Source organism: Frigoribacterium sp. PvP121 (assembly GCF_017833115.1).
GTDB lineage: Bacteria > Actinomycetota > Actinomycetes > Actinomycetales > Microbacteriaceae > Frigoribacterium > Frigoribacterium endophyticum.
On record NZ_JAFIBR010000001.1, the window covers coordinates 1,763,450 to 1,820,385 of the forward strand.

Consider the following 56,936-nt stretch of genomic DNA (forward strand, 5'->3'; position numbering starts at 1 on the left):
GCCGGCGATGATCGACCGCGTGCTCGCCGGCGGCCCGGGAGCGCCCGCCCTCGTCATCGGCTCGCGATGGGTGCCCGGCGGGTCGGTCGTCGACTGGCCCGTGTCGCGCCAGGTGCTGAGCCGAGGGGGCAACCTGTACGCCCGCCTCGCCCTCGGCCTGCGCATCAAGGACGTCACCGCGGGCTTCCGCGTGTACCGCCGCGCCGCCCTGGCGGCCATGGACCTCACGAGCATCGACTCGAAGGGCTACTGCTTCCAGGTCGACATGACCCTGCGCACCCTCGACGGGGGAGGCTCCGTCGAGGAGCACCCCATCGAGTTCCGGGAGAGGGAGCTCGGCGAGTCCAAGATGAGCCGGGCCATCGTGGTCGAGGCGATGGGCCGCGTCACGGTCTGGGCCGTGCAGCGGCGCCTCGGCTCGCTGCTCGGCCGTCGCCCCGGCCCCGACTGGGTCGTCGAGGACTGACCCGGCCGACGGCCGGAGGAGGCGCGCGCCCGGCGGGCCGACACGGGCCCAGGGCAGCGGCGTCGGCTACCGGAGCGACTGCTGGGTCGCCCTCGGCAGCCGTGACCGCCACGAGCGCTTCCGCGCCGCGATGGTCGCGATGGCGACGAAGAGCATCAGCGTGCCCTCGAACAGCACGAAGCTCTCGGCCAGCGCCGTGACCCCGATCAGCACGAGCACCAGGGCCGGCCACACGTAGGCCACGATCGGGTGCCCGGAGGCGGTGGTCCAGCTCCGGACGAGCGCGAGGCAGCCCGCCGCCACCAGCAGGAGCACTCCGACCAGGCCCAGCTGGAGCCACATGTCGAAGAACGCGTTGAGCCCCGTCGCGTACGGGCGGCCGTCGGGGGCGAGCACCGTCGAGAACGGGAAGATGGTGGACGGCCACTGGCCGACGAAGCCCCAGCCCGTGATGTCGTGGACGCCGGCGAGGTCGCGGATGCGCGACCAGAGCGCGATCCGTGCCGTGAGGTCGGAGGTCCCGTCGACGCTCCCGAGGAGGGGGCCGCGCAGGCCCCACGCGACGCTGCCGCCGACCACCACGACGGCCGTGACGACGCCCTGGAGGAGGGGCCTCCGCTGCTCGGGAGCCCGACGGAGGGCCTGGAGCGCGAGCCCCGCGACGATCAGCGCGACGACGGCGAGGGCGGCGACGGGGGAGCGGGCGAAGAGCAGCACGGCGGCGGCGAGGACCCCCGAGGCGACCGCCTGGGAGCGGGGCACCGATCGCGTGAGGAACTCCACGGCGAAGGTCACCAGCGCCAGCGCGGCGAGGAACCCCAGGTAGTTGCGGGTCCCGGCGAGCCCCTGGATCGGCCCCCCGGACGCGAGGTCGCCCCGGATGCCGAGGAACCGGATGGGCTGGTCGATGAGGAGGCCCGACAGGATCTCGAGGGCCATGGAGGTCACGAGGACGATGCGCAGCGCGTCGCCCACGGCCCGGACGACCTGCACGAGGTCGCGGCCGAGGGCGAGGTAGAGCCCGAGCGCGCCGAAGCCCGCGGCGTAGGCGACGCCTCCGAGCGTCGCCCAGGTGTACTCGCTCCAGAGCACGCTCACGGCCATGAAGCCGAACAGGGCGATGAGGGAGACCGGCAGGATCCCGTGCCACTCGATGTGGCGTCGGCCGCCGAAGAGCGAGACCGCCGCGAGCACGAGGAGGGTGCCGAGCACGGCCAGGGCGCCGGGCCAGCCCATCACGGACCGGATGGCCTGCGTCGTGGTCGCGAAGAGCACGATCGCCACCGAGAGGGCCTGCGAGAACTGCCCCCCGGCCGAGAACCCCACCCAGGCGGAGAGGTAGCGGCGCAGGGGGTCCCGCGGGCGCTCGGCCGACCAGGAGGTCACCGGTCGCGGTCCGTCCAGCCGTAGGGGTCGCGGCGCGTGACGACCACGAGCACGACGAAGATCGCCCAGCCCCACTCGACGATGAGGCGCGACTCGGTGAGGCCGTGGACGAGCAGGGCCGTCAGCAGGAGGACGGGGAGGAGGTCGAGGGCGCTCCAGGGCGCGACGCGCCCGACGCCGAGGACGCGACGGTCGGTCGCCCACGACCACGCGCGCAGGGCGACGCCCACGACCACCAGCAGGAAGAGCGCGAGCCCGACGGCGCCGAGCTGGAACCAGACGTCGAGGTACGCGTCGTGGGCCTGCAGGTAGACGACGCCGTTGCGCTCGGCGAGGTCGCGGAACGGCTCGACGATGGGGATCCAGTAGCTGACCCAGCCCCAGCCGACGACGGGGTGCTGCACGGCCAGGTCGACGACGGCGGCCCAGATGTCGGTGCGGCCCGTGAGGTCGCCGCTGCGCCCCGCGAGGGCGAGCAGCGGGCCCCTGGCGAGCACGACGGCGAGGGCGGCGACCACCAGCACCAGGCCGGCGAGGCCGTAGACGCGGGGTCGGCGAGGAGGCGCGGTGCGGCGCAGGACGACCACCAGCGCGAGCACGAGGGCGACGGCCACCGCGCAGGCGGCGACGGTCGCCGACCGGGTGAGCAGCAGGGCGAGGGCGGCCGAGACGACCCCGACGCGCGCGGTGCTGCGGCTGATCGACCGCGACGAGGCCTCTGCGAGGGTGACGACGAGGGCGAGCAGCGCGAGGACGGCGAGGATGTTGCTGTTGCCCTGCAGCCCCTGGATCCGGCCGCCGGTGAGGAGCTCGGCCCGCGACCAGAAGAACGCGTCGGGCACGCCGCCCGAGCAGTCCAGGTAGACCGGGCAGACCGGCCGCCGCACGAGGGCCCCGACGACGACCTCGAAGAGCAGCGACAGCACGACGTGCAGGCGGAGGGCGCGCCCGAGCGCGGTGACGATCGACGGCCAGGGGAGGGCGACGGTGACGGCCAGGGCCCCGAGCGTGGTCGCCAGGGTGGCGACGATCCCGATGGCGGAGGCCGACGGGTACTGCGACCAGGCGATCGACGCCACGGCGAACGCGAGCCAGAGGGCGAGGACCCGGGGGAGGGCCCGCCACCGGGGCGGGTGCCGCACGACCACGACGGCGGCCGCGATCACCATGACGCCGCAGACGACGCCCCAGCCCCAGAAGCTCGTGCCGTTCCGCAGCACGTCCCCGCCGAGCAGGACGACGAAGACCAGGGTGGCGAAGAGCGTGCTCGTGCGGGCCGGGGGAGCCGACGGGTCACGGCGAGCGGGGAGCGTCGTCGTCATGGGCACCAGGCTAGACGACGCGCGGGGGTGCGCCGCCGCCCGTCGGCGGCGGCGACCGGTCACACGAAGGCGGCCTGGCCCGTGATGGCCCGCCCGACGATGAGGGTGTTCATCTCCCTCGTGCCCTCGTAGCTGTAGAGCGCCTCCGCGTCGGCGAAGTAGCGCGCCACGTCGTAGTCGAGCACGATGCCGTTGCCGCCGAGCACCTCACGGGCCCAGGCCACGGTCTCGCGCATGCGCGCGGTCGTGAAGGCCTTGGCGAGCGAGGCGTGCTCGTCGCGCTGCACGCCTTCGTCGAGCATCTGCGACACCCGGACAACCATGCCGATCGACGCGGTGATGTTCCCGATGCACTTGACGAGGAGGTCCTGGACGAGCTGGTGCCGGGCGATCGGCTTGCCGAACTGGACGCGTTCGCCCGCGTAGGCGAGGGCCGCCTCGTAGGCGCCGATCATGTTGCCGACGGCCGCCCAGGCGACCTCGGCGCGCGTGAGCCGGAGCACCGCGGCGGTGTCGCGGAACGAGTTCGCCTGCTGCAGCCGCAGGCTGTCCGGCACCCGCACGTCCTCCAGGGTGATGTCGGCGTTCTGGACGATCCGGAGGCTCTGCTTGCCCTCGATCTTCGTCGCCGTGTACCCGGGGGTCGAGGTGGGCACGATGAAGCCCTTCACCTGGCCGTCCTCCGCGCTCTTCGCCCAGATGATCGTCAGGTCGCTGAACGTGGCGTTGCCGATCCAGCGCTTCGAGCCGTTCAGCACCCAGTCGTCGCCGTCCCGTGTCGCGACCGTGCGGAGGCCCTGGGCCGAGTCGGAGCCCGACAGCGGCTCGGTGAGGCCGAAGGCCCCGACGAGCTCGCCGCTCGCCAGCCGGGGGAGCCACTCGGCGCGCTGCTCCGGAGAGCCTCCGACGCTGATCGACCCCATCGCGAGGCCGTTCTGCACGCCGCAGAACGTCGCCACCGACGCGTCGCAGCGGGCGAGCTCGAGCGCGACCCACCCCCGGAACACGGCGGAGTTCTCGAACGGGCGCGTCTCCTCCCAGGGCATCCCGTAGATGCCGAGGTCGGCGAGCCCCTTGACGATCTCGTGCGGGAACTCCGCGCGCTCCCAGTGGCCGTTGACGATCGGCCGCACCTCGGTGTCGAGGTAGGCCCGCAGGTCGGCGAGGACGGCCTTCTCCCGCTCGCTGAGGCCGGCCTCGTAGCCGTAGAAGTCGCTCGCCAGCGTGCTGAACGAGGTGAGGGTCGCTGATGACATCCGTTGCTCCGTTGCATCGTGTCGGTGCGGCCCGGCGCGCGGGCCGGTCCGTCTCGGGACGACGTGAGCCTAGGCACGGCGCCGAGGGGCGGCAAAGGGGTTGGTAGTTTTGACCAACGCACGCCCCCGGTCGTCCTCGCGTCTTTGTAGAGGGGGCCCAAGCCCACGTCGACAAGCAGGTCTCCGCATGTTCCTCGCCATCACCAACACCCCCCGCGACTACGCCTGGGGCTCCCGCTCCGCGATCGCCGAGCTCCTCGGCCGCGCACCGTCCGGCCGCCCGGAGGCCGAGCTCTGGCTCGGCGCGCACCCCGGCTCCCCGAGCGTCGTGGTGAACCCCGCGGTCGTCGACGGCGCCGACACCCTGGCCGACTGGTTCGCGGCCGAGCCGGCCCGGGCCCTGGGCCGCGACCGCAGCGAGCTGCCCTTCCTCCTCAAGGTGCTCGCCGCCGACGAGCCGCTCTCGATCCAGGCGCACCCCACGCCCGAGCAGGCCCGGGCGGGCTTCGCCGCCGAGGAGGCGGCCGGGGTGCCGATCGACTCGCCGACGCGCAACTACAAGGACCCGTTCCCGAAGCCGGAGATCATCGTCGCCCTGAGCGAGTCCTTCGACGCGCTCTGCGGCTTCCGCACCCCGGCCGAGACGATCGTCGACGTCGACGCCCTCGACGCGGGCACGGGTCGCCTCGCCGCCCTCCGCGGCAGCGTGGCGACGTCGCTGGAGTCGACCCTCGCCTGGCTCTTCGACGGGAGCGCGGAGTCCCGCGCGGTCGTGGCGGCCGTGGGCGAGCTGGCCGGCTCGGTCGCCGACCCGAGCCCGAGCGTCGCCACCGCCGTCGACCTCGCCGCGCGCTGGCCCGGCGACCCCGGCGTGGTCGTCTCGCTCCTCCTCAACCGCGTCACCCTGCGCCGCGGCGAGGCGCTCTTCCTCCCCGCCGGCAACGTCCACGCGTACCTCGGCGGCCTCGGGGTGGAGCTGATGGCGCCGTCCGACAACGTCCTCCGCGGCGGCCTCACGCCGAAGCACGTCGACGTTCCCGAGCTGCTCCGCGTGCTCGAGTTCGAGCCGCTGCCCGTGCCGCGGCTGCTGCCGGTCGAGACGGCGCCCGGCGTCGAGCGCTTCGAGCCCGGCGGCGTCGGCTTCGCCCTCCTCCGCGTGCACGCGGGAGGCGCGGGGGCCGTCGTCGAGATCGGCGGGCCGAGCGTCCTCCTCGTCACCGACGGCGAGGTCGTCGTCAAGGGGCAGGACGGCTCAATGCGCCTCCGCCGGGGCGAGTCGGCCTTCGTGACCCCCGACGAGGTCCGGCTCGCCGTGACCGGCGGCGGCCAGCTGTACGTCGCGACGCCCGCCTGAGCCGGGCGGCCCCCGCGGCCAGCCTCGCCGGGCGACGCGCCGTCGCTCGGTAGGGTGAGCGCCATGTCATGGTTGGTCACCGGCGGCGCCGGCTACATCGGGTCCCACGTCGTCCGCGAGTTCACGAAGGCCGGCATCGACGCCGTCGTCTACGACGACCTGTCGTCGGGCCTCGAGGCGTTCGTCCCCGAGGGGGTCCCCTTCGTCCGCGGCACGATCCTCGACCGCGAGCTCCTGGCCGACACGATCCGTGAGCGCGGCGTGACGGGCGTCGTGCACGTCGCCGGCTACAAGTACGCGGGCGTCTCCGTCCAGCGGCCCCTGCACACCTACGAGCAGAACGTCACCGGCACGCAGCGGCTCCTCGAGGCCATGGCCGACACGGGGGTCGACCGCGTCGTCTTCTCCTCCAGCGCGGCGGTGTACGGCACGCCCCCCACCGAGCTGGTGACGGAGGACACCCCGAAGTCGCCGGCGTCGCCCTACGGCGAGAGCAAGCTGATCGGCGAGTGGCTGCTGCGCGACCAGGGGGTCGCGGCCGGGCTCCGCCACACGAGCCTCCGCTACTTCAACGTCGTCGGGTCCGGCGAGGCCGGGCTGTACGACGCCAGCCCGCACAACCTCTTCCCCCTCGTCTTCGCCGCGCTCGCCGCCGGCCGCACGCCCCGCATCAACGGCGACGACTACGACACGCCCGACGGCACCTGCGTCCGCGACTACGTCCACGTCTCCGACCTGGCCGTCTCGCACGTGGCCGCGGCCCGGCGCCTCGACGCCGGGGAGGCCGTCGAGGCGGCCTACAACCTCGGCTCCGGAGGCGGGGTGTCCGTCCGCGAGATCATGGACGCCATGCGCGAGGGCACCGGGGTCGACTTCCGGCCGGAGGTGGCGCCGCGTCGTCCGGGCGACCCCGACCGCATCGTCGCCGACGGCACGCTCGCCGGCCGCGACCTCGACTGGGTCATGCGGCACAGCCTGCTCGACATGGTCACGAGCGCCTGGGCCGCCGCTCCTCGGAGCTGAGCCTCGCGCTCGTCGTGCCCCGTGACTCCTCGGTCCGGGCGCTCCGCGAGGGGTGACCCGGACGCTGCCGGAGGACGGGTGCGACACGCCCGGGCCGCGACGAGGTGCCCCCAGGACGGGTGACGTCACCCGGGCCGGGCGGATCGTACCCCGACACGCCGGAGCGAGCTTGACCCTCGATGGGGGGTCCAGGGTTTATTGGGGCTCGACTTGACGTCGTGTAGTTACACCGGTGTAATTGCCTGAGTCGCAGCCGTTCGGGGGGCGACGACGTCGAGGGGAGAGGTGCTGTGGCGATCAACGAGAACCGTGTCGACGGGATCGGTGCCGGGCAGTCCGTCGGCGCCGCCGTGGCCGTGGGGGCCGCCGTGCCCGACGACTGGCACGTCGATCCGGTGCTGCTCGGCGTCCCCGGGGTCCGCAAGGTCGCCGTCGACGACGACGAGGCCCAGCTGGCCTGGCAGGCCGACTCGCTCTGCGCGCAGACCGACCCCGAGGCGTTCTTCCCCGAGAAGGGCGGCTCCACCCGCGACGCGAAGAAGATCTGCGCCTCGTGCGACGTCCGGGCCCAGTGCCTCGAGTACGCGCTCCGCAACGACGAGCGCTTCGGCATCTGGGGCGGGCTCTCCGAGCGCGAACGACGCAAGCTCCGCAAGCGCGCCTAGCCCGCTCCTCCACCGTCCGTCCCGCGGCGCACGACCCCTCCCGGGGCCGTGCGCCGCGGTCGTTCATCGAGCCCTCACAGGTAGGCGCGGCGCGGCGCGGCGCGTCCGTCGCCCTCGGCGGCCGACCTAGGCTGCACAGGTCATGCAACCGAGAGTCACTGCGATCCTCGTCGCCCCTGGTGGAGCGACGCACCTCGACCGAACCCTCGACGGGCTGTCGCGCCAGACGCGACCGCCGGAGGCGCTCGTCGTCGTCGACGCTGGCGGGCGCGACAGCGCGGCGGGCAGGCTCTCCCTCAGCGGCGCGGCCCAGCTGACGAGCGTCCCCCCGACGACGACGTTCGTCGAGGCGCTCGCGCACGGCGCCCGGCTGTCCGGCAGCGGCGACGCCGCCGCCGAGGCCGACGAGTGGCTGTGGTTCCTCGGGCACGACAACGCGCCGCGCCCCCGAGCCCTCGAACGGCTGCTCTCCACGGTCGAGGTCTCGCCCTCGGTCGCGGTGGTCGGGCCCAAGCTGATGCGCCTCGACGACCCCGCGGTCATCGCCGGCTTCGGCGAGACCGTGACGCGCTACGGCGCGTCCATGGCCCTCGTCGAGAACGAGCTCGACCAGGGCCAGCACGACGACCGCCACGACGTGCTCGGCGTCGCCGCCGGCGGCATGCTCGTCCGCCGCAGCGTGTGGACCGCCCTCGGCGGCTTCGACCCCGGCCTGCCCCACGTCGACGCCGCCCTCGACTTCTCCGTCCGCGCCCGCCTCGCCGGTCACCGGGTCGCGCTCGTCTCCGACGCCCGCGTCGCGAGCGACGCCCCCCCGGAGGACTTCGGCCAGGCCGAGCCCCTCGGCAGCGGTCGGCGCACGCGCCTCCACCGGTCGGCGCAGCTGCACCGGCGACTCGTCTACGCGCCCGCGGCCGCCCTGCCGCTGCACTGGCTGAGCCTCGTGCCGCTCGCGGTGGTGCGGAGCATCTGGCACCTGCTCACCAAGAACCCGGGCGCCGTCGGCGGCGAGTTCGCCACCGCCCTGCGAGCCGCGTTCGGGGGCACGCGCATCGCCCAGGCGAGGCGGTCCCTGTCACGGACGAGGACGACGAGCTGGGCGGCGATCGAGCCGCTCCGCGCGACCTTCTACCAGATCCGCGAACGACGGGTGACCGAGCGTGACGCCCTCGTCGCCCGGGGCGAGGACGCCGGCGACCCGCGGGCGAGCTTCATCGGCTCGGGCGGGCTCTGGGTCGTGGTGCTCACCGCCGTGGTCGGGGCGGTCGCCCTCCTCGACCTGCTGAGCCAGCCCGCCGTCACCGGCGGGGGCCTCCTGCCGCTCAGCACCTCCCTCGGCGACCTCTGGTCGTCGGTCGGCTGGGGCCGGCGCGAGATCGGCACGGGCTTCGTCGGGCCGTCCGACCCGTTCACGGCCGTCGTCGCCGTGCTCGGCTCCCTCACGGCGTGGTCTCCGTCGACCTCGGTGCTGCTCGTCTACCTGACCGCGCTGCCCGTCTCCGCGCTCGGTGCCTGGTTCGCGACCCGCCGCGTCACGAGCCGCGCGTGGGTGCCCGCCGTCGCCGCCGGCGTCTACGCCCTCTCGTCGCCGGTGCTGTCCGCCCTGCAGACCGGCCACCTCGGCGCCGCGCTCGCCCACGTCGCCCTGCCCTTCCTGGTCTGGGCCCTGATCGGCTCGGCCCGGTCCTGGGCGGCCGGAGCCACCGCCTCCCTCCTGTTCGCGCTCGTCGCGGCCTGCTCGCCGTCGCTGCTGCCGGCGCTCGTCGTGATCTGGCTCGGCTCCCTGGCCACCCGCCCGCGCGGCATCCACCGCATGATCGCGGTGCCCCTCCCGGCGGTGGCGCTCTTCCTGCCGCTCGCGATCGTCCAGATCGGGCGCGGCACCTGGTGGGGCGTCTTCGCCGACCCGGGCGTGCCGGCCAGGACGGAGCCGGCGTCGCCGCTCCAGCTCCTCGTGACGTCGCCCGAGACGGGGCTGAACGGCTGGACGCGGCTCCTGGCGGGGACGGGCCTGCCGGCCGAGACCCTCGCCGTGGTCGTCGCCGCCGCCGTCCTGCCCCTCGCCCTCCTGGCCGTGGCCGCGCCGTTCGTCGGCGCGCTGGGCCGCGCGGTGCCCGCCCTGGCGCTCGCCCTCCTCGGCTACCTGACCGCCGTGGCCGCCACCCAGGTCTCCGTCTCCGCCGTCGGCAGCGACAGCGTCGCGGTCTGGGCGGGCAGCGGGCTCAGCCTCTACCTGCTGGGCCTCGTCGGCGCCGCCGCCGTGACGCTCGACCGCCTGCCCCGCGTCGCCCCGCCCGCGGGCGTGCTCGTGGCCGTCACGAGCGTCGCCGTCGCGGTGCCGGTGCTCATCGCCTCGTACCTCGGGACGTCGGACGTACGCCCGAGCTCGGGGCGCATTCTCTCGGCCTACGTCACGGCCGAGGCCGAGGCGTCGCCCGACGTCGGGACGCTCGTCCTGACCCCGCAGCCCGACGGCTCGCTCGCCGTCTCGCTCGAGCGCGGCCAGGGAGCGACGCTCGACGACCAGTCGACCCTCGACGCCACGTCGCAGCGGCTCAGCGCGACCGACCGCGACCTCACCGTCCTCGCGGGCAACCTCGTCAGCCGCAGCGGCTTCGACCCGGCCGACGACCTCGACCGCCTCGGCGTCGGCTTCGTGCTGCTGGCCGGCACGCCCGACGACGAGCCCGCGGCGGCGGCGCTCGAGCGCCGTGCGGGGGAGGCCCTCGACGGCACCGCGACCTTCCTGCCCGTCGGCGACACCTCGAACGGGCTCCTCTGGCGCTACGTCGCCGCGTCCGAGCGGCCCGACGACCGGACCGACCCGGGGCCGCTCCGCCCGATCGTCGGCGTCACCTGGGCGCTGGTGCTCGGCTCGGCCCTGCTGCTCGCCCTCCCGACGACGCCCCGTCGGCGCCGGTCACGGGCCGGCGTGCCCGAGGCCGAGCAGCCCGCCACCACCTTCGACGAGGAGCGAGATGACTGAGCGATCCGCAGCCAGGACCACCGGACGCGTGGCGGTCGGCGTCGTGGGGCTCGCCGTCGCCGCCCTCGTGGTCGGCGCGGCGGCCGTCGTGCCGCTGCCGGCGCTCCGCACCGAGCCGGCCGGCCAGCAGGTCACCCCCGTGCCGGTCGACCAGCAGCGCGTCTGCGCCGGGAGCGTCCTCCGCCTCTCGGACGCGGAGGGGCAGCAGGCCACCACGGCCAGCGCCGTCGGCCGGGCCGACGTCGACCGGGGGTCGACCGGCGACGACGAGGTCGAGGCACTCGCCGGCGCCGACGGCAGCTCGTCGTCGCCGCAGCTCGTGACGGCTCCCGTCGTCGGCGACGACGTGCCCCTCGTCGCGGCGGCGCAGAGCCAGGTCGTCGACTCCGACGACCTGGTCGGCTTCGCCTCCGCCCCGTGCACCGAGCCGACGAGCTCGACGTGGCTCGTGGGCGGCTCGACCGAGACCGGGCGCGTCTCGCTCATCACCCTCGTCAACCCCACCGACGTGAACTCGACGGTCGACCTCGGCATCTGGGCCGAGGACGGCACCGTGCAGGGGCCGGGCATCGACGGCATCGTGGTGGCCCCGCGCAGCCAGAAGGTGGTGCCCCTGTCCGGCTTCGCGACGGGCCTCGCCTCTCCCGTGGTCCACGTGCAGAGCCGCGGCGGCCGCATCGTCTCCACGCTGCAGCAGTCGGTGGTCCGCACGCTCGACCCGGGCGGCGTCGACATCGTCAGCGGCTCGGCCGAGCCCGCGACCACCGCGGTCGTGCCGGGCCTCGTCGTCCGTGACTCGGCGAACCTCGAGGCGGCCCTCGCCGACGAGGGGAGCGCCGACCTCCAGAGCGTCCTCCGGGTGCTCGTCCCCGGCGACACGGGCGCCACCGTGACGGTCGACGTCGCCACCGCCGACGGGACGGGGACGAGCTTCGAGACCGAGGTCGGCGCCGGCCGTGTCACCGACGTGCCGGTCGACGGCCTCGCCGACGGGGTCTACACCGTCCGCGTCGAGTCGCCCGTGCCGGTCGTGGTGGGCGCCCGGTCGTCGACGGTCTCGGGCCAGGGCGCGGTCGACCTGGCCTGGGCCTCCTCCGCCTCGCCGCTGGACGGCGACACGCTCGTCCAGGTGCCGGCCGGCGAGGGCGGCGTCCTCAGCATCGTCAACCCGTCCGCCGACACCGCGACGGCGTCCGTGGCCGTCGAGGCCGCCGGCGACGACGCGGCCGGGCAGGCCGACGAGGACCCCCGGGAGGTGCCGGGCGGCTCGACGATCGCCGTGGCGGTGGGCGCGGGCGACCGTGTCACGCTGAGCGGCGCCGACGGCCTCCGTGCCGGGGTGTCGTTCTCCGGCCCCGGGGCCCTGGCCTCGTGGGCGGTCTCGTCACCGTTGCCCGCCTCGTCGCCCGTCACCGTCTGGCCGTAGCGGCCGTAGCGGCCGTCACGGGCCCCGGTGGGCCTCGGCGTGGGCTGCGCGGGCCCCGGCGGGCTCAGCCGTCGCGCCAGCGCTCCGGCGCGATCTCCCACGGGTCCTCGCCGAGGAGGTCGGCGACCGCCCGGAAGACCCAGCCCTCGACGACCGACCGGTGCTGCTGCTCGGGGTCGGCCAGTCGCCGTGACTCGGGCACGGGCGTGAGGCGCTCGATCGGCAGGCGGTAGACCACGACGCGGCGGGCCCGCCGGTCGACGCGCCAGCGCTCGACGCGCGTCTCGTCCGGGTCGGCGGGGAGCGCCTCCACCTCGACCGTGACGTCGTCGAGGTCGTCGGGGCGCAGCTCGCGGAGGTACTCCACGGTGGCCGCGACGACGTCGTCGAAGGTGTCGACCCGGGTGCGCAGGAAGGGCAGGTGCGGGCCCGCGACGGAGGAGCGGAGCCCCCGGCCGTGGCGGTCGCGGTGTCGGGACCGGTCGGTGACGCGGTGGGGCCTGGCCATCCGCCCATGCTACGCGGCCCCTCAAGGGCGGGCGGGTACGCTGGCCCCGATGGACGAACGCCCCTGCAGCAAGGTCGCCTGCCACGCCGAGGCGGTGGCGACGCTGACCTACGTGTACGCCGACTCGACGGTCGTCGTCGGCCCGCTCAGCGGCCGCGTCGAGCCGCACGGCTACGACCTCTGCGCCCGTCACGCGACATCCCTGTCCGTGCCTCAGGGCTGGCAGGTCCTGCGCCGGGTAGTTTTGGGGCATGACCTCTGAGAACACCGTCGACCTGACCGCCTTCGTGAAGACCTACGACGTGAGGGGGCTCGTCGGGAGCCAGCTCACGGAGGAGGTCGTCGAGGCGTTCGGCGCGGCGTTCGCGGACGAGATCGAGGGCGCCGGGCACGACCTCGTCGTCGGTCACGACATGCGCGACTCGTCGCCCGCCTTCGCCGCCGCCTTCGCGCGCGGCGCCCAGGCCCGGGGCGCGAACGTCGTGGCGCTCGGCCTCTGCTCGACCGACGAGTCGTACTTCGCCTCCGGCTCGCTCGACGCCCCGGCCGCCATGTTCACCGCCAGCCACAACCCCGCCACCTACAACGGCATCAAGATGAGCCGCGCCGGTGCCCAGGGCATCAGCCTCGGCACGGGCCTCGCCGACGTCCGCGACCGCGCCGCCGCGTACCTGGCCGAGGGCGTCACGCCCGTCGAGGCCCCCGGCTCCCTCCGCGAGTACGACGCCCTGGCGGACTACGCCGGCTACCTCCGCGGCCTGGTCGACCTCGCGGGCGTCCGGCCGCTCAAGGTCGTCGTCGACGCCGGCAACGGCATGGGCGGCATGACCGTGCCCGCGGTGCTCGGCGAGGCCGCCGGGCTGCCCGGCCTCCCGCTCGAGATCGTCCCCCTCTACTTCGAGCTCGACGGCACCTTCCCGAACCACGAGGCGAACCCGCTCGAGCCGGCCAACCTGGTCGACCTGCAGGCCGCCGTCGTCGAGCACGGCGCCGACCTCGGCCTCGCCTTCGACGGCGACGCCGACCGCTGCTTCGTCGTCGACGAGAACGGCGACGCCGTCACCCCGTCGGCCGTCGCCGCCATCGTCGCCGTGCGCGAGATCGCCCGCGTCCGCGCCGCCGAGCCCGACGCCGACATCGCGGTGATCCACAACCTCATCACCTCGCGGGCCGTGCCCGAGGCGATCGTCGCCGCGGGCGCCACCCCGGTGCGCACGCGCGTGGGCCACTCGCTCATCAAGGACGAGATGAAGGCCACCGGTGCGATCTTCGGCGGCGAGCACTCGGCGCACTACTACTTCCGCGACTTCTGGGGCGCCGACAACGGCATGCTCGCCGCGATGCACGTGCTCGCCGAGCTGGGCCACCAGGGCGAGCCGCTGTCGACGCTGACGAACCGCTACACGCCTTACACGGCGAGCGGCGAGATCAACTCGACCGTCGACGACGTGCCCGCGGCCTACACGCGCATCGTCGAGGCGTGGGCGTCGCGGGGCGAGGTCGACGAGCTCGACGGCCTCACCGTCTCGGGCACGGCCGACGACGGCTTCTGGTGGTTCAACGTCCGCCCCTCCAACACGGAGCCGCTGCTGCGCCTGAACGCCGAGGCCGCGACGCCCGCCGGCATGGAGCGCCTCCGCGACGAGGTGCTCGCGCTCATCCGCGCGTAGCACCGTTCGGCGTCCTCGCGGGGCGGGCGTACCCCAGGGGGGTATGCTCGCCCCGTGGACGCAGGAGGCGCGGTGCGCGACGACGAGGGCCAGGCCGACCCGGGGGCGGTGCCCGGCCCGCCGGAGCCGACCCGCGACTCCCCGGCGACCGCGGGCCCCGGCTACGTGGGCGCCGGCTCGAAGGAGCAGATCGTCAAGCGCCTGCGCCGGGCCGAGGGCCAGGTGCGGGGCATCCAGCGCATGGTCGAGGACGACGTCTACTGCATCGACGTGCTCACGCAGGTCAGCGCGGCGACGAAGGCCCTCGAGACCGTCGCGCTGCAGCTGCTCGAGGACCACCTCGCGCACTGCGTCGCCGAGGCCGCCCGCGAGGGCGGAGCCGTCGCCGACCAGAAGATCGCCGAGGCGTCCGCCGCGATCGCGCGCCTCGTCCGTTCCTGACGGGCTGCCGGGCGTCGCGCCGGCGACGCGACACACGCTGTCGGGTGGGGGAGGATGGTCGCATGCCCACTACTACGACTTCGCTGCCCTACAAGGTCGCCGACCTGAGCCTCGCCGAGGCCGGACGCCACCAGCTCCGCCTCGCCGAGAACGAGATGCCGGGGCTCATGGCCCTCCGTGAGGAGTTCGGCCCGACCCAGCCGCTCGCCGGCGCCCGCATCGCGGGCTCGCTGCACATGACCGTGCAGACCGCCGTCCTGATCGAGACCCTGACGGCCCTCGGCGCCCAGGTCCGCTGGGCCAGCTGCAACATCTTCTCCACGCAGGACGAAGCGGCCGCCGCGATCGTCGTCGGCCCGACCGGCACCCCCGAGGAGCCCCGGGGCGTGCCCGTCTTCGCCTGGAAGGGCGAGACGCTGGAGGAGTACTGGTGGTGCACCTCGCAGATCTTCGACTGGTCCGCCGAGGCCGCCGAGGCCGGGGCCGCGTTCGCCGGCCCGAACATGATCCTCGACGACGGCGGCGACGCCACGATGCTCGTGCACAAGGGCCGCGAGTTCGAGCTCGCCGGCGCCGTGCCCTCCGACGCCCCCGGCGACAGCCAGGAGTGGAAGGTCATCCTCGAGGTGCTCCGGGGCTCGCTCGCCGAGTCGACCGACCGCTGGACGACCATCGGCGCCGAGATCCAGGGCGTGACGGAGGAGACCACGACCGGCGTGCACCGGCTCTACGAGCTGTCCCGCGCGGGCGAGCTGCTCTTCCCCGCGATCAACGTCAACGACTCGGTGACGAAGTCGAAGTTCGACAACAAGTACGGCATCCGCCACTCCCTGCCCGACGGCCTCAACCGCGCCACCGACGTGCTGATCGGCGGCAAGGTCGCCTTCGTCGCGGGCTACGGCGACGTCGGCAAGGGCGCGGCGGAGGCGCTGCGCGGCCAGGGCGCGCGCGTCATCGTCAGCGAGGTCGACCCGATCAACGCCCTGCAGGCCGCCATGGACGGCTACCAGGTCGCGAAGCTCGAGTCGGTCGTCGGCACCGTCGACATCCTGGTGACGGGCACCGGCAACCTCAACGTCGTCACGGTCGACCACCTCCTCGGGCTCAAGCACCTCGCGGTGGTCGCGAACGTCGGCCACTTCGACAACGAGATCGACATGGCCGGCCTCGAGTCGCTGGCCGGCGCCGAGCGCGTCGAGATCAAGCCCCAGGTGCACGAGTGGCGCCTCCCCACCGGCCGCAGCATCCTCGTGCTCAGCGAGGGACGCCTGATGAACCTCGGCAACGCGACCGGCCACCCCTCGTTCGTGATGAGCAACTCGTTCGCCAACCAGGTGCTCGCCCAGATCGAGCTGTGGGCGCACCGGGACCGCTACGAGACCGACGTCTACGTGCTGCCCAAGCACCTCGACGAGAAGGTCGCGCGCTTGCACCTCGACGCCCTCGGCGTCGAGCTGACGACCCTCACCGACGAGCAGGCCGCCTACATCGGCGTGCCCGTGGCGGGGCCGTACAAGGTCGACCACTACCGGTACTGACCACCACGGGGCGGGCCAGCGGGCCCGCCTCGTCGCCGGAGGCCGTCCGGGGAGCGCACGCCGCGCCTCCCGGGCGGCCTCCGTCGTCACGGGCCGAACCGTGGGGCTCGGCGGCCCGGGGGCGCGGGCGCCCTCGGGCTCGGACGGTCCGGGGTCAGCGCGTCGGGAAGCCGGGCACCGTGCCGGTCAGGGCCGGGTCGAGGCGCCGGAGGAGCGCGGCCTCGCGGCCGAGGGCGACGGCCTCGCGGTCTCGTCGGAGGGCGCTGACGCCGGCGAGGAACGACTCCGGGTCGACCGCGGGCACGGGCGACACGAACGCGGCCACCTCGTCGGCGAGGCCGACCGAGACCCGGTGCCGGGAGGCGGGCGAGAGCGCCGGGGCCTGCTGGAGGAACGACGCCACGCGCCGGGCGAGGGGGTCGGGCAGCCTGGCGACGTCGGCGACGGCCGCCCAGCGGACGAGGTGCGGCGGCAGCTGCACGACGACGCGGCCCATGCGCGGAGCCCGCTCGTTGCGGCTGTAGGTGCCGGCCATCAGGTCGCCCAGGCGCCGCGACGAGCGGTTGAGCAGGGCGACGACGACCGCCAGCCCCCCGGTCGTCATGACGATCTCGAGCAGGCCGACGAGCGAGCGCGTCAGGGCGTGGCGGAGGCCGATCGCGCCGCCGTCGAGCCGCACGATGCGGGCGCCGGTGGCGAGCTTGCCCAGCGACCGGCCGTGGCTGGCCGTCTCGACCACGAGCGGCAGCCCGATCAGGCACGTCACGACGCTCGTGACGACGAGGGCCTGGGCGACGGCGTCGTCGACCGCCCCGGCCTCCGAGAGCGCCCCGACGAGGACGACCAGCAGCACGAGCACGATCGCGTAGACCGCGTAGTCGATCAGGGCACCGGCGACCCGGAGCACGAAGCCGGTGGGTCGGAGGTCGAGGGCGACCGCCTCGCCGACGACCAGCTGGTCGGACGAGCCGCCCAGCGACTCCACCTGGTCGGGCCGGAGCGTGATCGGCGCTCTGCCACCTGCGCGGGGTCGGGACATGCCTAGTATCTAAGCAGAATGGATCTCGACGCCTACGCCGCCGCCCACGGCCACGAGTGGACCGAGCTCGACCGCCTCGCCCGCCGGCAGCGCCTCACCGGGCCCGAGGCCGACGAGCTCATCCGGCTGTACCAGTCGGGGGCGGCCGAGCTGTCGGCCCTGCAGACGGCGACGGGGCCGTCGGTCGTCGCCGACCGGCTGTCGCTGACCCTCTCGCGGGCGCGCCTTCGGTTCACCGGCGCGGGGCGCGACCTGGCCGCTCAGGTGCCGGGCTTCTTCCTGGTCCAGCTGCCGGCCGCGCTGTACCGCGTGCGCTGGCTCTCGATCGCCGTGCTGCTCGCGACGGTCGTCGTCGCCACGGTCTTCGCCGTGTGGGCGGCCTCGACGCCGTCCGTGCTCGCGTCGTTCGGCACGCCGGAGTTCCGTCGGCAGTTCGCGACCGAGGACTTCGTCGACTACTACTCCGAGAGCGCGCCGTCGTCGTTCACCGGCCAGGTGTGGACGAACAACGCGTTCATCGCGGCCCAGTGCGTCGCGTTCGGCATCACCGGCGTGTGGGTGCCCTACGCGATCATCGGCAACGCGATCAACATCGGGGTCTCGGCCGGCATCATGGCCGACCAGGGCCGCCTCGACTACTTCTTCCTGTACATCCTCCCGCACGGCCAGCTCGAGCTCTACAGCATCTTCGTCGCCGGAGCCGCCGGCCTCATGATCGCCTGGTCGTGGATAGCCCCCGGGGCCCGGACGCGCGGCCAGGCCCTCGCGGAGGACGGCCGGGCCCTCATCACGATCGCGGTCGGCCTGATGCTCTCGCTGCTCGTCTCCGGCGTGATCGAGGGCTTCGTCACCCGGCAGCCGTGGCCGTGGGCGATCAAGATCGGCATCGGCACGGTCGCGCTCGCGGCCTTCCTCGCGTACCAGTGGGTGCTCGGGGGCCGGGCTCACCGGGCGGGCCAGACGGGCGACCTCGACGAGTTCGAGGCGGGCGCGCGGGAGCTCGTCGCCGGCTGACCAGCAGCCCGCGTCCGTGGCTGCGCCGTGGGGCCCGTCAGAGCCGCCCGGCCGCCTTCAGCGCGAGGTAGCGGTCGGCCAGGGCCGGCGGCAGGTCGGCGGGCGCGGCCGACACCACGTCGGCGCCCACCTGGCGGAGGGCCGCGGCCACGCGGGAGGCGTCGAGCACGGCCCGCTCGGCGGCGGCGGCCCGGTAGACCTCTGACCGGCCGTCGCGGCGGAGCGCCGTCTCGGCGAGGGCCGGGTCGGCCACCGAGGCCACGACCACGAGGTGCTGGCGGCTGAGCTGCGGGACGGCCGCGAGCAGGCTGCGCGCCGAGCCGGGGGAGTCGACGGTCGTCGCGAGGACGACCAGCGCCCGCTGGCTCGTGACCGACCGGACGAGGGCGGGCACGGACGACCAGTCGGTGTCGACCAGCTCGGGCTCGACCGGGGCGAGCACGTCGACGAGCGACGAGAGGAGGGCGGCGCCCGTCGCGCCCTGCACGCGGCCGCGCACGCGGCGGTCGAAGACGACGACGTCGACCCGGTCGCCGGCCCTCGACGCCAGCGCCGCGAGCAGCAACGCCGACTCGAAGGCGGTGTCGAGGCGGGGCTCGTCGTCGACCCGGGCCGCCGAGGTGCGGCCGCTGTCGACGACCACGACGACGCGGCGGTCGCGCTCGGGGCGCCAGGTGCGCACGACGAGCTCGTCACGACGGGCCGTCGCGCGCCAGTCGATGCTCCGCACGTCGTCGCCGCGGACGTACTCGCGGAGGCTGTCGAACTCGGTGCCCTGCCCGCGCACCATCACGCTCGTCCTCCCGTCGAGCTCGCGCAGGCGCGCCAGGCGGGAGGGGAGGTGGCGCCGTGACGAGAAGCGGGGCAGCACCCGGACGACGCCGGGCAGCTCCACGGTGGCCTGCCGGGCGGCGAGGCGCAGGGGGCCGACCGAGCGGACGGTGACCGCGTCGGCCCGCCGGTCGCCCCGGCGGAAGGGCGTCAGGGTCGTCGTCAGCGTCACCGCGCGGCCCGGCCGGAGCGACAGCGATCGTCGGGTCGAGGCGGCCCCCGCCGACGGCTGCCACGCGTCGCGCAGCACGCCGCGCAGCCGGCGTCGCCCGTCGTTGACGACGACGAGGCGCGACGCCGTGCTCTCGCCGAGCCGGACGGCCGGGGGCAGCTCCCGGCGCAGCCGGAGGGCTCGGGGCGACGCCGCGAGCAGCACGTCGAGGGCGACGAGCAGCGTGACGAGCACGATCCAGCCGAGCAGGACCCGGTCGTCCCCCGTCGCGACGAGGGGCACCACGCCGAGGGCCAGCAGGGCCACGGTCCATCCGGTGACGGCCATGCTCAGAGGGGGACCCGGACCTGCTGCAGCACCGAGCGGAGCACCGCGTCGGCGCCCACGCCCTCGAGCTCGGCCTCGGGCCGGAGCTTCAGCCGGTGGCGGAGGACGGGCAGGGCCATCGCCTGCACGTGGTCGGGCGTGACGCGGTCGAAGCCGGTCAGCCAGGCCCAGGCGCGGGTGGCGGCCAGCAGCGCGGTCGAGCCGCGGGGGCTGACCCCGACGGCGACGGAGGGGCTCTCGCGGGTCGCCCGGGCCAGGTCGACGATGTACGCCAGCACGTCGGGCGAGGCGCCGACGCGCGCGACCTCGGCCTGCGCGCGGGCGAGCTCCTCCGCCCCGAGCACGGGGGTGACCCCGGCGGCCCGGAGGTCGCGCGGCGAGAAGCCGCCCGCGTGCCGAGCGAGCACCTCGACCTCGGCCTCGCGGGGCGGCAGGTCGAGGGTGAGCTTCATGAGGAACCTGTCGAGCTGCGCCTCGGGCAGCGTGTAGGTGCCCTCGTACTCGACCGGGTTCATCGTCGCCGCGACGAGGAAGGGCGTCGGCAGCGGGCGGCTGACGCCGTCGACCGAGACCTGGCGCTCCTCCATCGCCTCGAGCAGCGCCGACTGCGTCTTGGGGGGCGTGCGGTTGATCTCGTCGGCGAGCAGCACGTTGGTGAACACGGGCCCGGGCCGGAACTCGAACCGGCCGCTGCCGGCGTCGTGGACGAGCGAGCCGGTGATGTCGCCGGGCATCAGGTCGGGCGTGAACTGCACGCGCGCCGTGTCGAGCGACAGCGCGTGGCTGAGCGCCCGCACGAGCAGCGTCTTCGCGACCCCCGGCACGCCCTCGAGGAGCACGTGGCCCTGGGCGAGCAGGGTCACGAGCAACCCGGTCACCGCGCCGTCCTGCGCGACGACGGCCTTGCCCACCTCGGTGCGCACGGCGGCGAAGGTCTGCTGGAGTTCTGACGTCATGCGGTGATCCTCCCGGGGATCTCGTGGGGGCGGGGTGCAGGTCGTGGGGCGCGGCGGCCCGGGGGAGGCGCGGTGCCCGTCACCGGGGAGCCACCGCCTCCGAGACCACGCGCTCGAGGTCGAGCAGGCTGTCGCTCAGGCGGACGAGCTCGCGGTCGTCGGCGGGGTCGGCGTCCACGAGCACGTGGCGGAGGCCCCGGGGGTCGGCTCCGGTGAGCTGGCCGACCCGGGCGAGGACGTCGTCGAGCGAGGCGGCGGCGCCGAGCCCCACCCGGCGACGCAGCCGCACCACGGTGCCGATGCGCAGCTGGTCGAGTGCGTGCCGACGTGAGCCGGACCGCTCGTAGAGCCGGGCCCGGCCCTCGGTGGTCTCCGACGCCCGCACGACCACGGGCAGGCGCTCGACCACGAGGGGGCCGAGCCGGCGGCCGCGCCACACGCCGGCGACGACGGCCGTCAGGGCGAGCAGGGCGAGCACGGGCGTGACCCATCCCGGCGTCAGGCTCGCGAGGGTGCCGCTGCCCTCGGGCACGTCGTCCGGGCTCGGCAGGTACCACACGACGTGCTCCGTCTGCCCGAGCAGCGAGAGCGCGAACGCGGCGTCGTCGTCGTCGAGCACGGCGCCGTTGGTGATCGCGGTGGTCGCGCCGAGGACGGTGACCGTCCGGTCGCCGTCGACGACCTCGACCAGGCCGAAGCCGCCCGACGCGTCGTCGGCGAGGCACGTGGTGACGTCGACGCCCGGGTCGACGCCGTCGACCGTGTAGGCGTACCCCCCGACCTGGACGCGGTCGAGGCGCTCCACCGCCGGCAGGTCGCAGCCCGGCGCGACGGCGCCGTCGTCGACCTCGGCCGCCAGGGCGAGGCCGGGCGCCACGGCGTCGAGGGCCACCTGGTCGGGGGCGAGGAGGAGGGTCCGGTCGGCCGAGTCGGCGACGTCCCGCCACTGGTCGGCGACGAGCAGGGCGCTCGCGTCGTCGACCACCACCGTCGTGTCGGAGGCGTCGGCCCGGGCCCGCGCGGTCGTGGCGGCCAGCGAGGTGGTCACGTCCACCTCGACCCCCTGCTCGCGGAGGACCTCGACGACGGCCTTCGCCCCCGCGGGCGCCGGGTTCTCGGGGCCGAGGGCGCGACCGCCCGTGGCGTCGCCGCCGCTCAGCAGCACGACCACCACGGCGACCGCGACGACGGCGGCGGCGAGCAGGGCCCAGGGGCGGGCGCGGCGGAGGGCTGCGCGGGGCGCGGGGGTCGACCGGGAGGGCGCGGCGGGCGTCGACGTCGTCACGCGGGCACCGCCGTCCGGTCGCCCTCGAGCACCTGGTCGAGATCGGTGATCTCGCGCCAGGCCTGCTCGGTGCCCGGACGGTCGAGGTAGCGGACCTCGTCGAACGCCCGGGCGGCCGCGCGCAGGCGGTCGGCCCGGGCGGGGAAGAGACGGGCCGCGCGGTCGCCCACCGTCCGGGCCGTGGTGCCGGGGCTCGTCGTCAGCACGTCCCGCTCGACGAGGGCCCGCGCGAGGGCCCGGAACGACTCGACGACGGCGCGGTCGAGGTCGCCCGACGCCGCCGCCTCCCGGGCGGAGGCGCGGAGGGCCTCGGCGTCGCGCTCGTCGTCGTCGCCGAAGAGCTCGCCCGGGCGGGCGGAGCGGCGCTCCAGGTGCGGCACCCCGTAGACGAGCACCACCCCGACGACGACCGCGACGACGACGACCAGGACGATCACGAGCGCGACGGCCGGTGCTCCCTCGGCGTCGCCGAAGCGCACGCCCTCGATCCACGACCAGAAGGCGTCGGCGGCACGGTCGAGCCAGGTGGGCTGGGCGGCGACGTAGTCGCGCTCGGTGAGCTCCTGCTGGAGCAGGCGCCGCGCCTCCTCGGGGTCGGGTCGGAGCGGGGCGGCGACCAGCGTCACGGCGAGGGCCCCGGAGGCGAGCGTCACCGCGGGGGAGCCGCGTCGCCCCAGGGCGAGCGCCACGGGTCGGGCAGGTCGGCCTGGCCGGCGTCGCGTCGCTCCACGTGGCGGACGAGCTCGAGGTCGAGCCCCTCGGTGCGGATGCGGCGGTCGACGTACACGAGGGCGGTGCTCGCGGCCTGGACGACCGAGCCGATCGACGCGACGACGGCGGCCACGACGAACGTCAGCAGGTAGCCCGCGCCCGTCACCACCAGGAAGGTGGGCGAGGTCACGTCCCCGGTCGGGGCGAGGGCGCCGGCGAGGAGGCCCGAGAGGAGCGAGATCGGGGTGCTCGCGACCTGGGCGGCGACCTGGATCATCACGAGGACGAGCACGACGACGCCGAAGGTGCGCCAGAACGAGCCACGGACGAGGCGCCAGGAGCGCGAGACCGCCGCGCCGAGGGTGAGGCGCTCGAGCATCAGGGCGCTCGGCACGAGGCTGAGCTGCACGCTGAGCCAGACGCCGACGGCGAGCGCGCCGAGCCCCGCGAGGAGGCCGGAGACGATGCCGATCGCGATGCCCGTCCCGCCGCCGACGACGAAGCCCAGCGCCACGACGCCGGCGACGACCGCCACGCCGACGAGGTACGCGAGGGTCAGCAGCGCCGACCAGCCCAGGAGGGCACCGCGCCGGCCCGCCGTGAGCGCCCACAGGCCGCCGAGGCGCAGCCGTTGGCCGAGGAGCTGGCGGGAGGTCTCGAGCACGAACAGGCCCTGGAGCAGGGCGCTGACCACCACGGAGAGGAGGAGCGGGACGATCGTGGAGAGGAGCGTCACCGCGACGGCGCCGGCGGCGACGGCGTCGCGGTCCTGGGGCAGGGCGGAGTCGACGCGGCTGAAGGCCGCCGCGGCCGTGCCGCCGGTGACGCCGAGGGTCACGACGAGCAGGACGACCTGGGCCAGGAGCGCGGTGCCGAAGGTGGTGCGCGGGTTGCGGCGGAAGACCTGGAACGAGCCCGTGAGGACCTCGCCGAAGGTGAAGGGCCTCAGGGCGAGCAGCCCGGGGCGGGGAGGCGGCGTCCAGCCCGGGGGCGGGCCCGGGGCCGGGGGCTGCTGCGCGGCCCAGGGCGGCTGATGCCCGGCCCACGGCGGCTGCTGCCCGGAGGGCGCCTGCTGTCCGTAGGGCGACGGCTGCCCGTGAGGCACCGGCTGCCCGTACGGCGCCGGCTGCGCGGGGGGCTGCTGCTGCCCGTGCTGCTGATCCGGCGCCGGGGGCAGGCGCTCGCCCCAGCCGGGCTCGTCCTGGCCCGCGCCGGGCGCCGCCCAGCCGTCCACGTCCGTCATGGTGCCCCCCGGTGGTCCGCCCGCGGGATCGCCCCGCGGTGCCGCCATGTTCCCACGCGTCGGGCGGCGGGTGCCAGCCGACGGGCGCCTCCTGCACTAATCTCGGGTGACGTGCCGCTTCCCGAGCGGCCCAGCCGAGGACGGAGACCATGACCCCGCGCATCCTGGTGGTGGACGACGACCCCGCGCTCGCCGAGATGATCGGCATCGTGCTCCGGGCCGCCGACTTCGAGCCCCACTTCTGCAGCGACGGCAGCGCCGCCGTCGACGCCTTCCGCAACTCGGCCCCCGACCTCGTCCTGCTCGACCTCATGCTGCCGGGCATGGACGGCCTCGCCGTCTGCGCGGCGATCCGCGCCGAGAGCGGGGTGCCCGTCATCATGCTCACCGCCAAGGGCGACACCGTCGACGTCGTCGCGGGGCTCGAGGCCGGGGCGGACGACTACGTCGTCAAGCCCTTCGACCCGAAGGAGCTCGTGGCCCGGGTGCGCACCCGCCTCCGGCCCTCCAGCGAGCCCACGACCGACGTCCTGACCGTCGGCGACCTCCGCCTCGACGTCGCCGCCCACGAGGTCCGACGCGGCGACACGGTCATTGCCCTCACGCCCCTCGAGTTCGAGCTGCTGCTGGCGCTGGCGTCGAAGCCCCAGCAGGTGTTCACCCGCGAGATGCTCCTCGAGCAGGTGTGGGGCTACCACTACAAGGCCGACACGCGCCTCGTCAACGTCCACGTGCAGCGCCTGCGCGCGAAGGTCGAGCACGACCCGGACGCCCCGCGCATCGTGACGACGGTCCGCGGCGTCGGGTACCGTGCCGGCTCGTCCGCCTAGGCCCTCCCGGGCGGCGGGCGTGCCCGCGGCTCGCGGGGCCGGGGCCGTGACGGTCGAGTCCGTCTCCGCCGCGCTCCGGCGGGCCTGGCTGGGCCGGCGCGGCTGGCCGTCCCGCGTCGCGGGCTTCTGGCGGTCCTCCCTCGAGTTCCGCACCGTCGCGACCACCGTCGTGATGGCGGGCCTGGGGGCGACGATCATCGGCACGACCATCTCGGTGAGCATCGGCGCGAACCTCTACGACCAGCGACGCGACCAGGTGCAGTCCGAGTCGCTCCGCGCGACGCTGCTCGCCCAGAGCATCTTCGACTCGGCCACGGCGACCGAGGACGCCGACCAGGTCGAGCTCGACTCGCTGCAGAACGAGGCGCAGAGCGCCATCCTCGCGTCGACGTCGAGCCCGGGCGGCACGAGCATCGCCATCCTCCGGACGCCGGGCCAGACGACGGCGCAGACGATCCAGGCGATCGCGAGCCCCGACTTCCCGGCCGACCAGATCACGCCGGAGCTCCGCGACCAGGTGGCCGCCGACACGGGCGCCCTGGCCCTCCAGCCCGTCTCGCTCCGAGGGCCGGGCGGCGACGCCCCCGGCCTCGCCGTGGGCTCGACGCTGCAGGTGCCCACGGCCGGCCAGTACGAGCTCTACCTCGTCTACGACCTCAGCGACGCCCAGACCACGCTGTCGCTCATGCAGCGCACGCTGGCGCTGGGCTCGCTGGCCCTCGTCGTCCTGATCGGCGTCGTCACCTACGTGGTCGTCCGGCTCGTCGTGGGGCCCGTCCGGGTGGCCGCCGAGACCAGCGAGAAGATCGCGGCCGGCCAGCTCGACCAGCGCATCCCCGAGAAGGGCCAGGACGTCGTCGCGACGCTCGGGCGGTCGTTCAACGGCATGGCCGACGCGATGCAGAAGCAGATCTCCCAGCTCGCCGAGCTGTCGCGGGTGCAGCAGCGCTTCGTCAGCGACGTCTCGCACGAGCTGCGGACGCCCTTGACCACCATCCGCCTGGCGGGCGACGTGCTCTACGACCAGCGCGCCTCCTTCACGCCGACGGCGGCCCGCACGACCGAGCTGCTGCACACGCAGGTCGACCGCTTCGAGGTGCTGCTGGCCGACCTGCTCGAGATCTCGCGCTTCGACGCCGGGGCGGTCGAGCTCGACCTCGAGAGCACGCGCGTGGTGGGTCTCGTCGACGACGTCGTCGCCGAGTTCGAGCCGCTCGCGGCGGAGGTCGGCAGCACGGTGACGATCGACGCGCGCGGCGGCTACCTCGAGGCCGACGTCGACCCCCGGCGGCTGCGGCGCATCCTGCGCAACCTCCTCGGCAACGCGATCGAGCACGGCGAGGGGCGACCGGTCGAGGTCGAGGTCGACAGCGACGAGGAGGCGGTGGCCGTGGCGGTCCGCGACCACGGGGTGGGGATGACCCCGGCCGAGGCCGAGCGCGTCTTCGACCGGTTCTGGCGGGCCGACCCGTCGCGGCGCCGCACCATCGGGGGCACGGGGCTCGGCCTCGCCATCAGCCTGGAGGACGCGACCCTGCACGGCGGCCGCATCGACCTCTGGTCGCGCCCGGGGGAGGGCAGCCGCTTCGTCGTCACCCTGCCGAGGGAGGCGGGGACGACGGCCACCACCCGGCCGCTGGCGGCCGAGCCCGACGACGGCGCGAGGGCCGGCGCCACGGCCCCGGGGCCGCCCGAGCCCACCTCGGGCGAACCGTGGAGCGGGACGACGGAGGTGCACGGTGGCTGAACGGCGACGACGACGGACGGGAGCGGTGGGCGCCCTGGTGGCGGCGCTCCTCGTGCTGACGGGCTGTGCCTCCATCCCCGACCGGGGCCCGGTCGAGCGCGGCGACGACGTCTCGAGCGAGGTGCCGAGCGAGGTGGTCTACACGCCGAGCGGCCCGGTCGCCGACAGCTCGCAGGAGAAGATCCTGCGCGACTTCCTGGCGGCCGGCACCGGCCCGCAGGACAACTACGCGGTCGCCCGGCAGTTCCTCGCGGGCGGCTTCGCCGACGACTGGGACCCTCGGGCCAGCGTCACGGTGCGCCCGGGCGACGGCGCCACCACGCGGGTGGGCGACGCCGACCTCGAGTACGCGTTCGTCACGTCCGCGACCGTCGACCAGGGCGGGCACTACGTGCCGTCGACGAGCGACGTCCCGACCACCCTCGCGTACTCGTTCGTGCGCGAGGACGGGCAGTGGCGCATCAGCGAGGCCCCCGACGGGACCGTGCTGAGCCCCGCGACCTTCCAGTCGGTCTTCCGGGCGCACGCGGTCTACTTCTACGACCCCACGTTCACGTACCTGGTGCCCGACGAGCGCTGGTTCCTCGCGCGGTCGTCGACGAGCACCCGCATCGCGAGCGCGCTGCTGGCCGGGCCGTCGGCGTGGCTGCAGGGCGCCGTCGTCTCGGCCTTCCCCGACGGGACGCAGCTGTCGCTCACCGCGATCACCGTCGCGGACGGCACCGCCCGCGTCGACCTGACCTCCGACGCCCTCAGCGCGACGGACGACGCGAGGGCGCGCATGCAGGCGCAGCTGCTCGCGAGCTTCTCGACCCTCTCGACGGTCACCGCCGTCGAGCTCAGCGTCGAGTCCGCGCCGCTCGACGTGCCCGACCTGGGCCGGGCGGCGCCGCTCCGCGACCCCGCCGTCGACGCCCGGCCGCTGGTGCTCGCGCAGGGCGAGCTCGGCTACGCCTCCCGGTCGGCCCTCGCGCCCCTCGACGGGCTCTCCGCGGCCGTGGCCGCCCTGTCGCCCACCTCGGTCGAGGTGTCGGCCGACCTCACCCGCGCCGCGGTCGGGACGACCGGCGGCAGCGCCCTCGTGACGTCCGACGGCCGCAGCCTGCTCGTCGACCCCCGCCAGGGCCTGGTCGCGCCCTCGCTCGACGGGGCCGGCTGGCTCTGGAGCGTCCCCGCCGACGACGCGCGCAGCGTCACGGCGTGGTCACCGGACGGCACGGCCCAGGTCGTCGCCTCGACCCTTCCCGTCGGCGACCGCGTCGTGTCGTTCCGGGTCTCCCGCGACGGCACGCGGGCGCTGGTGCTGCTCGACGACGACGGGGCCTCGCGGCTGCTCGTCGTGGCCCTGCTCCGCGACTCGCGACAGGTGCCGACCGCCCTGGGGCCGCCCCTCGAGCTCACGGCCCCGACGGGGTCGCCGGTCGACGCGACCTGGGCCGACCAGCTGACGGTCGCGACCCTGACGACGGCCGACGACGCGACCCGCGCCACCCTCAGCGAGGTCGGCGGCGCCGCCGTCACCGCGGGCCGTCCGGGCGACGACGCCTCCGCGATCGCCGGCGGCACGGGCCTCGCCCGGCTGCAGGTGCTCTCGGGCGACGGCGCCGTGCTCGAGCCCCGGGGGAGCACCTGGCAGGGGACGGGCGTCACGGCCGACCTCCTGGCGACGCAGCGCTGAGCGGCGGCGCGGCGGGCGGTGGCGGCGTCCCTCCCCACCGTGCCGGACTCCCGGTCGTCCCCGGGCCGGCGGGCGCCCGGGCCCGCTGTGCCCGCGGCGCTGCGACGGTGGGGGCGTGACCACCCCGCCCCGTCCCTCGCCCTCCGCCCGTCTCGGCCTCGGCCGCGTCCTCCGCGAAGCGCTCGGCGTGCTGTCGCCGGTCCGCTGCGCGGGCTGCGGCCTGCCCGACCTGGAGCTCTGCCGGGCCTGTCGGGCCCGCCTCGTGCCGAGCCCGGAGGTCGACGAGCTGCCGGGCGGGCTGGTGGTCGTCTCCGGCCTCCGGTACGAGGCCGAGGTGCGCTCGACCGTGCTGGCCTACAAGCAGCAGGGGCGCCTCCGCCTGGCGGCGGCCCTGGCCCCCGCGCTGGCGGCCTCGGTGGCGCTCGCCGCGCCTCCCGGGCGCGACGCCTCGCCGCCCCTGGTCGTCGCCGTCCCGTCGTCACCGCGGGGGCGGCGGCGCCGCGGCTGGGACCCGGTCGAGCTGCTCGTGCGCCGGGCCGGGCTGCACGCCGTCCGGAGCGGGCTCGTCGCCCTGCCGGGCCGCGGAGCGCAGAAGGAGCTCGACCGCGAGGCCCGCCGGCGCTCGCGGGCGGGCAGCCTCCGTGCTCGACCGATGCTGGCGGGGCTCCGGGTCGTGGTCGTCGACGACGTGGTGACCACCGGCAGCACCCTGCTGGAGGCGCGGCGTGCGCTGGCCGCGGAGGGGGCCGTGGTCGTCGCCGCGGCCTGCGTCGCGTCCACCCCGCTCCTCTCGCGGAGGCGCCCGTGACCCCTCCGGCGAGCACCTGTGGACGGCCTGGGGATCTGTCCCGTCGGTGGACGGGAGGTGACAGGCGGGGGTCCACCTGGCTACGGTGGGCGAAAGGCGTGAAAGGACATCCGCCTGGCTGACAGGCGGCACGTCGATAGCCAATGGAGGTCGTCATGGAAATTTCCGTCACGGGTCGAAACGTCGGCATCACCGATCGTTTCCGCGACTACGCCACTGACAAGGCCGACAAGGTGGCGCAGCTCGCCACCAAGGCACTCGCCCTCGAGATCAAGGTCTCGCGGCACCACGAGAAGTCGAGCGGCCAGGCCGGCGACGACCGGGTCGAGCTCACGCTGATCGGCCCCGGTCCGCTCGTGCGGGCGGAGTCGACCGGGAGCGACAAGTACGTCGCCTTCGACCTGGCCATCGCCAGGATGCTCGAGCGGGTCCGGCGCGCGAAGGACCGGCAGAAGGTCCACCGGGGCCAGCACCGACCGACGTCGCTCCGGGAGGCCTCCGGAGCGGACTTCAGCGGCATCGACGTGACCCCCGCCGCCGCCGAGACGCTGGACGCCGTGCGCACCGGCTCGATCGCGACGGTCGCCGCCGACGACGAGGCGCCTTCGGCCGAGGAGCAGGAGGAGGACTACTGCCCCGTCGTGATCCGCAGCAAGGTCTTCGCGTCGACGCCGATGACGGTCGACGACGCGCTCTACTACATGGAGCTGGTGGGGCACGACTTCTACCTCTTCATCGACGCCGAGACCGAGCGCCCGAGCGTCGTCTACCGGCGGAAGGGCTGGGACTACGGCGTGATCGGGCTCGACCAGAGCGCGAGCGAGCTGCAGGAGGCCGCCACGCAGGCGCGCGCCGGCGTCGTCGCCTGACCCGGTCCGCCCCGAGGCCCGCGGCCACGGTCCCGGCGCCGGGGGAGCAGTCCGCTCCTCCCCGCGTCCAGGGCCGTGGCCGCTAGGCTTGCTACCATCCGAGCTGGTCCATCCGGGCCTCCTCACGGGCTGGCGTCACCAGCCGCCCCCGGGGCACGCGGCCTCCGCCTGCCCGACCGAGTCTCAGATCCAGGGAGTCACCAGTGGCCAACGTCCTCGAGAGGGTCCTCCGCGTCGGCGAGGGCCGCATCCTCCGCCGCCTCAAGGCGTACGCGAACGCCGTCAACGAGCTCGAGGACGACTTCAGCACGCTCACCGACGACGAGCTGCGCGCCGAGACCACCGAGCTCCGCGAGCGGTACGGCAACGGCGAGTCGCTCGACGACCTCCTGCCCGAGGCGTTCGCCGCCGTGCGGGAGGCCTCGAAGCGGACCCTCGGCATGCGCCACTTCGACGTGCAGCTGATGGGCGGCGCCGCCCTCCACCTCGGCAACATCGCCGAGATGAAGACCGGTGAGGGCAAGACCCTCGTCGCGACCACCGCCGCGTACCTCAACGCCATCGCGTCGCGCGGCGTGCACGTCATCACGGTCAACGACTTCCTCGCGAGCTACCAGTCCGAGCTGATGGGCCGCGTCTTCCGCGCCCTCGGCATGACCACCGGCTGCATCCTCGCGGGCCAGACCCCCGCCGAGCGCCGGGAGCAGTACGCCGCCGACATCACGTACGGCACGAACAACGAGTTCGGCTTCGACTACCTGCGCGACAACATGGCGTGGCAGGCCTCCGACATGGTGCAGCGCGGCCACTTCTTCGCGATCGTCGACGAGGTCGACTCGATCCTCATCGACGAGGCCCGCACGCCGCTCATCATCTCCGGCCCCGCCTCGGGCGAGGCGAACCGCTGGTTCGCGGAGTTCGCGACGATCGCGCGCCGCCTCGTGGCCGGCACCGACTTCGAGGTCGACGAGAAGAAGCGCACCGTCGGCGTGCTCGAGCCCGGCATCGAGAAGGTCGAGGACTACCTCGGCATCGACAACCTGTACGAGTCGGCGAACACGCCGCTGATCTCGTTCCTCAACAACGCCATCAAGGCCGACGCCCTGTTCAAGCGCGACAAGGACTACGTCGTCATCAACGGCGAGGTCCTCATCGTCGACGAGCACACCGGCCGCATCCTCAGCGGCCGCCGGTACAACGAGGGCATCCACCAGGCCATCGAGGCCAAGGAGGGCGTCGAGGTCAAGGCCGAGAACCAGACCCTCGCCACCGTCACCCTGCAGAACTACTTCCGCCTCTACGGCAAGCTCTCCGGCATGACCGGCACGGCCGAGACCGAGGCCGCCGAGTTCATGAGCACCTACAAGCTCGGCGTCGTGCCCATCCCGACCAACAAGCCGATGAAGCGGATCGACCAGACCGACCTCGTCTACAAGAACGAGACGGCGAAGTTCGACCAGGTCGTGGAGGACATCGTCGAGCGGCACGAGGCGGGCCAGCCCGTGCTCGTCGGCACCACCAGCGTCGAGAAGAGCGAGTACCTGTCGCGCCTGCTGGCCAAGAAGGGCGTCCGCCACGAGGTCCTCAACGCGAAGAACCACGCTCGCGAGGCTGCCATCGTCGCGCAGGCCGGCCGCGTCGGCGCCGTGACGGTCGCCACCAACATGGCCGGTCGAGGCACCGACATCATGCTCGGCGGCAACGCCGAGTTCCTCGCCGTCGCCGAGATGAACGGCCGTGGCCTCAGCCCGGTCGACACCCCCGACGAGTACGAGGCCGCCTGGGACGACGTCTTCGCCGCCAAGAAGGCCGAGGTCGCCGAGCAGGCCGAGAAGGTCGTCGAGGCGGGCGGTCTCTACGTGCTCGGCACCGAGCGCCACGAATCGCGACGCATCGACAACCAGCTCCGCGGGCGCAGCGGGCGTCAGGGCGACCCGGGCGAGAGCCGGTTCTACCTCTCGCTCACCGACGACCTGATGCGCCTGTTCAACTCGGGGGCGGCGGAGTCGCTGATGGGCCGCGGCAACGTGCCCGACGACCTGGCGATCGAGAACAAGATCGTGGGCCGGGCGATCCGCTCCGCCCAGTCGCAGGTCGAGTCGCGCAACGCCGAGATCCGCAAGAACGTCCTCAAGTACGACGACGTCCTGAACCGCCAGCGCGAGGCCATCTACGGCGACCGACGCCACATCCTCGAGGGCGACGACCTGGCCGACCGGGCGAGCGCCTTCCTGGAGGCCGTGGTCGACGAGGTCATCGACCAGCACACGGGAGACGGCAGCCCCGACGACTGGGACCTGGACGCGCTCTGGACGGAGCTGCGCACCCTGTACCCGATCTCGATCACCATCGACGAGGTCATCACGGAGGCCGGGTCCAAGGGCAAGGCGACGCGGCAGTTCCTCGGCCAGGAGATCCTCTCCGACGCCAAGGTCGCCTACGCCGAGCGCGAGTCGACGCTGGGCGAGGCCGCGATGCGCGAGCTCGAGCGCCGGGTCGTGCTCTCCGTGATCGACCGCCGCTGGCGCGACCACCTCTACGAGATGGACTACCTGAAGGACGGCATCGGCCTCCGTGCGATGGCTCAGCGCGACCCGCTGGTCGAGTACCAGCGGGAGGGCTACGCGCTCTTCCAGAGCATGATGGGCCAGATCCGCGAGGAGTCCGTCGGGTTCCTGTTCAACCTCGAGGTCGAGGTGCAGGGCCAGGTCGGCGCCGCCGAGGCCCCGGTCATCGCCGCCAAGGGCCTCGAGCCCGAGAAGGCACAGCCGAAGCTGGAGTACTCCGCCCCGAACATCGCGGGCGAGGTCGAGGTGCGCGACCAGAAGGGCCGGCTCGAGCAGGCGGCGACCGCCAAGGCCCAGAAGGCGCAGGACGACGCCGAGCAGGGCGACAGCCCCGACGTCGCCGCGGCACGGACGACGAGCGGCACGGGCGGGCCGGCCGGCAAGGGCGCCTTCGGGCAGCCGACCGGCGGCGCCGCGGCGGCGCCGGTCAACCGCGCGGAGCGACGAGCGGCCGGCAAGAAGCCCTGACCCGCCGGTGACGACGAGGGAGGCCGGGCACGGGCCGCGAGGCCCGAGCCCGGCCTCCCTCGTCGCCCTGGCCTGCGCTGGCGGCCGCGGTGGGCGTCGCGGTCAGAGCACGTGCAGGGCCGTCGCCCGCCACCGACGACCGGTCGTCTCGAGACGGATGGCCACGGACCTCGTCCGGGCGCGCCCGTGCACGACGACGACCGTCTCGGCGACCCCCGGCGCGGGTTCGCTGACGTGGACCCGGCCCACCCGGAAGACGGGGCGTTGGCTGCGGACGCCGCTCGCCTCCCGGGCGCGCGCGGCGAGGCGGACCCGTTTCTGCAGCACGGCCCAGACCTCGCCGTTGACCCAGCGGGAGACCTGGTCGAGGTCGCCGGCGCCGGCGAGGATCTCGAGGACGCACCGGGCGAGGCCCTCCGCGGCCACCGCCGCGTCGGGCAGGCTCGGACGGGCTGCAGGAGCGTCGGCGACGGCGGGAGAGTCGTCCACGGCGTGCAGGAGGCGCGGGGCCGGGGGAGCCTCGGGGGTCGCGTCGGTCACCGTGGCGCGGGCGTGCTCGGCGGCGGAGACGGCGTGGAGGCGGCGGCCTCCTGCATCGGCCCGCTCGTCGTCCGGGGCGGGGTCGGTGGCGGCGGCCACGGCGGGGACGGGCATCAGGCTCGGACTTTCGTCGGGGGACTTCTTCGTCGAGGTGGACGACTACTCGCGTTCAACATATGACATGTCCTCCGTCTCACGACAGGGCCGGGACCGGCCTGTGGACAATCGGGTCTGCCCACCGGCGGGTGAGGAGCCTCGGCCCCCGTGCCCGTCGACCTAGACTGGGGCGGTGTCGACGCTCAGTGATCTCGTTCTCGCCCAGGGCCGCTCCACCGAGGCGGACGTCGAGTGGCTCCACCTCCTGGTCGGCGACTGGCAGCTGCTGGCGGACCTCGCGTTCGCCGACATGGTGCTCTGGGTGCCCACGGAGGGCGGCAGCTTCGTCGCCGTCGCCCACGCCCGCCCGTCGAGCTCGGCGACGTTGTTCTACCGGGACTTCGTCGGTCAGGAGGTGCGCCCGGAGTGGCGCACGCAGATCGAGCAGGCGTTCACCACGACCCGCATCGTCGACTCCGCCGCGCCCGACTGGTACGAGGAGACCCCCACCCGGGTCCGCGCCGTTCCCGTCCTCCGCCGACTGGGGGCGAGCCGCCCCGACGTCACCGACGCCCCCATCGCGGTCATCACCCGCCACACCAACCTCAGCGAGGCACGGACGCCCAGCCGCCAGGAGCTGACCTTCAACCAGTGCTCCAACGACCTCTTCTCGATGATCGCGGCCGGCGACTTCCCCGACCTCGGGGCACCGACCGGGCCGCGTCGCGGAGCCCCCCGCGCCTCCGACGGCCTGCTGCGCCTCGACGTCGACGGCCTCGTCACGTTCGCCAGCCCGAACGGCCTGTCGGCCTTCAACCGGATGGGGTTCGCCGGCGAGCTCGAGGGGGAGTCGCTGGCCGAGGTCACCACCGGGCTGCTGCAGGGAAAGCTCGTCATCGACGAGTCGCTCCCGCTCGTGGTCACCGGCCGTGCGCCGTGGCGGACGGACATCGAGGCCCGCGGGGTCACCGTGTCGCTCCGGGCGATCCCGCTCCGTGACCGGGGCGAGCGGGTCGGGGCCATCGTGCTCTGCCGTGACGTCACCGAGCTGCGCCACCAGGAGCGCGAGCTCATCACCAAGGACGCCACGATCCGCGAGATCCACCACAGGGTCAAGAACAACCTGCAGACGGTGGCCTCGCTGCTCCGCATCCAGGCCCGCCGCACCCGGACCGACGTCGCGCGCGAGGCGCTGACCCAGGCCATGCGACGAGTGGCGTCGATCGCGGTGGTGCACGACACCCTCTCCGAGGGCCTCAGCCAGAACGTCGACTTCGACACCGTCTTCGACCGCGTGCTCATGCTCATCGCCGAGGTCGCCTCGAGCCACAACACGACGGTCAGGCCGACCCTGACCGGCAGCTTCGGCGCGCTGCCGAGCGAGTACGCGACCCCGCTCGCGCTCGCGCTCACCGAGCTGGTCACCAACGCGGTCGAGCACGGCCTCGACGGCCGCGACGGGGAGGTCGAGATCGTCGCCGAGCGCGACGACGAGCAGCTCACCGTGAAGGTCCGCGACAACGGCGTGGGCCTGCCCGAGGGCAAGGTGGGCTCGGGGCTCGGCACGCAGATCGTCCGCACCCTCATCCAGGGCGAGCTCGGCGGCACCATCGACTGGCACACGCTGGTCGGCAGCGGCACCGAGGTGACCATCGAGATCCCGTTCCGGTGGCTCACCCAGGCGTAGCGCGCCTCCGCCCCGCGCACGACGAAGCCGGCCCCCGAGGGGGCCGGCTTCGTCGTCGGTGCTGCGCTGGGCTGAGGGTCAGCTGGCCCGGCGGGCGCGCGCGGCGCGACGCTTCAGCGCCCGGCGCTCGTCCTCGCTGAGGCCGCCCCAGACGCCCGAGTCCTGGCTGGTCTCGAGGGCGTACTGCAAGCAGGTCTCGGTGACGGTGCAGCGACCGCAGACGCTCTTCGCCTTGTCGATCTGGTCGACGGCCGGGCCGGTGTTGCCGACCGGGAAGAACAGCTCGGGGTCAGCTGTCAGGCACGCGGCTTTGTCACGCCAATCCATCGATGGGTACTCCTTTTAAATGCTGGACCGGCGCGTCGAAGCACCAGGTTCCGGATGGGGGAAAGATGAGAATTCGGGAGGCGCGCACCACCATGTGCCCGTCACTTCGACCTCGAATATGCTCGCATACTGGGGGAGCCAGATCAAGGATTTTCATGGAGGCCCCAGCGTGACCGACGCCCGCGACACCGAGCCCGACGAGACAGAACTGTCCGCGAGGCCGCGGCGGAGCGCGCTCCTCTGGCTGCTCGTGCTCCTGCTCTCCGCCGAGACGGCCCTGCTCGGGGTGGCGACCGCCTACCTGCTGATCGAGCTCGTCACCGTGCGCCCCGACTCCTACGCGTCGGCCACCGCGATCCTCGTCCTCACGCTCCTGGCCACCGTCTGGCTGGGGGCCGTCGTCGTCGGGGTGCTGCGCGGCCGGGCCTGGATCCGCGGGGCCGCGATCGTCTGGCAGGTGCTGCAGATCGCCGTCGGCGTCGGCAGCCTCCAAGGGGTCTTCGCGAACGCCGCCGTGGGCCTCTGGCTGATCGTGCCCGCGGTCGTCGTGGTCGTCCTCCTGCTCATGCCCAGCGTCGTCGCGCAGACGTCGATCCGCGACGAGGCGCCGCCGCACGCGTACTGACGGCGCGAGGCCCCCGCCCGCCGTCGCGGTGCAGGGGCCTCGTCGTGGACGGCCGTCGGTCAGTCGATGCCGAGCTTCCGGCGCAGCATCGCCACGTGGCCGGTCGCCTTCACGTTGTACAGCGGCAGCTCGACCGCTCCCTGCTCGTCGACGACGAAGGTCGAGCGGATCGTTCCCGTGACCACCCGGCCGTAGCTGTTCTTGTCCCCGTAGGCGCCGTAGGCCTGGTGCACCGTCAGCTCCGGGTCGCTCAGCAGGGGGAAGGTCAGGCCCTGCTCGTCCTTGAACCGGGCCAGCGCCTCCGGCTCGTCCTTCGACACCCCGAGCACCTGGTAGCCCGCCGAGGCGAGCGAGTTCAGGTTGTCGCGGAAGTCGCAGGCCTCCGTCGTGCAGCCCGGCGTCGACGCCGCCGGGTAGAAGTACACGATCACCCGGCGCCCCGCGAAGTCGGACAACGACACCGGCGCGCCCGACTCGTCGGGCAGGGTGAACGACGGCGCCGAGGCGCCCTTCTCGAGCGTGGTGGACATGCTTCTCCGATCTCGCGGCACGACAGACGTGCCGGTGGTTCTCAGGGGGTCTCCGGACATGCTAGAGTCATTCCTCGTTGCGGAACGTCCCGCAGCACGCACCTCTAGCTCAATTGGCAGAGCAACTGACTCTTAATCAGTGGGTTCTCGGTTCAAGTCCGAGGGGGTGCACGCGATATCTGATCCCCCGTGTGCCCGCTTCGCTGGGCAGCGGGGGATCTCGCGTTCCACGCTTCGGTCCGCTCCGCGGACACGCGGCTCGTCGTCGGGCGGGGCGGGGGTCTGACCCGCCAGGTCGCTGTGGCTCGGGGCGGCGGCGCTGCGCGCGCCGGGGTGGAACGTCGCTTCGCTCGTTCCGGGGGGAACGTCGCTTCGCTCGTTCCGGCGGGGGCGGCGGCGCTGCGCGCGCCGACGCGGGGAACGTCGCTTCGCTCGTTCGGGGGCGGCGGCGCTTCGCGCGCCGGGGGGCTGGGCGGGGCAGGGTCAGGGGCGGGGGGTGAGGAGGGCTGCGAGGGGGAGGGCTGCGGCGAGGAGGGCCGTGGGGAGGGGGACGGCCGGGTCCTGGGAGGCGGCGAGGACGTCGACGGCGTAGACGGCGGCCCAGGGGGCGAGCGAGACGACGACGACGGCGGCCGCGGTGGTGCGGCGCCGACGAGCGAGCACGATCGCGGCGACGAGCGCCGCGAGCATCAGCAGGAGGAGCGTGCCGGCCTGGAGGGGTCCCGACCAGAACCAGCCCCGAGCGGTCTGGCCGAGGCCGTGGGAGAGGGCGACGGCGGCGGTGAGGACCGTGACGGCGACGGTGCCCCCGACGACGAGCCGGGGCGAGCGCGGCGTGCCGACCATCGCCACGATCGCGCAGGCTCCGAGGAACCCCAGCGTCGTGCTCGTCGGGCCGTCCCAGCCCAGGTCGAAGCCGTCACGGCCCGTGACGGGCAGCACGAGGCAGAGCAGCAAGGCGACGGCCAGCCAGCCTCGGGCGATGCCCCAGCGACCGGCGAGGCCGACCGCCACGGCGGCTGCCCACAGCAGCGCCAGGACGACCCCGGGGTCGAGGAAGGGCCCGAAGTGGCTGAGCTCGTGCTGCAGCGCGCGCTCCCGAAGGAACGGGCCCCACGAGGTCGTGACCGCGTGCACCAGCGACCAGCCCGTGCCGGTGGCCAGGGCGACGGTCGCCGCCCCGTCGCGGACCTGCCTCGTCCGCCCGACGAGGCCGTCGACGACGCCCGGCCCCGGCGGGGCGGGGGACGGTTCGACGACGTCGATCAGGCGGCTGTCCGTGGTCTCGGTCACGGGACGACGGTAGGGCGACGCGGCGGCCGGTGTCGTCATCCTGCGGGAGGAGCGTCGACGGGGGGAGGGCCGCCCCGTCGCCCCGCCGCGTCGGCGCCCCGGGCCTCAGGCCCCGTCGTCCTCCCGCGGGTGCTGTGCGGCCGCGTCGCGGCCGGTGACCGGGTACGGCCCGGTCATGCCCTCGCGGAGGCGCGCGGCGGCGAGGATGCGGTCACGCTGGAGGTACCAGCCGAGCACGAGCAGCGGGATGATCAGCACGAGCGACGCCACCGTGAGCGACCCGATCGGCCAGTCGATGGCCATCAGCACGAGGACGGCGACCAGGAAGGCGAGCGTCAGCCAGCTGGTGACCGGGGCGCCCGGCAGCCGGAACGAGGGCTCCTTCGCCTTGCCCTGCCGCGCCCACTGCCGCAGGCGCATCTGGCAGAGGATGATCGTGCCCCACGCGGTCAGGATGCCGAGCGACGCGATGTTGAGCACGATCTCGAAGGCGGCGCTGGCCCCGACGACGGCGTTCAGCCCGACGCCCAGCAGGGTGATGCCGGCCGTCAGGAGGATGCCGCCGAACGGCACGCCGCCCTTCGACATGACGGTCGTGAACTTCGGCGCGGAGCCGTTCATGCCCATCGAGTGCAGCACGCGGCCCGTCGAGTAGAGGCCCGCGTTGAGGCTCGAGAGCGCGGCCGTGACGACGACGAAGTTCATGATCGAGCCGGCCACCTCGCCGATCTCGGGCGAGCCGATGCTGCTGAAGAACGTGACGAACGGGCTCTCCCCAGCCCGGTAGGCCGTGAACGGCAGCAGCAGAGACAGGAGGACGAGCGAGCCGACGTAGAAGACGGCGATGCGGATGATGACGGTGTTGATGGCGCGGGGCACGACCTTCTCCGGGTGCTGGGTCTCGCCCGACGCCGTGCCGACGAGCTCGATGGCCGCGTACGCGAACACCACGCCCTGCACGACGATGACGGCGGGCAGCAGGCCGTTCGGCAGCAGGCCGCTGGCGGCGATCACCGACCAGCCGGTGTCGACGGCCTCGCCGCCGTTCGTCACGGGGAAGGAGGCGGCGAGCCAGACGACCCCGACGACCAGGAAGACCACGAGCGCCGCGACCTTGATGATCGCGAACCAGAACTCCATCTCGCCGAAGACCTTGACGGCGAGCAGGTTCACCGACAGCACCACGGCGAGGGCGACCAGTGCCAGGAGCCAGTCGGGCGCCGACGTGAACGCGCTCCAGTAGTGCAGGTAGAGGGCCACCGCCGTCACGTCGACGATGGCCGTCATCGCCCAGTTCAGGAAGTACATCCAGCCCGCCGCGTACGCCGCCTTCTCGCCGAAGAACTCGCGGGCGTACGACACGAACGACCCCGACGACGGACGGTGCAGGACCAGCTCGCCGAGGGCCCGGAGGATGAAGAAGGCGAACACGCCGCAGATCGCGAACACGACGGCCAGGGCCGGGCCGGCGTTCGCGAGGCGGCCGCCCGCGCCGAGGAAGAGCCCCGTCCCGATGGCGCCCCCGATCGCGATCATCTGCAGCTGGCGGGGCTTCAGCCCGTGCTGGAAGCCGGCCTGCTCGTGGCTGAAGTCCTGCGGGACGTGCTCGGTCGTGGAGTCGCCGTCGTGGTCGCGGGGAGTGGTCATATATCGACCCTAGAGCGTGACGTACGCCCCCTGCACCTCCGTGACGCCCGCCCGTGCCGAGGGGCGTGAAGCCCTCGTGTACCCCGCTCTCGGCCCCGCCCCAGAGAGACCACCGACGACGCACAGCGGAACACCAGGGCTCGGAGGGGGAGGCACGGGTAGCGTCACCTCTGGTCGTCCCCCACCGGGGCGCGACACCGAACGATCCGCACCACCGAGCCGGGCAGCGCCCGAGCCGCAGGAAGGCACCACCCGTGAGCACGACGACCAGCATCGAGCCCCTCCGTCGCAGCGCCCGCATCGTCACCCGGTCGGTCGCCCCCGACCTCGTCCGGGTCTCGACCCCCGACCGCGTGCTGGGCTTCGTGAGGTCCGACCGCGACTCCTACGTGGCCCTCCGCGGCACCGACCCACGCTGGGCCGACGAGCTCGGCCGCTACGTCAGCCAGGGCCTCGCCCTCGAGGCGCTCCGCCTCCGCAAGCGCTCGGTCTGACCCGGGTCAGCCGCCCGCGGGCGCGCCGTCACCCACGGTGGCGAAGAACGACGTGAGCTCCCGCTCGATCCGGGCTCGCGCCTCCTCGTCGGTCAGGGCGGGCGTGCCGTCGCCGGACTGCTCTCCGTAGGAGCCGAACTGGGCGTGGCTCGAGCCGTCGATCTCGACCATCGTCGCGTCGGCCGGGAGCATGTCGCGGTAGCGCTCGACGTCGTCGGGCGTGCTGAGGCCGTCGTCGCTGCCCGACAGGCTCAGCACGGGCAGGTCGTCCTCGCCCGAGAGGTCGGTCGTCGCGCAGTACGAGCCGAACAGCACGAGGCCGTCGACCGAGGGGTCGTCGGCGGCGTAGCCGCACGCGCGCACGCCGCCGAGCGAGTGCCCTCCGACCGCCCAGTTCGTCACCTCGGGCGCGGCGGCGGTGAAGTGGTCGAGGCCCCGCCAGTCGAACAGGCCGAAGCCGAGCACCGGGCGCTCGATCATCACGGTGACGCCGCTCGCGACCAGCCCGGAGAGCACCTCCTCGTAGGCCTGCGGGTCGACGCGGGCGCCGGCGACGAAGACGAGGCCCTGGTCGAGGGCCTCGGTCTGCGCGGGGCGCATCACGACGAGGTCGGGGCGGTCGGTGACGGCGACCCGCGGGTCGTCGGCCACGGCCCGCAGCGAGGAGGCGGTGGCCGACATGGGCAGCTTCGCCCACGTGAAGAAGCCGACCGCCACGAGCACGACGACGGCGAACGCCCCGAGGCCGATCGCCTTCGCGACCCGTCGCCCCCGGCTGCGGCGTCGGGCAGGGGTCGGGGGCGTGGCGGCGTCGTGACGGGAAGCTGTGCGTTGTCTCACGGTCTCAGTGTGACGGGTCCCCGCCTGGACCTCCCCGGGGAGCGTCCGACAGGGTGGACGGATGCCTTGGATACAGCTCGTCATCTCGGTGGCCGCCGCCGTCGTGCTCACCTTCGTCGTCTCCGCCGTCGTCGGCTGGGTGTTCGGCTTCGTCGCGAAGCGGAAGGAGTGGGCCGCCGCCTTCGTCGCCCGCATGCGCCGGCCGTTCCGGTGGACGCTGCTCGTCGTGCTCATGACGATCGCGCTCCGCACCTCGTTCGACGCCATGTTCGGCACGCCCTGGCCGGGCCAGGAGGCGGTCTCGCAGCTGTTCCGGTGCGCGGTGATCGTCGTCGTGGCCTGGTTCGTCGGCGCCCTCGCGATCTTCTTCGAGGACCTCGGGCTGGCCCGCTACCGGGTCGACACCCCCGACAACCGCGTGGCCCGACGCGTCCGCACGCAGGTGCTCATCCTCCGCCGCCTCACGATGGTCGTGGTCGTCGTCCTGGCCCTCGGCGCCGTCCTGCTCGGGTTCCCCGGCGTCGAGGCGGTGGGCGCGAGCGTGCTGGCCAGCGCGGGCCTCGTCTCGGTCGTGGCGGGCCTGGCCGCGCAGTCGACCCTCGCCAACGTCTTCGCGGGCATCCAGCTCGCGTTCTCCGACGCCATCCGCATCGACGACGTGGTGGTGGTCGAGGGGCAGTGGGGCCTGATCGAGGAGATCACGCTGTCGTACGTCGTCGTGCACATCTGGGACGACCGGCGCCTCGTGCTGCCGTCGACCTACTTCACGACGACGCCGTTCGAGAACTGGACCCGCCGCACGAGCGAGCTGCTCGGCGCCGTCGAGCTCGACCTCGACTGGCGCGTCGACACGGGGGCCATGCGCGCCGAGCTCGACCGCATCCTCGCGGGCACCGACCTCTGGGACGGCCGCACGAAGGTGCTGCAGGTGACCGACGCCACGGGAGGCTACGTGCGCGTGCGGGTCCTCGTGACGGCGAAGGACGCCGGCACGCTCTTCGACCTCCGCTGCCTCGTCCGGGAGGACCTCGTGACGTGGCTGCACGCGCAGGCCCCCGAGGGAGTCCCGCGCAGCCGCGTCCAGATGGTCGACGCCGAGCCCGTCCGCCCGCGGCGCCCCGCCGCCTCGAGCTCCGGCTCCGGCGGGCTCTTCACCGGCGAGAACGCCGACAGCGAGCGCACCGCCCTCTTCACGCAGGCGATCCCCATCCCGATCGTCCACGACGCCGACCCCGCGCCGCGGCCGTACGCCTCGTCGCTCGGCGCCGAGGCCGAGCACGACCCGCACGTCGCCGGTCGGCCGGACGGCCGTGGTGACGGGCGCCCCGACCGCTAGGCCCCCCGGCGCCCGCACGACGAAGGAGGCGCGCCCCGGTCACCCGGGGCGCGCCTCCTTCGTCGTGCGGGGCCGTCAGTCGTCGGACTTCGCGGCCTCGACGACGTTGCCGACCGCGATGGCCGTCGTGGCAGCCCAGGCCACGGCCGTCAGCAGCAGGCGCCAGTCGCGGGGCCCCGCGGCGAGGCTCTTGATGAGGCTGAGGCCCGAGAAGGCGGAGCTGATGATGGCCCCGTTGAAAAGGAATTTGCGCACTGGTCTCTCCTGTGGTCGGTGGCTCCACGCTACCCGGGGGCGCCCTCAGGGGCACGGCTGTGTATGGTGAGCTGCCCGGCGCCCGTGCCGTGCCCGTCCCGCCTGAGGAGACCCGTGCGCACTGCCGTCCTGGGAGCAGTTCTGCTCGTCGTGGGGGCCGTCGCCCTCGTCGCCGGGGTCCTCACCGGAGACGAGGTGCTGGCGCTCGTCGAGCGGGTCGCGCCGGTGCTCGGCTTCGTCGTCGCCCTGACGATCGTCTCCGAGCTCGCCGCCGAGGCCGGGCTGTTCTCCTGGCTGGCCGGCGTGGCCGCCCGCGCCGCCCGCGGCCGGGTCGTGGTGCTGTGGGCCGCCGTCGTGGTGCTCGCCCTCGTCTGCACGGTCTTCCTGTCGCTCGACACCACGGCCGTGCTGCTCACGCCCGTGGTCGTGCTGATCGCCCGGCGCGTGGGCCTGCCGCCCCTGCCCTTCGCCCTGACCACGGTCTGGCTCGCGAACACCGGCTCGATGCTGCTGCCCGTGTCGAACCTCACGAACCTCCTCGCGCTCGACGCCCTCGGCTCGCCGTCGCCCCTGAGCTTCGCGGCGCTCGTCGCCCCGGCCGCCGTCGTCGGCGCCGTCGTGCCCGTCGCCGCCGTCGGGCTCCGCTACCGCCGCGAGCTCCGCGGCCGCTTCGAGCCGCCCGCCGCGGAGGCCCCGGCCGACCGCGTCCTGTTCGGCGTCGCCGCCGCCTCCGTGGCCCTGCTCGTCCCCGCCCTGGTATCGGGCGTGGAGGTCTGGATCCCCGCCGCGGCCGCCGCGCTCGTGCTCGTCGTGGCCACCGCCGTGCGGCGGCCGTCCGTGCTGCGGGTGGGTCTCGTGCCGTGGGGCACGCTCGTCTTCGCCAGCGGCCTGTTCGTCGTCGTCGAGGCGGCCCACTCGCTCGGCCTCGCCGACGCGCTCGCCGCCCTGGTCGGGTCGGGCGAGGGCCTGCCCGACCTGCTGCGCCTCGCCGGCGGCAGCGCCGTCGCGGCGAACGTCGCCAACAACCTGCCGGCCTACCTCGCGCTCGAGCCGGTCGCCGGGTCGCCGCTGCGGCTCGTCGCCGTGCTGATCGGCGTCAACATCGGCTGCCTCGTCGCGCCCTGGGCCTCGCTGGCCACGCTGCTCTGGCACGGCCGGCTGACGTCGATGGGCGTCGAGGTCGCCTGGGGGCGCATCGTGCTCGGCGGCCTCGGCGTCGCCGTCGTCGCGGTGCCGCTGGCGGTGGTCGCGACCGTGCTGGTCGCCTGACCGACCGCGGCCCGGGGCGCGCGCAGGGCGTCCCGGGCGAACGACAGGGTGCGGCGGAGGACGTCGGCCCGCGACTCCTCGTCGGCCCCTCGCCGGTCGGCGTGCACCTCGGCGACCACGGCGCCGCCCCAGCCGGAGGCGGCCAGGTGCCCCAGCACCTCGGCGACCGGCTGCGTGCCCGTGCCCGGCACCAGGTGCTCGTCGACGAGACCGCCGGGCCGGGCCGAGACCGTGCCGTCGCAGAGGTGGACGTGCCGGAGGCGCGGGCCGAGCGCCAGCGCGAGCTCGAGGGCGTCGCGGCCCGCGACCGCGGCGTGCGAGAAGTCGAGCGTGGCCGCCGCGACGTCGATGTCGACCGGGTCGTGCCCGGGCGAGTAGACGTCGGCGACCAGCGGGCCGAGGCGCCACGGGAACATGTTCTCGACGGCGAGCTCGACGCCCGTCGCGGCCTCCACGTCGCGCACGACCTCGACGAAGCGGGCGGCGATGCGGCGCTGCCAGCGGAACGGCGGGTGCACGACGACGGTCGCGGCCCCGAGGGCCGCGGCGAGCTCGGCCGAGCGCAGCAGCTTGTCGCGCTGGTCGCGGCCCAGCGCGAAGTGGGCCGCCGGCAGCACCGGCGCGTGCACCGAGAGCACGGGCAGGCCCCACCGGGCGACGGAGGCGCGGAGCAGCGAGGCGTCGCGGCTGCCCCGGTCGGCGGTCACCATCACCTCGACGCCGTCGTAGCCGACCCGGCGGGCGAGGCGGAAGGCATCGTCGGCCGGTCGCGGGAAGACGCAGGACGTGCTCATGCCGACCGTGATCACGCCGCCAGGCTACGGCGGGGGCGTGACGACGCCGCGGAGCGGGCCGTGAACGTCGGGCGAACGCCAGGCCAACGCGGCCGCTAGAGCCAGTCGCGCTTGCGGAACTGCCACCACAGCAGGCCGCCGACCCCCACGATCAGCACGCACGAGGTCACGAACCCCGACACCTGGCTGAAGCCCGGGTACGGCACGTTCTGCCCGTAGAAGCCCGTGATGGCCGTCGGCACGGCGATGATCGCCGCCCAGCTGGTGACCTTCTTCATGACGTCGTTCATGCGGTTGGACTGCAGCGCGAGGTTGGTGTCGAGGATCGTCGACACGAGGTCGCGCAGGCTGTCGTTCTGCTCGGCGACGCGCAGCACGTGGTCCTGCACGTCCTGGAAGTAGGGCTGCATCACGGGGTCGACGTCGTGCAGGTCGCGCCGCAGCAGGGTGGCGACGAGGTCGCGCATCGGCGCCGACACCCGACGCAGCAGCACGAGGCTCTTCCGCAGCGCGAAGGACCGCTTCTGCACGTCGACCGTGCGGGGCGCCGGGTCGAAGAGGTCGTCGGCGATGCCCTCGATCTCGTCGTCGAGCGCGTCGGTCGCGGCCGAGTGCCGGTCGACGACGCTGTCGACGAGGCCCCAGAGCAGGAAGGGGACGCCGTGCGCCGCGAGCTCGACGTTCTGGTCGTACGTCGCCGCCAGGTGGGCGACGTCGAACTCGGGGTGGTGGATCGTGACGAGCGCCCGCCGCGTGAGGAACGCCTTCACCTCGCTCGTCGTCAGCACGCCCGAGCGGGAGTCGAACGCCACGTCGTAGAGGACGGCGAAGAGGTGCCCCTCGTAGTGGTCGATCTTCGGTCGCTGCCCGCCGACCAGGGCGTCCTCGACGGCGAGCTCGTGCAGGTCGAGCTCCTCCTCGAGCTGGGCGAGGTCGTCGGCCGTCGGGTCGGTGAAGTCGACCCAGACGGTGCAGTCGCGCTCGAGGTGGTCGCTGACCTCGGCCAGCGGGAACGCCTCCGCGACGAGCCGCCCGTCCCGGTAGGCCCGGGTCTGCGTGGGCGTGCGGGTCTCGGTCGGGGCCGTCGTCATGGGGGCATGCTATTCCCGTGACCCCGCACGTGAAGCAGCGCCCCGACGCCCCCGACGGCTTCTTCGAGGCGGAGGCCGCGGGGCTCGCCTGGCTCGCCGAGGCGACGCCCGACGGCGGCGTCCGCACCGCCCGCGTGCTCGAGGTCGGCCCCGGCCGGATCGTGCTCGAGGAGGTGCGGGAGGCGCGGCCCGGCCCCGCCGCCGCCCGCGCGTTCGGCGCGGCGCCGAGCGTCACCCACGCGGCGGGCGCCGACGCCTTCGGTGCGCCTCCTGCCGGCTGGCGGGGCGCCTCCTTCATCGGGCGTCGCCCCCAGGCGACCGAGCCCAGCGACTCGTGGGGCGCCTTCTACGCGGAGCAGCGGGTGCGCCCCTTCGCGTACCTCGCCCACGACGCGGGCACCCTGACCACCGACGAGCTGGACACGGTCGAGACGGCCTGCGACGCGGTCGCCGCCGGCGCCCTCGACGACGGCGCGCGGCCCGCCCGGCTGCACGGCGACCTCTGGGCCGGCAACGTCCTGTTCGGCGACGACGGCGTCGTGCTGATCGACCCCGCGGCGCACGGCGGGCACCCCGAGACCGACCTCGCCATGCTCCAGCTGTTCGGCTGCCCGCACCTCGACGACGTCCTGGCCGGGTACGACGAGCGCTCGCCGCTCCGGCCCGGCTGGCGGGAGCGCGTGCCCCTGCACCAGCTGCACCCCCTCGCCGTCCACGCCGCGGGGCACGGCCGCTCGTACGGCCGGGCGCTCGCCGAGGCGGCGGAGGCGGTGCTGCGGCTCGGCTGAGCGGGGGAGGGGAGCCGGGGGACGACCCTGATCCCCGGCCGGGGCGCGCTGATAATCTGGCCGTCCCTGCGTCGACGCGGGGGGAACCCACGGAGCTCCACCCATGCCTGACACCACCACGCCCGACCGCTACGGCTTCGTCGTCGTCTCGAACCGCCTGCCGGTCGACCGCGTCGTCGCCGACGACGGCACCGCCAGCTGGCAGCACTCGCCGGGCGGTCTCGTCACGGCCCTCGAGCCCGTCATGCGCGCGAACGACGGCGCCTGGGTGGGCTGGGCCGGGCAGCCGGACCTCGAGTTCGAGCCCTTCGTCGACCAGGGCATCGAGATCGTGCCCGTGCCGCTCAGCGCGGAGGAGGTGCAGCGCTACTACGAGGGCTTCAGCAACGACACCCTGTGGCCGCTGTACCACGACGTCATCGCCGCCCCGACCTACCACCGGGTCTGGTGGGAGGCCTACGTGCAGGTCAACCAGCGCTTCGCCGACCGCGCCGCCGAGATCACGGAGGAGGGCGGCACGATCTGGGTGCAGGACTACCAGCTGCAGCTCGTGCCGAAGATGCTCCGCGAGGCCCGCCCCGACGTGACCATCGGCTTCTTCAACCACATCCCCTTCCCGCCGCTCGGCATCTTCTCGCAGCTGCCCTGGCGTCGGCAGATCCTGGAGGGGCTGCTCGGGGCCGACGTCATCGGCTTCCAGCGCGGCGACGACGCGTCGAACTTCTCGCGGGCCGTGCGCCACCTGCTCGGCTACTCGACGACGCGCCCCTACGTCGAGGTGCCGGTCGACGACGAGGGCGCCGTCGTGTCGCGCCGCGGCCGCAAGGTGCGCCGGGTGCTCGCGAAGCACTTCCCGATCTCGATCGACGCGGCCAGCTACGAGGAGCTCGCGGCCCGGCCCGAGATCCAGGCCCGGGCCCGCGAGATCCGTGAGGGGCTCGGCAACCCGAAGACGGTGATGCTCGGCGTCGACCGGCTCGACTACACCAAGGGCATCCGGCACCGCATGAAGGCCTTCGGCGAGCTCCTCGCCGACGGCCGGCTGAGCGTCGAGGACGCCACGCTCGTGCAGGTCGCGAGCCCGAGCCGCGAGCGCGTCGAGACCTACAAGACCCTGCGCGACGAGATCGAGCTGACGGTCGGCCGCATCAACGGCGACTACGCGACGATGAGCCACACCGCCATCAGCTACCACCACCACGGCTACCCCCGCGAGGAGATGGTGGCGCTGTACCTCGCCGCCGACATCATGCTCGTCACGGCGCTGCGCGACGGCATGAACCTCGTCGCGAAGGAGTACGTCGCGGTCCGCCGCGACAACGACGGGGTGCTCGTGCTCAGCGAGTTCGCCGGCGCGGCCGACGAGCTGAAGAGCGCGCTGCTGATCAACCCGCACGACATCGGCGGGCTGAAGAACACCATCATGCGGGCGATCGAGATGCCGAAGCGGGACCGCACGACGCGCATGCGCTCGCTCCGCCGCCGCGTGCTCGAGAACGACGTCGAGGCGTGGAGCGCCTCGTTCCTCCAGGCGCTCGAGAACGTGCGGCCCGGTCAGCAGATCACCCAGCCGGCGGACGCCGCCGAGACCGAGGGGGGCGACGCGTGAGCGCCGACGACCAGACCCGCAGCACCGGCGAGGCCCGCACCGGGGAGGCCGACCGGGCCCTCTCGGACGCGCTCGGCCGTCTCGCGACGACCCCGCGCCTCCTCGTGGCCCTCGACTTCGACGGGACGCTCGCGCCCGAGGTCGACGCCCCGATGGAGGCGCGGGCCCTGCCGGAGTCGGTCGAGGCGATCCGCAGGCTGGTCGCGATGGCCGACACCACCGTCGCCCTGGTCTCCGGCCGCGACATCTCGTCGCTGCTCCAGATCGCGGACGTGCCGGAGGAGGTCGTGCTGGTGGGCTCGCACGGCATCGAGGTGCGCATCGACGGCGAGACGACGACCCTGAGCGACGACGAACGGGCGCGCCGCACCGTCATCTCCGAGGCGCTGCACGGCGCCGCGGCCGGGCGCGAGGGCGTCTACGTGGAGGAGAAGCCCGCGGGGCTGGCCCTGCACACGCGCCTCGCCGACGCCGCGACGACGGAGGAGGTGCGGGCCGCTGTCCGGCAGCGCCTCGCCGACGAGCCCGGCGTGCACGAGCGCGAGGGCAAGAACGTCCGGGAGTACGCGGTGCGGCCCACCGGCAAGGACGACGGCGTGGCCCGGCTGCGCGAGCACTACGACGCGACGGGCGTGCTCTTCGCGGGCGACGACGTCACCGACGAGGACGCCCTGCGCTCGCTCGGCGACGGCGACCTCGGCGTCAAGGTGGGCCCGGCCGAGACCGTCGCGCCGCACCGTGTCGCGGACGCCGAGGCGATGGCCCGGCTGCTCACCGAGCTCGCCGACCTGCGCGACCACCTCGGGCACGCCTGACGGCGCCCGTCCCCGGAGGGGGCGGGCTGTCCGCTCGGCGAAGACTAGTGCCCCCACGGGGCGCGGACGGTCCTCCCAGGTGACCGAAAGGTAGGGTGGACCCTCCGCCCGACTCCTCGTCGCCGCCCGCCCGGCGCGACCGACGAACTCGACAGCCTGACGGAGGTGCCCCGCGTGATCGTCGCACTCCTGGCCTTCGCCGTCGCCTCGGTCGTCGTGGCCTTCGGCCGCCGACTCGGCACGCGCCTCTTCGTGGTGGCCGCCCTCGTCCCGGCCGCCGTCGCGGTCTACACGGCCACGCAGGGCCCCGCCGTCCTCGCCGGCGACGTCGTCGTCGAGTCGGTGCCGTGGATCCCGCAGCTCGGCATCACCCTCACCCTCCGGGTCGACGTGCTCGCGTGGGTGCTCGCCCTGGTCGTCACCGGCGTCGGCGCGCTCGTGCTGCTCTACTGCGCGCGCTACTTCAGCCGCGACGACGAGTCGCTGCCGCGCTTCGCCGCGATCCTCGTCGCCTTCGCCGGCGCCATGTACGGGCTCGTGACGAGCGACGACGTGTTCGTGCTCTTCGTCTTCTGGGAGGCCACGAGCGTCTTCTCGTACCTCCTGATCGGGCACTACACGGCCAAGCAGACCAGTCGCGGGGCGGCGCTGCAGGCCCTGATCGTCACCACCGCAGGCGGCCTCGCCATGCTCGTGGGCCTGGTGATCCTGGCCGTGGAGGGCGGCACGTCCTCGCTCGCGGGCCTGGTGGAGTCGCCCCCGGCCGGGCCGGCCGTCACCGTCGCGGTCGTGCTCGTGCTCGTCGGGGCGCTGAGCAAGTCCGCCCTCGTGCCGTTCCACTTCTGGCTGCCCGCCGCGATGGCCGCGCCGACCCCGGTCAGCGCCTACCTCCACGCGGCGGCCATGGTCAAGGCGGGCATCTACCTCGTCGCCCGGCTCGCCCCCGGCTACCACGACTCGCCCGGCTGGCAGGAGATCGTCGTCACGGTCGGTGTCGTCACGATGCTGCTCGGCGGCTACCGGGCCCTCCGCCAGCACGACCTCAAGCTCGTGCTCGCCTACGGCACGGTGAGCCAGCTGGGCTTCCTCACGATCGTCGTCGGCTACGGCACGCGCGACGCCGCCCTCGCCGGGCTCGCGCTCCTCGTCGCCCACGCCCTGTTCAAGGCGACGCTCTTCCTCGTCGTCGGCATCGTCGACCACCGGGCGGGCACCCGCGACCTGCGCAAGCTCAGCGGCCTCGGCCGTCAGGCCCCGCTGCTCCTCGTCATCACCGTGCTCGCCCTGGCCTCGATGGCCGGCGTGCCCCCGACGTTCGGCTTCGTCGCGAAGGAGGCCGTGCTGAGCGCCCTCCTCTCCGACGCCGAGCACGGCAGCGCCTGGGGCGTCGTCGCCCTCGTCGGGGTGGTCCTGGGCTCGATCCTGACCACGGCCTACAGCCTCCGCTTCCTCTGGGGGGCCTTCGCCCGCAAGGCCGGCGTCGAGCCCGTCGACTTCGTCAAGGAGCACGTCGACTTCCTCGTCTCGCCGGCCGTCCTCGCGCTGCTGGGCCTCGGGCTCGGGGCCGCGGCCGGAGCCCTCGACCCCGTCCTCGCGCTCTACGCCGACACCCTCCCCGCCGTCCCGAGCGACCACGGGCCGTACCACCTCGCCCTCTGGCACGGGCTCGAGCCCGCCCTCGGGCTGACGGCGCTGACCCTGGTCGTCGGTGCGCTCCTCTTCTGGCAGCGGGAGCCGGTGGCCCGCCTGCAGAAGGCGGCCTCGTTCATGCCCCGCGCCTCCGACGGGTACGTCCGCATCATGACGACCATCGACAGCACGGCGTCGCGCACCACGGCGGCGACGCAGCGCGGGTCGCTGCCCTTCTACCTCGCGACGATCCTCGTGGTCTTCGTGGCGTCGTCGATCGTCACCCTCTCGCTGAACCGGAGCTGGCCGGAGGCGGCGGTCCTGTGGGACTACCCGGCCCAGCTGGCCATCGGCGGCCTCATGGTCATCGGGGCGGTCGCCGCCGCCCGCTCGAACAAGCGGTTCCAGGCGGTCGTGCTGGTCGGCGTCACCGGCTACGGCATGGCGGCGCTCTTCGCGCTGCACGGGGCGCCCGACCTCGCGCTCACCCAGGTGCTCATCGAGACCATCACGCTCATCGCGTTCGTCCTCGTCCTCCGCCGCCTGCCCGCCCGCCTCGGCGAGCGGAACGGCCGCACCCACCGGGCGGCGAGGGCGGTCATCGCCATCTCGGTCGGCTGCGTGATGGCCGCGATCGCGGTCGTCGCCCTCGGCGCCCGGTCGATGCCGACGATCAGCGGCGCGTTCCCCGAGCTCGCGGTGACCGGGGGGCACGGCAAGAACGTCGTCAACGTCACGCTCGTCGACATCCGCGGCTGGGACACCATGGGCGAGATCAGCGTGCTCATCGTCGCGGCCACCGGCGTCGCGAGCCTCGTCTTCCTCACCTCGCGCACCGACATGCTGCCCCGGCCCGCCCGTCGCAGCCGCGCCCAGCGCTTCCTCGCCCGGGTGCGGCCCGAGATGGAGGCGGCGCCCGAGCTGCCCGGCGGCGGTCAGCTCCCGGCGACCGCGGCCGACACCAGCGACGTCGAGGGCGACCGGCGCGCCTGGCTGCTCGCGGGGCGCAAGCTCGCGCCGCAGAACCGGTCGATCCTGCTCGAGGTCGTCGTCCGGCTGCTCTTCCACGCGATCGTCGTCGTCTCGATCTACCTGCTGTTCGCCGGGCACAACCTCCCGGGCGGCGGCTTCGCGGGCGGTCTCGTCGCGGGCATGGCGTTCGTCGCGCGGTACCTCGCGGGCGGGCGGTTCGAGCTCGGCGCCGCGGCGCCCCTCGACGCGGGCAAGGTCCTCGGCACCGGGCTCCTTATCATCGTCGTGACGGCCGTCGTCCCGCTCTTCCTCGGCGTCGACGCCCTGACCTCGACCTGGGTCGAGGGCGACCTGCCGCTCTTCGGCCACGTCGAGTTCGTCACCTCGACGTTCTTCGACATCGGCGTCTACCTCGTGGTCGTCGGCCTCGTGCTCGACGTGCTCCGCAGCCTGGGGGCCGAGGTCGACCGTCAAGAAGAGGAAGACGACCGGGGCGACGCCTCGGTCACCGCGACGACGAAGCAGGGGGCGGCATCGTGAGCGTCTCCCTCGTCCTCGTCGTGGTGATGGCCGCGCTCTACGCGTGCGGCATCTACCTCATGCTCGAGCGGAGCATGACCCGGGTCCTCCTCGGTTTCCTCCTCGTCGGCAACGCGACGAACATCCTCATCCTCGTGATGTCGGGCCGGAGCGGCGAGGCCCCGATCGCCGACGGCGAGGTGCCGGAGTCGTCGTTCGCCGACCCGCTCCCGCAGGCCCTCGTGCTCACGGCGATCGTCATCACGTTCGGCGTCTCCGCGTTCCTCCTCGCCCTCATCTACCGGTCCTGGCGACTGGCCCAGGAGGACGACGTGGCCGACGACCTCGAGGACCTCGAGATCGGCATCCGCGGGGTGCCCGCCGAGGAGGAGGCCGAGCAGTCCGACGCGGACGACGAGGCCGGGGGCGACACGGAGTTCGGCTCGCGCGCGGAGGCGGCTGTCCCCGAGTCGCCGCACGACCCCGACGACGACGACGCGTGGGACCACGCGCCGCGCGAGAACGTGCCCCTGGCCGACCCCGAGCACGCGCCGCACCACGACCCGCTGCACCCCGAGCGCGCCCGTGACGTGGGCCGCTACCGCACCGACGACGACGACCGCCCGACCGGGCCGAAGGGAGGCCGAGCGTGAACGTCGACTTCCTCGTGCCGCTCGTGGTGCTCGTCCCGCTGCTCGGCGCCGCCACGGCGCTCATCGCGACCCGGCGCCCCCGGCTGCAGGCGGTCCTGTCGATCGCCGCCCTGGCGATCGTGGTCGTCATCAGCGTGGTCCTCCTGGTCGTCGTCGATCGCGACGGAGCCATCGCCGTGCAGATCGGCGGATGGGAGGCGCCCTTCGGCATCCTCCTCGTGGTCGACCGCCTCGCCGCGCTGATGCTCGTCATCTCGTCGATCGTCCTGCTGGCGGTCTTCGTGTACTCGGTCGGGCAGGGCTCGGCCGACGGCGACGGCGACGCCCCGGTGTCGATCTACAACCCGACCTACCTCATCCTCGCCGCCGGCGTGTTCGACGCCTTCGCGGCGGGCGACCTCTTCAACCTCTACGTCGGCTTCGAGATGCTGCTCATCGCGAGCTACGTGCTGATCACGCTCGGCGGCACGGAGCAGCGCATCCGCGCGGGGGTCACGTACATCGTCGTGAGCCTCCTCTCGAGCGTGCTCTTCCTCGCGTCGATCGCCATGATCTACGGCGCGCTCGGCACGGTGAACATCGCCGACATCGCGCAGAAGATGGACCAGATCCCGCCCGACGTGCAGACGATCATCCACGTGATGCTGCTGACGGCGTTCGGCATCAAGGCCGCGATCTTCCCGTTGTCGTTCTGGCTGCCCGACTCGTACCCGACGGCTCCCGCGCCGGTCACTGCGGTCTTTGCGGGCCTGCTGACCAAGGTCGGCGTGTACGCGATCATCCGGACCGAGACCGTCCTGTTCGTCGAGAGCAACGTCAACGTCTACCTGCTGATCATCGCGCTGCTGACGATGGTGGTGGGGATCCTCGGCGCCGTGGCCCAGGCCGACATCAAGCGGCTGCTGTCGTTCACCCTCGTCAGCCACATCGGCTACATGATCTTCGGCATCGCGCTCGGCACCGTCGAGGGGCTCGCCGCCACGATCTACTACGTGGTGCACCACATCACCGTGCAGACGACGCTCTTCCTCGGCGCGGGGCTGATCGAGAGGCGAGGCGGCACCGCCTCCGTCCTCCGGCTCGGCGGCCTGCTCAAGGCGGCGCCCGTCATCGGCGTCCTCTTCTTCATCCCGGCGCTGAACCTCGGGGGCATCCCGCCCTTCTCCGGCTTCATCGGCAAGGTGGCGCTGTTCGACGCCGGGGCGCGGCTGCACGACCCGCTGGTCTACGTCCTGCTGGGAGCGGGCGCCCTGACGTCGCTGCTCACGCTGTACGCGCTCATGCGTGCCTGGAACCTCGCCTTCTGGCGTCCCGGCGCCGACGTCGAGGACCACGAGTCGCCCCTCACCGAGCGTCTCGAGGAGGCTCCCGGCCGCACCGTCGTGCAGAAGCGCCGCGCGAACCCCCGCACCATGATCGGCGCGACGGCCGGCATGGTCCTCGTGTCGCTCGTGCTCACCGTCGCCGCCGGCCCGCTCTACGGCGTCGCCGAGCGCGCCGCCGGTCGCGTGTACGGCTCGAACGAGTACGTGCAGCTGGTCTTCCCGACCGGCGAGGGCGACACCGCCTCCGGCGACCAGGAAGGCACCCCGTGACCCCGCGTCCGTCCGCCCACGAGGTCGGCCGGAGCCTGCTGAGGCAGCTCCCGCTGCTCGTCGGGCTCGTCGTGCTGTGGATGTTCCTCTGGAACCAGCTCACCGTGCTCTCCGCGGTCACCGGCGTCCTCGTCGCCCTGCTCGTGACGCGCGTCTTCTTCCTCCCGCCGGTGGAGCTCAGCGGTCGCTTCAACCTCGGCTGGGCCCTGGTCTTCGTGGTCCGCTTCCTGGCCGACCTCGTCGTCGCGTCGGTCGAGGTGGCGTGGAAGGCCGTCCGGCCCCGCGGCGTGACGAGCAACGCGATCGTCGCGGTGCAGCTGCACACGCGCTCCGACTTCGTGATGACCCTGGTGGCCGAGGCCGCCTCGCTGGTGCCCGGGTCGCTCGTCGTGGAGGCCGACCGGGAGCGGTCGATCCTCTACATGCACGCCCTCGCCGTGGAGGACGCCGACGGCGTCGAGCAGGTGCGCGCCTCCGTGCTCGGCTTCGAGAAGAGGATCGCCCGGGCCCTCGGCAGCGCCGACGACCTGCGGCGCATCGCCGAGGGCACGCCGGCGACGGAGGACCCGGCGACCGACCCCACGGGGAACGACCGCCTCGTGAACGAGAAAGACAAGGGAGCCGCCTCGTGATCGCCGTCGAGTGGACCGTCGGGATCCTGTTCGCCTTCGCCGCCCTGGCCTCCGTCTGGCGCATCGTCCGGGGGCCGTCCATCCTCGACCGCATGATCGCGAGCGACATGCTGCTCACGACCCTGATCTGCGTGCTCGCCGCCGACATGGTGTTCGGTCAGCACACCCGGACGCTGCCGGTCATCATCGTCCTCGCGCTCACGGCCGTCTTCGGGTCGATCACCGTCGCCCGCTACGTGTCGAGGCAGGACCCGTCATGAGCCAGACCGCCTACGACGTCGCCAGCTCCGTCCTCCTCGTCGCCGGGGCCCTGCTCTCCGCCGCGGCGGGGGTCGGCCTGCTCCGCTTCCCCGACGCGCTGTCGCGCATGCACGCCGCCACGAAGCCGCAGATCTTCGGGCTCATCCTGATGCTCGCCGCGATCGCTCTCGACCAGCACACCCTGGCGACCGTCGCCTCCCTGCTCGTCGTCCTCGTCTTCCAGATGCTCACGGCGCCGATCTCCGCGCACATGATCGGTCGGGCCGGGTACCGCAACGGCGACCTGCGTCGCGACCTGCTGGTCGTCGACGAGCTCGACGACGCCGTCGCGAGGGCGGGGGAGGAGCTGGTCGGCGACGGGGAGTCCCTCGCTGACGTCGACACCTCGACCCTGCCGGTCGGCTCGGCCGACGTGCTCGCCGTCGAGATCGAGCGGCTCGACGGGCTCGACGACTCGGAGGGCGACGACGAGGAGCACGACGACCCCGCGCGGGAGCGCGAGCACCAGGAGCGCCGGCACCACGACGCCGACCCCGGCCTGGACTGAGCGGGCCGTCCCTCGCCGGGCCGGGCCGGGTCGCCGACGCCGGCGTGCGGCGCGTGGGCGTCGCTGACGGCGGCGGGCCCTAAACTCGACCCATGCCAGTGAAGGACACCCAGCCCGAGGTCGACATCAAGCCGCGCAGCCGCGTCGTCACCGACGGCGTCGAAGCCACCACCTCCCGGGGCATGCTGCGTGCCGTCGGCATGGGCGACGGCGACTGGGAGAAGCCCCAGATCGGCATCGCCAGCAGCTGGAACGAGATCACCCCCTGCAACCTGTCGCTCGACCGCCTCGCGCAGGGCGCCAAGGAGGGCGTGCACGCCGGCGGCGGGTACCCGCTGCAGTTCGGCACGGTCTCCGTCTCGGACGGCATCTCGATGGGCCACGAGGGCATGCACTTCTCGCTCGTGTCGCGCGAGGTCATCGCCGACAGCGTCGAGGTCGTCATGAACGCCGAGCGCCTCGACGGCTCGGTGCTGCTGGCGGGCTGCGACAAGTCGCTGCCCGGCATGCTGATGGCCGCGGCCCGCCTCGACCTGGCGAGCGTCTTCCTCTACGCGGGCAGCGTCGCCCCCGGGTGGGTCAAGCTCAGCGACGGCACCGAGAAGAACGTCACGATCATCGACTCGTTCGAGGCGGTCGGCGCCCACAAGGCCGGCAACCTCAGCGACGCCGACCTCAAGGCCATCGAGTGCGCGATCGTCCCGGGCGAGGGCGCCTGCGGCGGCATGTACACGGCCAACACCATGGCGAGCGTCGCCGAGGCGCTCGGCATGAGCCTGCCCGGCTCGGCCTCGCCGCCCTCGGCCGACCGTCGCCGCGACTACTTCGCCCACCGCTCGGGCGAGGCCGTCGTGAACATGCTGCGGCTCGGCATCACCACGCGCGACATCCTCACCAAGGAGGCGTTCGAGAACGCCATCGCCGTCGCCATGGCCTTCGGCGGCTCGACGAACGTCGTGCTGCACCTGCTGGCCATCGCCTACGAGGCCGAGGTCGACCTCACCATCGACGACTTCAACCGCATCGGCGACACCGTGCCGCACATCGGCGACCTCAAGCCGTTCGGCAAGTACGTCATGAACGACGTCGACCGCATGGGCGGCGTGCCCGTCGTCATGAAGGCGCTCCTCGACGCCGGCCTGCTGCACGGCGACTGCCTCACCGTGACCGGCAAGACGGTCGCCGAGAACCTCGCCGACATCCAGCCCGCCCCCCTCGACGGCGAGGTGCTCCGCACGCTCGACGACCCCATCCACGCGACGGGCGGCCTCACCGTGCTCAGCGGCACGATGGCCCCCGAGGGCGCGGTCGTCAAGACGGCCGGCTTCGACGCCTCGCTCTTCGAGGGGCCGGCGAAGGTGTTCGAGCGCGAGCGCGGCGCCATGGACGCCCTCACCGAGGGCCGCATCGTCGCGGGCGACGTCGTCGTCATCCGCTACGAGGGCCCGAAGGGCGGCCCCGGCATGCGCGAGATGCTCGCCATCACGGCGGCCATCAAGGGCGCAG

The 56,936-nt window shown here is 73.9% G+C and carries 50 protein-coding genes, 1 tRNA gene and 1 pseudogene (2 of these 52 running past the window's edge); 33 read left to right on the forward strand and 19 right to left on the reverse strand.

Annotation, left to right across the window (positions count from 1 at the left end; genetic code table 11):
• Positions 1-466, forward strand: the 3' portion of a protein-coding gene (locus JOE43_RS08235; RefSeq protein WP_307803292.1) for a polyprenol monophosphomannose synthase. Its footprint begins 335 nt before the window's first position; the window shows 466 of its 801 coding nt (coding positions 336-801); its start codon lies beyond the left edge, outside the window; its stop codon occupies positions 464-466.
• A gap of 66 nt (positions 467-532) precedes the next feature.
• Here the strand turns inward: JOE43_RS08235 and JOE43_RS08240 are convergent, their stop codons facing one another.
• Genes JOE43_RS08240 through JOE43_RS08250 form a run of 3 tightly spaced genes read right to left on the reverse strand, consistent with a single transcriptional unit; the run spans position 533 to position 4,430 of the window.
• On the reverse strand, positions 533-1,852 hold the full coding sequence (locus JOE43_RS08240; protein ID WP_209516897.1) for an exopolysaccharide production protein: 1,320 nt from the start codon (positions 1,850-1,852) through the stop codon (positions 533-535).
• Positions 1,849-3,174 carry an O-antigen ligase gene (locus JOE43_RS08245; protein ID WP_209516899.1) on the reverse strand — a complete coding sequence of 442 codons (1,326 nt, stop codon included), beginning with the start codon at positions 3,172-3,174 and terminating at the stop codon, positions 1,849-1,851. The genes JOE43_RS08240 and JOE43_RS08245 overlap by 4 nt, the downstream gene beginning before the upstream one ends.
• Positions 3,175-3,233: 59 nt before the next feature.
• Positions 3,234-4,430, reverse strand: a complete 1,197-nt coding sequence (locus tag JOE43_RS08250) for an acyl-CoA dehydrogenase family protein (protein WP_209516903.1) — start codon at positions 4,428-4,430, stop codon at positions 3,234-3,236.
• 187 nt (positions 4,431-4,617) lie between these two features.
• Between JOE43_RS08250 and manA the strand changes: the two genes are divergently transcribed.
• From manA to JOE43_RS08275, 5 genes are all read left to right on the forward strand, one after another.
• Positions 4,618-5,784, forward strand: a complete 1,167-nt coding sequence (gene manA, locus JOE43_RS08255; protein WP_209516906.1) for a mannose-6-phosphate isomerase, class I — start codon at positions 4,618-4,620, stop codon at positions 5,782-5,784.
• A gap of 63 nt (positions 5,785-5,847) precedes the next feature.
• Entirely contained in the window at positions 5,848-6,807 is a 960-nt protein-coding gene (galE, locus tag JOE43_RS08260) for a UDP-glucose 4-epimerase GalE (protein WP_209516909.1), read from the forward strand.
• Positions 6,808-7,157: 350 nt separating this feature from the next.
• Positions 7,158-7,472: a WhiB family transcriptional regulator gene (locus JOE43_RS08265; RefSeq protein ID WP_307803424.1), complete on the forward strand. Its 315-nt coding sequence runs from the start codon at positions 7,158-7,160 to the stop codon at positions 7,470-7,472.
• 142 nt (positions 7,473-7,614) lie between these two features.
• Positions 7,615-10,458 carry a glycosyltransferase gene (locus JOE43_RS08270; RefSeq protein ID WP_209516911.1) on the forward strand — a complete coding sequence of 948 codons (2,844 nt, stop codon included), beginning with the start codon at positions 7,615-7,617 and terminating at the stop codon, positions 10,456-10,458.
• The gene (locus JOE43_RS08275; protein ID WP_209516914.1) at positions 10,451-11,884 is read left to right on the forward strand and encodes a DUF5719 family protein; all 1,434 of its coding nucleotides are present in this window, start codon (positions 10,451-10,453) and stop codon (positions 11,882-11,884) included. The genes JOE43_RS08270 and JOE43_RS08275 overlap by 8 nt, the downstream gene beginning before the upstream one ends.
• A gap of 64 nt (positions 11,885-11,948) precedes the next feature.
• Here the strand turns inward: JOE43_RS08275 and JOE43_RS08280 are convergent, their stop codons facing one another.
• Positions 11,949-12,392 carry a hypothetical protein gene (locus tag JOE43_RS08280; RefSeq protein ID WP_209516917.1) on the reverse strand — a complete coding sequence of 148 codons (444 nt, stop codon included), beginning with the start codon at positions 12,390-12,392 and terminating at the stop codon, positions 11,949-11,951.
• A 49-nt stretch (positions 12,393-12,441) separates the two neighbouring features.
• Between JOE43_RS08280 and JOE43_RS08285 the strand changes: the two genes are divergently transcribed.
• From JOE43_RS08285 to ahcY, 4 genes are all read left to right on the forward strand, one after another.
• A complete protein-coding gene (locus JOE43_RS08285; RefSeq protein WP_209516920.1) occupies positions 12,442-12,654 on the forward strand; it encodes a DUF3499 family protein in 213 nt (70 codons plus the stop codon).
• The gene (locus tag JOE43_RS08290; protein WP_209516923.1) at positions 12,644-14,062 is read left to right on the forward strand and encodes a phosphomannomutase/phosphoglucomutase; all 1,419 of its coding nucleotides are present in this window, start codon (positions 12,644-12,646) and stop codon (positions 14,060-14,062) included. The genes JOE43_RS08285 and JOE43_RS08290 overlap by 11 nt, the downstream gene beginning before the upstream one ends.
• Positions 14,063-14,227: 165 nt before the next feature.
• Positions 14,228-14,503, forward strand: coding sequence for a metal-sensitive transcriptional regulator (locus tag JOE43_RS08295; protein ID WP_056055744.1), 276 nt, complete (start codon positions 14,228-14,230; stop codon positions 14,501-14,503).
• 62 nt (positions 14,504-14,565) lie between these two features.
• Complete coding sequence (gene ahcY / locus JOE43_RS08300; protein WP_209516926.1) at positions 14,566-16,041, forward strand: adenosylhomocysteinase; 1,476 nt, start codon at positions 14,566-14,568, stop codon at positions 16,039-16,041.
• A gap of 154 nt (positions 16,042-16,195) precedes the next feature.
• Here the strand turns inward: ahcY and JOE43_RS08305 are convergent, their stop codons facing one another.
• A complete protein-coding gene (locus JOE43_RS08305; protein ID WP_209516929.1) occupies positions 16,196-17,080 on the reverse strand; it encodes an RDD family protein in 885 nt (294 codons plus the stop codon).
• 18 nt (positions 17,081-17,098) lie between these two features.
• Between JOE43_RS08305 and JOE43_RS08310 the strand changes: the two genes are divergently transcribed.
• Positions 17,099-18,094 carry a stage II sporulation protein M gene (locus JOE43_RS08310; protein ID WP_209516932.1) on the forward strand — a complete coding sequence of 332 codons (996 nt, stop codon included), beginning with the start codon at positions 17,099-17,101 and terminating at the stop codon, positions 18,092-18,094.
• A gap of 37 nt (positions 18,095-18,131) precedes the next feature.
• Here JOE43_RS08310 and JOE43_RS08315 read toward each other — a convergent pair whose 3' ends face one another.
• The 5 genes from JOE43_RS08315 to JOE43_RS08335 all read right to left on the reverse strand — a co-directional run bounded on the left by JOE43_RS08315 (position 18,132) and on the right by JOE43_RS08335 (position 23,619).
• On the reverse strand, positions 18,132-19,424 hold the full coding sequence (locus tag JOE43_RS08315; protein WP_209516935.1) for a DUF58 domain-containing protein: 1,293 nt from the start codon (positions 19,422-19,424) through the stop codon (positions 18,132-18,134).
• A gap of 2 nt (positions 19,425-19,426) precedes the next feature.
• A complete protein-coding gene (locus JOE43_RS08320; protein ID WP_209516938.1) occupies positions 19,427-20,380 on the reverse strand; it encodes a MoxR family ATPase in 954 nt (317 codons plus the stop codon).
• Between the two features lie 79 nt (positions 20,381-20,459).
• Positions 20,460-21,665, reverse strand: a complete 1,206-nt coding sequence (locus tag JOE43_RS08325) for a DUF4350 domain-containing protein (RefSeq protein ID WP_209516941.1) — start codon at positions 21,663-21,665, stop codon at positions 20,460-20,462.
• Positions 21,662-22,318, reverse strand: coding sequence for a DUF4129 domain-containing protein (locus JOE43_RS08330; protein ID WP_209516944.1), 657 nt, complete (start codon positions 22,316-22,318; stop codon positions 21,662-21,664). Before JOE43_RS08330 ends, JOE43_RS08325 begins: the two co-directional genes overlap by 4 nt.
• On the reverse strand, positions 22,315-23,619 hold the full coding sequence (locus tag JOE43_RS08335) for a hypothetical protein (RefSeq protein WP_209516947.1): 1,305 nt from the start codon (positions 23,617-23,619) through the stop codon (positions 22,315-22,317). Before JOE43_RS08335 ends, JOE43_RS08330 begins: the two co-directional genes overlap by 4 nt.
• A 149-nt stretch (positions 23,620-23,768) precedes the next feature.
• Here JOE43_RS08335 and mtrA point away from each other — a divergent pair, with 149 nt between their 5' ends.
• The 6 genes from mtrA to secA all read left to right on the forward strand — a co-directional run bounded on the left by mtrA (position 23,769) and on the right by secA (position 32,586).
• A complete protein-coding gene (gene mtrA / locus JOE43_RS08340) occupies positions 23,769-24,449 on the forward strand; it encodes an MtrAB system response regulator MtrA (protein ID WP_167258756.1) in 681 nt (226 codons plus the stop codon).
• Positions 24,450-24,495: 46 nt separating this feature from the next.
• Positions 24,496-26,196, forward strand: coding sequence for an MtrAB system histidine kinase MtrB (gene mtrB, locus JOE43_RS08345; RefSeq protein WP_307803293.1), 1,701 nt, complete (start codon positions 24,496-24,498; stop codon positions 26,194-26,196).
• Positions 26,189-27,874 carry an LpqB family beta-propeller domain-containing protein gene (locus JOE43_RS08350; protein ID WP_209516953.1) on the forward strand — a complete coding sequence of 562 codons (1,686 nt, stop codon included), beginning with the start codon at positions 26,189-26,191 and terminating at the stop codon, positions 27,872-27,874. Before mtrB ends, JOE43_RS08350 begins: the two co-directional genes overlap by 8 nt.
• 115 nt (positions 27,875-27,989) lie before the next feature.
• Positions 27,990-28,682 (forward strand): phosphoribosyltransferase family protein, encoded by a 693-nt coding sequence (locus tag JOE43_RS16180; RefSeq protein ID WP_209516957.1) that lies wholly within the window; start codon positions 27,990-27,992, stop codon positions 28,680-28,682.
• A gap of 155 nt (positions 28,683-28,837) precedes the next feature.
• Positions 28,838-29,551 carry a ribosome hibernation-promoting factor, HPF/YfiA family gene (gene hpf, locus JOE43_RS08360; protein ID WP_209516960.1) on the forward strand — a complete coding sequence of 238 codons (714 nt, stop codon included), beginning with the start codon at positions 28,838-28,840 and terminating at the stop codon, positions 29,549-29,551.
• Positions 29,552-29,754: 203 nt separating this feature from the next.
• Positions 29,755-32,586, forward strand: a complete 2,832-nt coding sequence (gene secA, locus JOE43_RS08365) for a preprotein translocase subunit SecA (RefSeq protein WP_209516963.1) — start codon at positions 29,755-29,757, stop codon at positions 32,584-32,586.
• A 102-nt stretch (positions 32,587-32,688) separates the two neighbouring features.
• Here secA and JOE43_RS08370 read toward each other — a convergent pair whose 3' ends face one another.
• Positions 32,689-33,240, reverse strand: a complete 552-nt coding sequence (locus JOE43_RS08370; protein WP_209516966.1) for an Rv3235 family protein — start codon at positions 33,238-33,240, stop codon at positions 32,689-32,691.
• 175 nt (positions 33,241-33,415) lie between these two features.
• On the opposite strand from JOE43_RS08370, the gene JOE43_RS08375 reads away from it, so the two are divergent.
• Positions 33,416-34,909 (forward strand): sensor histidine kinase, encoded by a 1,494-nt coding sequence (locus tag JOE43_RS08375; protein ID WP_209516968.1) that lies wholly within the window; start codon positions 33,416-33,418, stop codon positions 34,907-34,909.
• A gap of 78 nt (positions 34,910-34,987) precedes the next feature.
• Here JOE43_RS08375 and JOE43_RS08380 read toward each other — a convergent pair whose 3' ends face one another.
• Positions 34,988-35,236, reverse strand: a complete 249-nt coding sequence (locus tag JOE43_RS08380; protein WP_056053444.1) for a WhiB family transcriptional regulator — start codon at positions 35,234-35,236, stop codon at positions 34,988-34,990.
• Between the two features lie 118 nt (positions 35,237-35,354).
• Between JOE43_RS08380 and JOE43_RS08385 the strand changes: the two genes are divergently transcribed.
• Positions 35,355-35,861 (forward strand): hypothetical protein, encoded by a 507-nt coding sequence (locus JOE43_RS08385; RefSeq protein WP_245187128.1) that lies wholly within the window; start codon positions 35,355-35,357, stop codon positions 35,859-35,861.
• A gap of 59 nt (positions 35,862-35,920) precedes the next feature.
• Here the strand turns inward: JOE43_RS08385 and bcp are convergent, their stop codons facing one another.
• Positions 35,921-36,391 carry a thioredoxin-dependent thiol peroxidase gene (gene bcp / locus JOE43_RS08390; RefSeq protein WP_209516971.1) on the reverse strand — a complete coding sequence of 157 codons (471 nt, stop codon included), beginning with the start codon at positions 36,389-36,391 and terminating at the stop codon, positions 35,921-35,923.
• Positions 36,392-36,489: 98 nt separating this feature from the next.
• Here bcp and JOE43_RS08395 point away from each other — a divergent pair.
• Positions 36,490-36,562 (forward strand) — tRNA-Lys (locus JOE43_RS08395).
• Between the two features lie 312 nt (positions 36,563-36,874).
• On the opposite strand, the gene JOE43_RS08400 is transcribed toward JOE43_RS08395, so the two are convergent.
• A complete protein-coding gene (locus JOE43_RS08400) occupies positions 36,875-37,684 on the reverse strand; it encodes a hypothetical protein (protein WP_209516974.1) in 810 nt (269 codons plus the stop codon).
• A 105-nt stretch (positions 37,685-37,789) separates the two neighbouring features.
• Positions 37,790-39,331, reverse strand: coding sequence for an amino acid permease (locus JOE43_RS08405; protein WP_209516978.1), 1,542 nt, complete (start codon positions 39,329-39,331; stop codon positions 37,790-37,792).
• A gap of 254 nt (positions 39,332-39,585) precedes the next feature.
• Here JOE43_RS08405 and JOE43_RS08410 point away from each other — a divergent pair, with 254 nt between their 5' ends.
• Positions 39,586-39,825 (forward strand): hypothetical protein, encoded by a 240-nt coding sequence (locus JOE43_RS08410; RefSeq protein ID WP_209516981.1) that lies wholly within the window; start codon positions 39,586-39,588, stop codon positions 39,823-39,825.
• A 6-nt stretch (positions 39,826-39,831) separates the two neighbouring features.
• Here JOE43_RS08410 and JOE43_RS08415 read toward each other — a convergent pair whose 3' ends face one another.
• Positions 39,832-40,665, reverse strand: a complete 834-nt coding sequence (locus JOE43_RS08415) for an alpha/beta hydrolase (protein ID WP_307803294.1) — start codon at positions 40,663-40,665, stop codon at positions 39,832-39,834.
• Between the two features lie 61 nt (positions 40,666-40,726).
• Between JOE43_RS08415 and JOE43_RS08420 the strand changes: the two genes are divergently transcribed.
• The gene (locus tag JOE43_RS08420) at positions 40,727-42,001 is read left to right on the forward strand and encodes a mechanosensitive ion channel family protein (protein WP_192127048.1); all 1,275 of its coding nucleotides are present in this window, start codon (positions 40,727-40,729) and stop codon (positions 41,999-42,001) included.
• A 75-nt stretch (positions 42,002-42,076) separates the two neighbouring features.
• On the opposite strand, the gene JOE43_RS08425 is transcribed toward JOE43_RS08420, so the two are convergent.
• Positions 42,077-42,256 (reverse strand): hypothetical protein, encoded by a 180-nt coding sequence (locus JOE43_RS08425; RefSeq protein WP_167258785.1) that lies wholly within the window; start codon positions 42,254-42,256, stop codon positions 42,077-42,079.
• 114 nt (positions 42,257-42,370) lie between these two features.
• Between JOE43_RS08425 and JOE43_RS08430 the strand changes: the two genes are divergently transcribed.
• Positions 42,371-43,525: an SLC13 family permease gene (locus JOE43_RS08430; RefSeq protein WP_209516984.1), complete on the forward strand. Its 1,155-nt coding sequence runs from the start codon at positions 42,371-42,373 to the stop codon at positions 43,523-43,525.
• Between the two features lie 65 nt (positions 43,526-43,590).
• On the opposite strand, the pseudogene JOE43_RS15635 reads toward JOE43_RS08430, so the two are convergent.
• Positions 43,591-44,319: pseudogene (locus tag JOE43_RS15635) on the reverse strand (sugar phosphate isomerase/epimerase family protein); the annotation flags it as partial.
• Between the two features lie 95 nt (positions 44,320-44,414).
• A complete protein-coding gene (locus JOE43_RS08435; RefSeq protein WP_209516987.1) occupies positions 44,415-45,410 on the reverse strand; it encodes a magnesium transporter CorA family protein in 996 nt (331 codons plus the stop codon).
• A gap of 17 nt (positions 45,411-45,427) precedes the next feature.
• Here JOE43_RS08435 and JOE43_RS08440 point away from each other — a divergent pair, with 17 nt between their 5' ends.
• The 10 genes from JOE43_RS08440 to ilvD all read left to right on the forward strand — a co-directional run.
• Positions 45,428-46,198 carry a fructosamine kinase family protein gene (locus JOE43_RS08440; RefSeq protein ID WP_209516989.1) on the forward strand — a complete coding sequence of 257 codons (771 nt, stop codon included), beginning with the start codon at positions 45,428-45,430 and terminating at the stop codon, positions 46,196-46,198.
• A gap of 103 nt (positions 46,199-46,301) precedes the next feature.
• Positions 46,302-47,807 carry an alpha,alpha-trehalose-phosphate synthase (UDP-forming) gene (otsA, locus tag JOE43_RS08445; protein ID WP_209516992.1) on the forward strand — a complete coding sequence of 502 codons (1,506 nt, stop codon included), beginning with the start codon at positions 46,302-46,304 and terminating at the stop codon, positions 47,805-47,807.
• Positions 47,804-48,622: a trehalose-phosphatase gene (gene otsB, locus JOE43_RS08450; protein WP_209516995.1), complete on the forward strand. Its 819-nt coding sequence runs from the start codon at positions 47,804-47,806 to the stop codon at positions 48,620-48,622. Before otsA ends, otsB begins: the two co-directional genes overlap by 4 nt.
• A gap of 174 nt (positions 48,623-48,796) precedes the next feature.
• Positions 48,797-51,763, forward strand: coding sequence for a Na+/H+ antiporter subunit A (locus JOE43_RS08455; protein ID WP_209516998.1), 2,967 nt, complete (start codon positions 48,797-48,799; stop codon positions 51,761-51,763).
• Positions 51,760-52,395 carry a Na(+)/H(+) antiporter subunit C gene (locus JOE43_RS08460; protein ID WP_209517000.1) on the forward strand — a complete coding sequence of 212 codons (636 nt, stop codon included), beginning with the start codon at positions 51,760-51,762 and terminating at the stop codon, positions 52,393-52,395. Before JOE43_RS08455 ends, JOE43_RS08460 begins: the two co-directional genes overlap by 4 nt.
• On the forward strand, positions 52,392-53,990 hold the full coding sequence (locus JOE43_RS08465) for a Na+/H+ antiporter subunit D (RefSeq protein ID WP_209517005.1): 1,599 nt from the start codon (positions 52,392-52,394) through the stop codon (positions 53,988-53,990). The genes JOE43_RS08460 and JOE43_RS08465 overlap by 4 nt, the downstream gene beginning before the upstream one ends.
• On the forward strand, positions 53,987-54,622 hold the full coding sequence (locus JOE43_RS08470) for a Na+/H+ antiporter subunit E (protein ID WP_209517007.1): 636 nt from the start codon (positions 53,987-53,989) through the stop codon (positions 54,620-54,622). Before JOE43_RS08465 ends, JOE43_RS08470 begins: the two co-directional genes overlap by 4 nt.
• Complete coding sequence (locus JOE43_RS08475) at positions 54,619-54,882, forward strand: monovalent cation/H+ antiporter complex subunit F (RefSeq protein WP_209517009.1); 264 nt, start codon at positions 54,619-54,621, stop codon at positions 54,880-54,882. The genes JOE43_RS08470 and JOE43_RS08475 overlap by 4 nt, the downstream gene beginning before the upstream one ends.
• Entirely contained in the window at positions 54,879-55,430 is a 552-nt protein-coding gene (gene mnhG, locus JOE43_RS08480; protein ID WP_209517011.1) for a monovalent cation/H(+) antiporter subunit G, read from the forward strand. The genes JOE43_RS08475 and mnhG overlap by 4 nt, the downstream gene beginning before the upstream one ends.
• A gap of 92 nt (positions 55,431-55,522) precedes the next feature.
• A protein-coding gene (ilvD, locus tag JOE43_RS08485; protein ID WP_056053492.1) for a dihydroxy-acid dehydratase crosses the window boundary here: on the forward strand, positions 55,523-56,936 show its 5' portion. It continues 299 nt past the right edge of the window; the window shows 1,414 of its 1,713 coding nt (coding positions 1-1,414); it begins with the start codon at positions 55,523-55,525; its stop codon lies beyond the right edge, outside the window.

Excerpts from the sequence above, each read along its gene's own strand:
- JOE43_RS08245 (WP_209516899.1), bottom strand. The coding sequence starts at position 3,174 with ATGACGACGACGCTCCCCGCTCGCCGTGACCCGTCGGCTCCCCCGGCC.
- JOE43_RS08380 (WP_056053444.1), bottom strand. The coding sequence starts at position 35,236 with ATGGATTGGCGTGACAAAGCCGCGTGCCTGACAGCTGACCCCGAGCTG.
- JOE43_RS08280 (WP_209516917.1), bottom strand. The coding sequence starts at position 12,392 with ATGGCCAGGCCCCACCGCGTCACCGACCGGTCCCGACACCGCGACCGC.
- bcp (WP_209516971.1), bottom strand. The coding sequence starts at position 36,391 with ATGTCCACCACGCTCGAGAAGGGCGCCTCGGCGCCGTCGTTCACCCTG.
- JOE43_RS08250 (WP_209516903.1), bottom strand. The coding sequence starts at position 4,430 with ATGTCATCAGCGACCCTCACCTCGTTCAGCACGCTGGCGAGCGACTTC.
- hpf (WP_209516960.1), top strand. The coding sequence starts at position 28,838 with ATGGAAATTTCCGTCACGGGTCGAAACGTCGGCATCACCGATCGTTTC.
- JOE43_RS08420 (WP_192127048.1), top strand. The coding sequence starts at position 40,727 with ATGCCTTGGATACAGCTCGTCATCTCGGTGGCCGCCGCCGTCGTGCTC.
- otsA (WP_209516992.1), top strand. The coding sequence starts at position 46,302 with ATGCCTGACACCACCACGCCCGACCGCTACGGCTTCGTCGTCGTCTCG.
- JOE43_RS08285 (WP_209516920.1), top strand. The coding sequence starts at position 12,442 with ATGGACGAACGCCCCTGCAGCAAGGTCGCCTGCCACGCCGAGGCGGTG.
- JOE43_RS08315 (WP_209516935.1), bottom strand. The coding sequence starts at position 19,424 with ATGGCCGTCACCGGATGGACCGTGGCCCTGCTGGCCCTCGGCGTGGTG.
- JOE43_RS08290 (WP_209516923.1), top strand. The coding sequence starts at position 12,644 with ATGACCTCTGAGAACACCGTCGACCTGACCGCCTTCGTGAAGACCTAC.
- JOE43_RS08270 (WP_209516911.1), top strand. The coding sequence starts at position 7,615 with ATGCAACCGAGAGTCACTGCGATCCTCGTCGCCCCTGGTGGAGCGACG.
- JOE43_RS08320 (WP_209516938.1), bottom strand. The coding sequence starts at position 20,380 with ATGACGTCAGAACTCCAGCAGACCTTCGCCGCCGTGCGCACCGAGGTG.
- JOE43_RS08435 (WP_209516987.1), bottom strand. The coding sequence starts at position 45,410 with ATGACGACGGCCCCGACCGAGACCCGCACGCCCACGCAGACCCGGGCC.
- JOE43_RS08405 (WP_209516978.1), bottom strand. The coding sequence starts at position 39,331 with ATGACCACTCCCCGCGACCACGACGGCGACTCCACGACCGAGCACGTC.
- mtrA (WP_167258756.1), top strand. The coding sequence starts at position 23,769 with ATGACCCCGCGCATCCTGGTGGTGGACGACGACCCCGCGCTCGCCGAG.
- manA (WP_209516906.1), top strand. The coding sequence starts at position 4,618 with ATGTTCCTCGCCATCACCAACACCCCCCGCGACTACGCCTGGGGCTCC.
- JOE43_RS08370 (WP_209516966.1), bottom strand. The coding sequence starts at position 33,240 with ATGCCCGTCCCCGCCGTGGCCGCCGCCACCGACCCCGCCCCGGACGAC.
- JOE43_RS08335 (WP_209516947.1), bottom strand. The coding sequence starts at position 23,619 with ATGACGGACGTGGACGGCTGGGCGGCGCCCGGCGCGGGCCAGGACGAG.
- mnhG (WP_209517011.1), top strand. The coding sequence starts at position 54,879 with ATGAGCCAGACCGCCTACGACGTCGCCAGCTCCGTCCTCCTCGTCGCC.
- JOE43_RS08385 (WP_245187128.1), top strand. The coding sequence starts at position 35,355 with ATGCTCGCATACTGGGGGAGCCAGATCAAGGATTTTCATGGAGGCCCC.
- ahcY (WP_209516926.1), top strand. The coding sequence starts at position 14,566 with ATGCCCACTACTACGACTTCGCTGCCCTACAAGGTCGCCGACCTGAGC.
- galE (WP_209516909.1), top strand. The coding sequence starts at position 5,848 with ATGTCATGGTTGGTCACCGGCGGCGCCGGCTACATCGGGTCCCACGTC.
- JOE43_RS08310 (WP_209516932.1), top strand. The coding sequence starts at position 17,099 with ATGGATCTCGACGCCTACGCCGCCGCCCACGGCCACGAGTGGACCGAG.
- JOE43_RS08275 (WP_209516914.1), top strand. The coding sequence starts at position 10,451 with ATGACTGAGCGATCCGCAGCCAGGACCACCGGACGCGTGGCGGTCGGC.
- JOE43_RS08305 (WP_209516929.1), bottom strand. The coding sequence starts at position 17,080 with ATGTCCCGACCCCGCGCAGGTGGCAGAGCGCCGATCACGCTCCGGCCC.